A 57,671-nucleotide genomic window follows, 5' to 3' on the forward strand; every position below is an offset into this window, starting at 1 on the left:
ATCGCTCAAGTATTTCATTACTAATATTGGCCGTAAACATATGAAAACACCTCGTCCTCTACTGGTCTTTTAATTTCCAGTATTGACAGGTCTTTTAATTGTTAACGGCGAGGAAGCTAGTATCTCTTATTAATAAAATTACCTATAGAACCGTAGATTTAAATGAATTAATATTTAATTTTAGTGGTGTTAGGATAGGATGCTTTTTATACAGAATATTTGGTATGATCTTTGTAAGAACAATTGATTAATATAACAGAAACAAAACAGGTGTTGTTGATTTTGTATATCAAATCTCAAACAAGTCTTAAAGTAAGTCTTATTAGTGTTCAGCAAATGTATTTTAAGTGCCGTCAGGACGAAGTTTCCTGGCGGTTTTTTTATTTGCAGACCTATCAGACTTTTCTTTCATTCACATTAAACCTGTAAAAAATGTTAATATAGCTAACATATATATACTTTAATATAGTAAGAAACTAAATAAAATAAGTAGATATAAGCAGTAAAAGTTTGATGAATGCGCTTTATTAGCCGTTTTTGTGTTTGTTAAGTTATCTAACATAAAATAGACTGTTGAAATAGAAAGAGAGAAATTTATAACATTGGAGGATAAATAACATGACGCAAATGGTAAGAAGTGAGTTGGCAAAAAAGGTTCTTATTCCTCTATTAGTCCTATCGCTGCTAGCAGCAATGGTTGGGGTGCTGACAAGAACGGACTTTGTTCGAGCTGAGGAAGCGCCGCAGCTTCCGAAATTTGATATTCCGGTTCTTTCATCCGAGCATAAGGCATCGAGCCTTCCTAATGTTATCGTTGTTGCAACTGGGGGTACGCTTGCTGGCAAAGCGAGAAATGATGATCCTACAAACTTTCAAAACTATGCGGCTGGCACTTATTTAATGGCAGATTTAGTAGCTCAGCTTCCTAAAAAAGATAAAATAGCCGATGTCTCCACCTTCCAATTTGGAAATAAGGGGTCAGGCGGCTACAGCATTAAAGAGCTTTACGATCTCTCGCTAGCTGTTGATGCTGCGCTTGAGATCTATGACAGTGCTGTCGTAACGACAGGTACCGATACGATGGAGGAAATTGCTTACTTCCTTGATCTGACGGTCCGCAGTGAGAAGCCGGTCGTCGTAACGGGCGCTATGAGACCTTGGGATGTAATCGGAACGGACGGTCCTGCCAATCTTTATCAAGCGATTAAAGTGGCTGGCAGCGGCAAAACAAAATGGTTTGGCACCGTTGTTATGCTGAACGATGTCATTTTTGCGGCACGTGAGGTTACAAAAACGAACGCACACCGCAACGACACATTTGATGCTCCAATGTTTGGCGCGCTTGGATATGTAGATGATCCTGCCGTTCGTATTTACCGGGCACCTGCGCGAGCGAGCAAAGCAGGCATGAAGAGCTGGGCATCGCCATTTGATCTTAAAACGATCTCCAAGGACAGCCTTCCAATCGTAGACATTATTTATGGCTACCAAGAGGCTGGCGGCGGAAGCATTCGCGGATTGGTGGAGGATGGCGCTAAAGGAATCGTAACGGCAGGGACAGGTGCAGGCGGTATTTCGTCTAAGCAAAGCGCGGCTCGGACGGCAGCCATTAAGGATAAAGGCGTAGTCTTCGTATCGACGACAAGAACGGGCTCAGGCTCTATTTATGACAGCGGCAGCGGCAATGTTATTGGCGGCGACAATCTGAATGCAGCCCATGCTCGCATGATGCTATTGCTTTCGCTCGCTTTTACAAATGATATTGGTACGATTAGAAGCTGGTTCACGACCTTCGGTACACAAGATGTTGAGATTTCGGTTGATGAGAACACCGTGCTGAAAACTTCTGTCGAGGAGCCGCTAGTTAATCCTGTCGTGACCGAGCCGGTTGTAACGGAGCCTGCTGCAACCCAGGCCCCCTCTCCTGAAGCTGAGCTTCCGACTGCTGCAGTAGAACCAACCATTGCACCGACAGTGCCTGCAGCAACAGCAACGCCTGAACCAGCAGCGGTCACGCAATAATTTAGGGGAGGAGTACGATTATGACCATAAGAAGCAATCCGAATACAGCGAAGAAAATATTTGTTCCTCTCCTCATAGCGGCGCTTCTCAGCATGATCCTGACCGGCTATGCCAGCTCGGTTCGTGCCGAGACGGCAGCACCGCAGCTGCCGACCTTTAACATTCCGGCTTTGTCTGAGGCGCATAAGGCGTCACCGCTGCCCAATGTCATCGTAGTGGCGACAGGCGGAACGCTTGCAGGCAAAGCAAGAGATAACGATCCAACCAACTTTCAGAATTACGCAGCAGGCACGTACCTAATGTCAGATCTAGTCGCGCAGCTGCCGGGAAAAGCTAAAATTGCGGACGTTTCGACGTTTCAATTCGGCAACAAAGGCTCAGGCGGCTACTCCATGAAGGAACTCTATGATCTCTCTCTTGCGGTAGATGCGGCGCTTGAAATTTATGATAGTGCTGTCGTGACGACAGGAACAGATACGATGGAGGAAATTGCTTATTTTCTTGATCTGACGGTTCAAAGCGAGAAGCCGGTAGTCGTTACCGGGGCGATGAGACCTTGGGATGTTATCGGTACCGATGGCCCGGCCAACCTTTATCAAGCGATTAAAGCAGCGGGCAGCGGCAAGACAAAATGGTACGGTACGGTCGTCATGCTAAATGATGTCATTCATGCGGCACGCGAGGTGACGAAATCCAATTCGCACCGGATGGATACGTTTGAAACGCCGATGTTTGGTGCGCTGGGCTTTGTCGATGATCCGGCTGTACGCATTTATCGTCTTAACGCAAGGGCGCTAAAGGCCGGTCAAGCCGACTGGGCAACGCCATTTAACTTGAAGCTTATCTCGAAGGATAATCTTCCGATCGTTGAGATCGCCTACAGCTATCAGGAAGCTGGCGGCGGAGCAATCCGTGCATTAGTAGAGGACGGCGCTAAGGGTATTGTTACGGCTGGTACGGGAGCGGCGGGCATTTCGTCGAAAATGAGCGCAGCGCGTACCGCGGCTATTCGCGATCACGGCGTCACATTTGTCTCGACAACTAGAACCGGCACGGGGACGATTACGGGCAGCGGCAACGGCATTATTGCTGGTGACAATTTGAATCCGCAGCATGCCCGTATTATGCTTATGCTGTCACTTGCTTTCTCCAGTGATTTCAATACGGTGAAAGGCTGGTTTGAGACGGCAGGCACGCAGGATATTACGGTAGATGTGCCAGAGACGACTCCTCCTCCCGTTGACGAGAACGGCGAATCGGGTGGATCAGGCGGCTCTGGCGGTCATGTGCCGAGCAAAGGCGAGGTAACGATTGGTGCCGGAAGCGCAGGCACGCTAGGTTTGGATGACAGCGTAACGGTATCCGTTCCGGCAGGAGCAACGAAGGAGCAAATGCTGCTTTCGATTGAAAAGCTGACAGGTACGGGCGGTATCGTTGAATCTACGAGCCAGCTGGCATCGCCGATTTTTGAAATACTCAAAAACATATCAGCTAACTTCTTAGTTCCGGTCACGCTAACCTTCAAATTTGATGCGACGCTTATCAAGGAGGGCAAGACGGCTTCTGTATTCTATTACGATGAAACGAAGAAGCAATGGATTGAGATGGGCGGATCTATAAGCGGTAACCTCATTACTGTAAAATCCGATCACTTCACCAAGTTTGCCGTATTCGCCGTAGATAAGAAGGATGAACCGGTGTCCTTTACGGACATTTCCGGACACTGGGCCGAGGCAGCCATTAAAGAGGCGGTTGCATCCGGCATTGTGAAGGGTTATGCCGATGGCACGTTCAAACCGGGCAACACGGTAACGCGTGCAGAATTCTCTGTCATGCTGATGGGTGCATTGAAAGCGGAGGGTGAGGGTGCTGCGCTTGCCTTTACCGACAATGACAAAATCGCTGCGTGGGCAAAGAATGCTGTTGCTCAAGCGGTGAAAGCAAAAGTCATTAGCGGCTATCCAGACGGTACGTTCCGTCCAAGCGCTAATATCCTCCGAATGGAAATGGTTTCGATGATCGCAAGCGGTGCCGGCTTGACGCTGGATCCTAATGCCTCAACGAGCTTTGCCGATAATGAGGATATTCCGGCATGGGCGAAGGGCGCTGTCAAAGTAGTCAGCGACAAAGGCATTATTCAAGGCCGGACGGGCAACATCTTCGCGCCAAAAGCTACCGCTACTAGAGCGGATGCGATCACCATCATAATGAACATGCTTAAAGCGAGTAAATAATAGAACGATAGGCGGTTCCGAGGGTCTTATTAGACCACTTGGAGCCGCCTTTTTCTATTTTATCAGCTAGATTCCGGATTGGAGCAATAGCCGCGCCGTCTCAGTTGGATGTGAAATCGGGAAGTGATGTCCATAAGGAAGAAGCGCTGTAGGGATGGCAGCATAGGTTGTGGGAATGGAGTAAACACGTTCCTTTGTGCCCCAAAGCATACTTATTTGGCTGCTGTTCCAGTGCTCAGGCTGCAAACGGAAATGCTCGGCACATGTTAAGGCAGCTTGCGTATCCGCCAAGGTGGCTCTGACACGCGGAGAGCTAAGCTCATTCCGTGCAAAGCGGATATAGCTGTCTGGCATCTCGCTCGAATGGCCGAAGCAGCCGCGCGATAAAAGCTCCTTTCGCAGCCTATCTTCCGTTACATGAGGCAGGAGCAGACGATTTGCTAATCTGCTCTTGTAACGCGCGTTAGCCGGATGGAGTACAGGCTGAAGCAGGCGTACGGCATGAATATGACCTATTGACAAACGCTCCGCTACTTTGGCTGCGAGCAGCGCGCCGTAGGAATGTCCGATCAAGGTGACAGGTTCTTTCTGCGAAGCAATAGCTTCCACGATCGCTTGGACATGCCCTTCTATTACGTTTGCGCCATGATGATAGGGCGATCGTCCGAAGCCGGGCAGGTCGGCAATCCAAACGGGACGGCCATGCAGCTCGGAGGCTAGCGGCAGCAAGCAATCTGCGCCGCTAAAGGTGCCCGGCAGCATAAGAATAGGATGACCGCTGCCTGCTTTCTCTAGCGTTGCTAGTGAGCCGCGCCTGCTGCGCTCAAAGCCCGGATGAATCGATTGTCCGTGCGATAGGCGATAGTCTAGATCAGCTATGACATGCGGCAAAGTCGATTGGTTCACGGATGCGTGAAGAGCATGCTTTTGCTGAATATGCCTAGTGGATTGGAGTGGGAATGCCTTACTCACGATAAAGCTGAGCGACTGCTCGGGAATACCAAGCTTGCTGCCGAGGCGGGTGCCTAGCACTTTTCCTAGTAACGATAGCGAAATCGAGCCAATCGGCGCTGGAACGCGCAGCTCCTTATTAATCATCCGTATGAGCTGAGTCATATTTGGGCTTGCCGTTTGCGCATCAAGCAGGTAGTAGGTATCGCTTGCGGGATGCTGCTCGTTAACGAGCGCAGCGATGAATGCAGCGGTATGGTCGACGTGGACAAGCGGAAGCCAGTGCTTAGGTCCGCCGGGCGCTATGCCCATCAGCTTCCGTCTGGCTGAGCCGATGAGAATGCCAAGCCCGCCGGTTTGTTCGGTATTTCCTGTAACGGAATCGCCGATGATGACGCTCGGGTGAACGACGGACAGCGAATAGCCGCTTTGCCTAGCATGCTGCCGGATATAGAAATCGGCGGTAATTTTCATGCGCTCGTAAGGGGATTCATGCTCCAGCTGCTTCATAACGGCAGCTTGCTCGCTTACATTTTGATCCGTTACCGGGCTCTTGAAGCCAACGATATGAATGAAATGGCGGAGCTGTCCGTTTCTGTGCAAATGGTCCGCTAGGAGGGTTAGATGCTCGGCTGCATCTAGGAATACTCGCTTCGCTTCCTGTTCGCTCAGCAAAATATCCATAGGCCCGCCGGCATGAATAATAACGTCTGCGGTAAGCAGAAGCTCGCGGTCGCTTGGAGTGAGACCGAGTGCTGGCTGTGTCAAATCCCCGACAATCGCGGATAGGGAAGGGGAAATCTCCTCTCCGGCTTGCCCAAACAGCGCATTGAACCGAGCGGCTGAACGGACCAGCGCGGTAATACGGTGGCCTTCGGCTGTAAGCCGCCTCACCAATTGCGAACCGATAAATCCGGTCCCTCCAGTTATAAAGATATGTGCCATATAAACATCCTCCTTTTTATTTTCACACTAGTACTAATCGGTACTAATATACTCAAAAAAATTACTTTAGCATGGAAGCTAAAGCATGAAGCGAGTGCTGCAATAGAGTTGGATTCTGGTTCGTATGCTGTAAGAACAGCCCGCCCTCAATAGTTGATAGAATTAAGGCAGCCGTCTGCTGCGGCTCCAGCCTGCTGTTTATTTCTTTGCTAGCAATGCCTTGGACGATAAGCCTCTCCAAGACGAGCAGCTGCCTTCCAAAAAATTGGCTGATTTGCTCGCGAATCGCAGTGGCTTCCTTCGGTGTCTGTGTATACAGCGTCAGGAAGGGGCAGCCTCCGAGACAGTCGACGTCTTGCTCGATAAGCACATTCATCAGTCTCGTGAGCCGATCCATGACAGGCAGCTCCGTCTGGTCAGCAATGCGAGTAATAAGCTGCTCATACTGGCCGGTCATTCTCTCGATAATGGCAGACAGCAGCTCCTCCTTGCTTTTGAAATAATAATAAATGTTGGTTTTAGATACTTTGCTTTCGGCAACAATATCATCCATGCTGGTAACGAGGTAGCCTTTGCTCAAAAATAGGCTCGCAGCGGTTTGAAGGGCAATCTCGCGATTGGAAATTTTTGTTTTTGGCGTCATAATTAGTACTATACAGTACTAATAATAAGGATGTCAATGGGCGATAAAATAACAAATAAAAGGGTGCGATATTAATAGATGTGATTTCATAAATTGTTCTCAATAGTTGCCATACCCAAAAAATCGCCCCTCGACCATTGCTGGTTGAGGGGCGATTTTGCCTTGATGCTAGTACATGCCTTGAGCTTCTTCCCACCAGCCAATGGAGATGACGGCGGGGGCGGGGTGATTCATAGAACTGGTCAGCGTGAAGAGAATCGCTTGGCCGGGACCGATGATCCAGTGGCCTGCTTTCTCGCTCGAGACGCTGGAGTAAGCCGGAATGACGCGCGTGGATACTGGAATTGCAGCGAGAGCGGTCGTGTCTAGGCTGCTGCCGAACTGGACTTGTCCGCGCGGCGCAGGCTTCGGATTGAGCGTCAAATTTGCAGTGGATACCTCATGCGACTGCTTGCCGTGCGTTGGCAGGCTGGAGCAGAAGCAAATTTGCGAGACGAGCTTATCGTCAGACAAATTGCTCAGCACATAAATATCCAGATAAAGATTAACGCCCGAATGGGGAGGGTTGATGAGCGCCCCCCAAGTTCGGTTCGAATCGGTTGGATTCAGTTGATCGGTCTCGCCCAAAAAATATTTCCCTTGCAGCGACTTATTAAGCGGATTCGTTAAATTGACCACACTGACTGGCCCATTGCCATACATCGCTTCACCATCCTTCGCAACATGCTTATACTCAACCATATGATTGGGATCGTGTAACATGCCTGCGAATCGAAGGGCTTCACTTATTTCGTTTTCACTGGTTCCTCAAACGTCATGCCGAGCGTGTCCACCGTTACTTTTTTCATCGAAATCGGAGTTACCGGTCTATCGTTCGCACCGACGGTCTGGTTCACGATTTCATCTACGGCTTCCATGCCTTCCGTTACTTTGCCGAAGGATGCGTAAAGATTGTCAAGCGAAGGCGCATCGGCCACCATGATGAAAAATTGCGAGCCGCCCGTATCCGGGTCGTTCGTGCGCGCCATCGAGAGTACGCCGCGCGTATGCATCAGCTTGTTCTCGAAGCCGTTGTCAGTGAACTCGCCAGGGATGCTGTAGTCAGGTCCGCCCATTCCCGTGCCATCAGGATCGCCGCCTTGAATCATAAAGCCTGGGATAACGCGGTGGAAAATAACGCCGTCATAAAAACCTTTATTAATAAGAGATACAAAGTTGTTTACTGTATTTGGAGCAACCTCTGGATAAAGCTCAAGCTTAATGATTTTGTCATTGCTTAGTTGAATGGTTACAACAGGATGCTTGTCCGGGCCAAGCAGCGCTGGGCCATCCTCTGCAGGAGCTTCGGTTGGGGGAGTTGTTGTGCTTGCATTGCCGCCGGAGCCGGTATTTTTGTCTCCGTCCGCCGCGCGGTTTGCTCCGCATCCGGAAGCTGCAACGAGCAGAATGAGCATAAGGAGCAGCGTGGTCCCAAGTCGTTTGTTCTTATAAAGCATTTCAATATCCTCCTTAGGTTGTGTGAATACAAAAAAATTCCGCAGACTCTTCTGCCTATTTTTCCGCATTCTCATACATGATTCAATCTGTATAATAACATATTGGTTGATTTAAATGCGAGGGAGTCGTCTATTGCGGGCAATGCAGCAGCCGAAATATTTACGGGGTTTACCGTTAGCTGCCTTAACTATCAGCCTAACAAAATAACTAAATGTCACATACGGGTATGAAAATTGCTCCGTAATATTGATTATTAGAGGGTTAAGACATGTCTCTATCTTATGTATCCAACTATATTATTTAATTTCTCAATATCCTTTGGTTGTATTTTCAATGTCGTTTGTGGCACCCCTGTACCTCCATAAACATAATCAAATCGATATAATTCTCTATCTATGAATGTTGAGATCCCCGGGTTTATTAACGATACACTTCCGACCGTACTTCCAGTCACTTGTTCTACCTCTTTGGGTTTCGCTAATTTGATCTCTTGAACTTGAAAAATCTCCTTCAAAGCAACAGGATCGATTCGTCCGTAATCACCAGAGATGACCAAAGCATAGTAGCCTTTATCTGTTTTCAATATTAGTGTTGGGGCAGTTTGACCAATATCAATACCAAAATAATTAGCACCTTCCTGTGCGGTGTTAATTGGTTTACTATGTTCGATGACTTCGTAATCAACATGCTGATTCTTTAGTAGTAATATTAATTTATCCATATTTGGTTCCGTCTCCTCTATTTAGAGATTTTCGCTGATCCACGTACAAATTCGTCAGAAACAATTTTTCACCTTTTTTTGTCATTTAAATAATCCAGCTAAACTGCCAATAGATTGAATTGGAGGGTTATTTGGCAAGCTTTTTTCTCTCAAAAAGAAAGACATCGAGGCTTAGGGATATACGGCAATCTCGCGAATATATATGAAACTATGAGCTCGATACTGCTTTATTTTGGACGAGCGGGCATCCAATATATTTTTGCAGGAAGGGTCTGAGCAATGGGAAGGCTATTCGCGGTCATCGGTTTTCTAATTATTGATTCATACTTTCATCTAATCCCGAAATTATTTTCGCTAGATACCATCACTTGGCTAGCGTATGCTTGCATACTCTTCATCCTTGTTCATCATGTAGCCAAGCTGACGGGATTAAGCGGAATGAGTGATTTAGGCGTAAAAGCTCATTATGGCTGGAAAAGAAACCTGCGGATCGGTTTTTTTATTGGCTTTGGCATTTGGGCAGTCATGTACTTGCTCTTGTGGGGCTATGGGGATTTTCAGGTCGTGGGCGTAAAGAAAGCACCGGAAGCTATTCTTTTATTCATCGAAATCCTTGGCGTTATGCTTCTTAGCTCGCTTATGAATAATCTTATTGTGAACGGCTATGTATTTGCTCATCTTAAAGGTAAAATACGGAATGCTAGTTTATTGCTCGTATCTGCAATTATTTTTGCGCTGGATGATGTGTGGTTAGTAGGCTTCAGTCCTTCAAATGCTCTATTCTCGTTAGTGCTTGGCCTATCTCTTGGTTATGTGCTTCTAAAAACGGGTTCGATTTGGATGAGTACAGGCATACATATGGGCCTCAGCGTAGTGTACAGCTTCGTTTACGGGGTTCCGGGGAGTGAAGCTGACAAGGGCTTGCTGATTACGACTGCTGGAGAGAACGCTTCGTTTGTGTTTGCGCATGCCCATACTTTTGCGGCTGGCGCAATGCTGCTAATTATTTTGATTATATATCCTTGGTTGAAGTTGAATTCGGCCCAAACATACATGTACTAAATACAGCAAAGGATTGTCAGCAGATGAGAGATTTGACCTCTAAATATGCGGGCGGCGATGAAATTATAAAAGAAATGTACCAGCTGACGGATCAGCGAAAGCGACGATTAGGCTTGCGGTATGACCTGACGATTCCCTTCGCGAAGGTGATCGCTTTAAATCCAAGCATCGAGTTGCCCATAAAACGGTATGAGATCGGGAAGGTGTTCCGGGACGGCCCCGTTAAGCGCGGGAGGCTGAGGGAGTTTTTGCAATGCGATGTGGATGTTGTGGGGGTTAAAGGTCCAGAGGCTGAGGTGGAGCTGATGCAGATGGCCATCGACGTGTTCCGATTGCTTGCGATCAAGGTTCAGCTGAAGTGGAATAATAGACGGTTTCTTGGCGAAGTTATGGCTGCAATCGGCGTACCCGGTAGCGAATCGCTGTCGGTCATGCTGACACTCGATAAGCTCGCAAAGGTGGGTGAAGCCGGCGTGAAACTGGAGCTTTCCGAGAAAGGGCTCGCTAACGAGGTAACGGACGCCGTCATTGAGCTGATCGCCCTGCAAAACCCTTCGCTCGAGGAACTCATGGACAGATACGGCCTGCGTGGCAGCGCGGGGGCGCTGGAGGTGCTCGCGGTAACCGATATTTTGGGCAAGCTTGGCCTTGCGCAAGACTGCGTATTCGATCCATTTCTCTCGCGAGGGTTATCATTCTACACGGGAACGGTCTACGAAATATTTGAAACGTCAAATGGCTTCGCTTCGAGCTTGGGCGGTGGCGGCCGGTATGACGCTATTATCGGACAGCTTGTTGGAAGGGAGGATGCCGAATATAGCGCGGTTGGACTATCGTTTGGCATGGAGTCGTTTATGGCGCTGCTCGAAAATCGTATAGCGGAGACACCTTCCGCTTCCGTAGTGCTCATACCCGTAGGCGTGACAGCTGCGGAGATGCTGCAAGCGGCAGCCGAGCTGCGTGCCAGCGGTATTCGAGTGAAGCTGGATACGAGCGGTCGCAAGCTGAAAAACATCCTCGCCTCAGTAGCAGGGAGCGGGATTCGATACTAGGTGAAACGGAATGGAAGGCGGGCTTGGTGCGCCTCAAGGATATGGATGAGCGGACCGAGCGGGAAGTAACTCTGGATGAAGCGATATATGTCTTAGAGAATAGAATTTGTTGGCTGTAAGAACAAATGCGTGCTTATAGCAGCTTTTGGACGTTTCTGATACGCCTAACCGAAGCTTTAAGCACATATGTGTGCTTACAGCACGCCAAAACACAAGATTTGTTAGCTGTAAAAACAAATGCGTTCTTATAGCAGCTTTTTGACGTTTGAGATACGCCTAACCGAGGCTGTAAGCGCATATGTGTGCTTACGGCCCGCCAAAACACATGATTTGTAAGCTGTAAGAACAAATGTGTTCTTATAGCAGCTTTTTGGACGTTTGAGATACGCAGATTCGGGGCAATAAGCGCATATATGTGCTTACAGCACATCAGAACACATGATTTGTTGGTTGTAAGAACAAATGCGTGCTTATAGCAGCTTTTGGACGTTTCTGATACGCCGATACGAAGCTGTAAGCACATATGTGTGCTTAAGGCGCGCGAAACATAAGATATGTTTGCTGTAAGAACAAATGCGTGCTTATAGCAGCTTTTTGGACGTTTGAGATACGCCGATTCGAAGCTGTAAGCACATATGTGTGCTTAAGGCGCGCCGAAACATAAGATATGTTAGCTGTAAGAACAAATGCGTGCTTATAGTAGCTTTTGGACGTTTCTGATACGCAGATTCGAGGCTATAAGCGCATATATGTGCTTACAGCTCACCTACAAAAAACCGCCTCCAACCCCACTAGCATAGTGGAATTGGAGGCGGTTTTGCACTATACGGGACTAGCCCACATGATCTAACTCTCATGAGATAGCCTCGTCAGCAAGTTAAAGTGAGCTGCTCATATTTAGCATCAGGCTCCCGAAATAGGAACGGAAACATTTGTAAAACTAACCGTATCCGCCTTCCATACTTTATCGACATATACGAGATTAATTTGTCTTGTAACAGAATGGATTTCGTAAGCATCATGCCCAATTTCTAATGATTGCGAAAGTCTTGCTGTTGTCTGACTTGTATAATTAACGGACGTTCGAGGAGCATCAAATTGATAGTCATTTCCGAGCCCTTTATTTTGAATAATCGCATTGATGAGACGATCCGTAAAATAAGGCTTGTAATGAGTCCGAATTTGCTTGATGGCAGATACATTTGTTGCTTCATTTAATTTATCGGATAACTGTTTCAAACGGGCAGCCGTCGCTTTTTGAGAGGAAGAAGGCTCTGTTCGTTCGATATTTACGACAATTTGTTTCCCATTCAACGAAATCGTTGCTTGTTGACCGTAGGGGTTCCAGTCTACATCTGCTCCGAGTGCTTGGCTGACAAACCGCAGGGGAACAAAAGTAGTGTTTTGGATTAGCTCGGCCGGGACGTCCAGCTCAATTTGAGACTGATTCACAAGCACTTTTTTGGAGTTAACGGTAAGCAGTAATTCGGTGTCGTCTTTCTTGATTTTGATGGTTTTGCTCTTCTGGTTCCATTCCACAGCAGCGTCCAAATGTTGAGATACGTCGCGTAAAGGTATAAGAACCCGACTGTTTTTCAGTTGGCCGTTGTTAATCTCTACAGGCCGACTATCTGCATGGCTGGGAGCTGAAAGAGCAGGCACAGCTATTAAGGCAGATGCCAATAATGTCAAAGTAAATTTTTTAAGCATGATAACCTCCTATAAACAAAAAAGATAAATCAATCTCTTCTATTAAAGGATAGACGTATTTGTTATATAAAAGTTACAGTTAGTTAAAGTTACCACATCTCTAAATGGGGCTTAACTTCCACCTGTTGAGCGTTCTTCTATGAGAGGCTTCTCGTATCTTTAGGCGTGCGTAGCCACTCTAAGCAGCTTCTGGATATGCTTCTCGATTTGCTCAGGCGTATCCTTCGACCCGAAGCGCTTCAATACTTTTCCGTTCTGATCGACTAGAAATTTCGTGAAGTTCCACTTGATCGATTTGGAGCCAAGGAAGCCCCGAGCTTCGTTGGTGAGGTGTTGGAAAAGCGGGTGAGCGGTGCTGCCGTTCACATCGATTTTCGCGTACAGCGGAAAGGACACGCCGAAGTTGATTTCGCAAGCTTCAGCTACTTGGCTGTCATCGCTTAGCTCTTGATTAGCGAACTGGGAGGAAGGAAAACCTAGAACGGCGAAGCCTTGCTTGCTATACGTATCATGAAGCTTTTGAAGACCTTTGAACTGTGTTGCGAAGCCGCACTTGGTCGCTGTATTCACGATTAGCATTACTTTCCCTTTGTAGGGAGCAAGAGTCTGTGGTTCGCCTTTGATCGTATTCACTTCAATATTGTATATGGACATAGGGGATAACCTCCAATAACCGATTTGTATTTTACATAATTTAATTGTAAGCAATTTATATACGGCTGTCAATTTAATTTAAAAGATGTCAAAACAAAAAGAAGCTGCCCTTAATGGTTACAGGGCAACCTCAAGTTTTTAATATACCACGTTTGTGGCTCCAGCCAGACGAAGCAGAGATTCGGCCTCTGCCTCGGAATCCGTTTCGAGAATGAACAAGTAACGTCCGAGTTCAACCGCATCACCGCATTCCTTAGCATGCTTCTCAGGAATTCCGATATCCTGCAGCACATCATTTGTACCGGGGCGATCATCAAGATCGTTAATGACTGGAACAAAGCCGGCAGGACTGCCGCTGCTTGCTCCAACCGATCCGGCTGTGTAGCCGCCAGCAGCGAGCGGAATCGCTCCAAGCGGGGGTACAACCCTATCTGCAAGCGGCTCCCTTGCCTCAAGAATTTCATAGACTTCTTCAACAGGGACATCTGATTGAGCAGCCAGTATCGGAGCAGACTCCTTATTTTTTACGACAATTCGCAGGTTGTAATCATTCGTCTGAGCCGTTTGAAACATTTTGATCGCTTCCAAAATGCCTTTTTCTTTTTTGAAAATGCCGATGGTCACCGTCATGGTGAGTCCTCCTCTCGCATTTTAGCTAATATGAGGTTACAACTACTTATACCCTTCCCTCACAGCTTTGAAACGAGATTCAGCGGCAGACGAACCGTGACACTTCACTAATTTCATTGATTTCATCCGCTGTTAGCTTGAAGCGCATCGCCTTCACGTTCTGCTCGGCGTGATGGATTTTCGATGCGCCTGGAATAGCGAATACCGTCTCGCCGTGAGCATGGATCAGCCAATTGAGCGCTACTTGCGTTGCGGTAGCTTCGTAACGGCCAGCCATTTGCTCCAATGAGTCAATGAGCGGCTTCGCACGGCTTAGCCCTTCCTTGCGGAATGCAGGGCTCCATCTGCGAGGACCGCTTATCGATTTGACCAGCTCGGGATCATGATGAAACTTTCCGCTTAATATGCCTTGCTCAAGTGGAGAGTAGGCGATGATAGCAGTGCCCAGCTCCCTCGCTGTTTCCAGAATGCCATTCTGCTCGATTCGGCGGTCCAGCAGGCTGTACTTCACTTGGTTGGATGCAAGCTGCAGGCCGTGCTCCCGCAGGACACGGTCAGCCTCGCGCATTTGCTTGGCGGAGAAATTGCTTACGCCTACATGCTGAATTTTCCCCGCCGCCGCCAGCTTCGCCATCTCCTTCATCTCGCTGCTTACCGAAGAGAGGGAGAAGGGCTGATGCACCTGATACAAGTTGATTGTTCGGCCTTCCAGCTGTTTTATTCGCTCATCAATGGTGCTTCCTATACTGCTCGCAGTGCGCATCAACGGCCACCATTTGGTCGCGATAAATACAGGGTTTGAAGCAGGAATCGTTTCCCTCAAAGCGCGAGCAAGCAGCTGCTCAGATTGACCGTTGCCGTAAATCTCGGCTGTGTCGAACCAGTTCATGCCGCCCTCGCAGCTGGTTTTGACGATATCATTAATCATGGCACCCTGCAGAACAGGCCAAAATTTTCCGATGAGGCCTTTGCCGTTGCTGAACTGCCAGCAGCCAAGGCCAAGTGGAGATAATTGCAGGTTCGTAGGGCCAAAAGGCCGGAGCACGGATTTCATCATTGCGTATTGCCTCCTAAACAAGTAATGGAGTTGCAGCACATTTGATCTTACTCTTTGGCTCCGCTTTGCTGCATTCTGTGTAGGAATTGGTGCATAAGCTCCAGCATCGCGGCTCCTTCTTCCGGCGTTCCATCGAGCTTGCAGGCGAGCTGATAAGGGAAGTCGAGCGCTTGCTCTTTCAAAGCTCTTCCTTGCTCGGTGAGCTCAACCAATACGCTGCGTTCATCGTTGCGATCACGCGTCCGGGTAATATGTCCGGCTGCCTCCAGCTTCTTGAGGAGTGGGGTCAAGGTGCCTGAATCAAGATAGAGCTTGTTGCCAAGCGCAGTTACGGTCACGTGATCCTGCTCCCATAGAGCCAGCATCGTAACATATTGCGTATAAGTCAGGTCTATTTTTTCCAGCATCGGCCGATATAGCTTCGTTATTTCTCTGGAACAAGCATAAAAGGCGAAGCAGATTTGATTGTCGAGCTTTAACATTTCGTTGGAATCCATGTTGTTTTCCTCCATAGGAAGGCGAATTTTTAAAAACTTCGCTTCATTTCGTAAAATTAAATTGTGATAAATATAATATAGAGGAAATGGCAATAGACTGTCAATGACAGCCGCGGATCGAGTATGATTGAAGTGAGTCGTTTAAGTATGCTATAGTTACAGCGTTTATTTGATGAAGGAGTGAGAATAATGTCCTATACCGCTAATGAGGTTGCAGAATGGATGCTAAACGAGTTGAAGGAGAAAGGAATTTTGCATCAAGGTGCTGCCGTTGAGCATATTAAGAGCCATTTTGGCGAATCTTTTATATATGTGAATGAGCATGGCAATCAATCGATTGATAAAGAAGTGAAGAAGGTATTCCGCAAGCTGCACAAAGGAAAAGCGGCTTGGGAAAGAGACGGCTTCTTCTGGGGCTGGAGTTAAATTTGCTTCGCGGCATAAGAAAAGGCGTTATCGCATAAGCTTGGCTTTGAAGCCAGCTCATACGATTAACGCCTCATATTCTCGTTTGAATATCGTTGATTATTGCATGCAGCCGATGATTAGACCAGCGATTACATATGAGATCAAGTGATAGCCTATTGTAATGAAATAAAGGCCAAGCTTGTGTCCCTCGAATAAGTAGTTCATGCCGATTTTGAGCGAAATGCTAATTCCTATAAGCAGTCCTACGACTAATCCGCTCCAAATCGTTGTTTCATCCGCAAGTGTGAGCAGCAGCGCCAGTACAAATGAGCCGCCAAGCGCGGTCAAGGCTGTCAGCACATAGGTTAGTGCTCCGCCTCCCGACATTTCACTTTTTGTTAAACCGCGATGCTTCATCCATGCATTGCCGAGCAAAATCGGGGAATACCATAAAAATCCAAGCACCATTGTCGCGATCGTTGCAAGCAATACAGCTACATAATTGACATCAGCTAGATGCACCATCCGCTATTTCCTCCTTTATTTAGTAAATCACATTTATTTTAGCAGAAAAAGAAGTCGGCTCGGTAGTGGAATACCCAAATTTCATAAGAACTTGACAAAGGTAACTGTAATCATTAAACTTACAGTATGGAAGTCATAAATAAGGCGGCGCTTGGACTAGGAAGTTTCAGAGTATCGTCTACTTTTTTACAGTAAATGTACTAAAAAAAGTTACAGTTAAGCAGGCGTTCTTACTATTAGGGATAGGTGGTGCTTAAAGATGAAATTCAGCATAAGCGACTGGGTACAAGGCAGAACGAAGGATGGCGAGCTTATTCACGGATTTGTCGAAACAGTCGATATTTTGCAAGGATTTGTAACCGTGAATGTTGTGAAATCAGATAACGAGGAAGTCATAGGGAAAATCGTTGCCGTTCGGTCAGCCTGGCTCAAAAACGTATCCGACATTGCATCGGATGATGCCCAGATTTTTCACAACGCAATCGACTTGGCATTAGATACATGGGATGAGGCTTGGTTTATGGAGCTTACGAATTCCCGGAAGGCTAGCGATGATGCGTCCAAATCCGGAGACCGCTCAAAAGTATATTCATTCCCTGCCAATCGACTGGGGCAATCCGCATAAAGCGAGCGGGCTTGCTGCTTAATCATAGCAGTACCTAGAAGGATGATGCCATGCAGGCAGGCTGCTGGCGTCATCCTTTTTTTAATTGTGCGGGATGGGACATAGGTACAAGTGAAAGCGCAGCGAGATTATGATGGAGAAGCTGCTTCTGCAGGGTAGCGCGTTATTTGAGCTGTATGCCGATCCCAAGAGCTCGCGCGCGCCCTGCAAAATAATTCGCAACCGCCATATCGAACACCGCCATACCCATCGGGCAAAATAATACAGGCTCCGAAGCGGCGAACTTCGCAAGCGCTCCGCGGCATACGACATCGGTTAACGAGCTAGTCTGTGCTTTGGTTAAGCCCCGTTCGAGATGAAGCAGCTCGATGTCGGTATTCTCGCGGCATACCTCCTCCCAATCGTCGACAATTATCGCGGTAATACCGCGTATGGCTGACGATTTATAATCGCGCAAGGACACATCAAGCAGTAAGCTGCCTGCTGCCGGAGGGATATCGATATACCGCTCTTTGCTCACCGTGCACGTAATAATGAGGTCGCACTCGCTATATAATTGCTGCCAGCTGCCCGCTTGCCGAGTGCGGCTCCGCAGAGCGCTGTCAACACCGGCCAGATCAGGGCTATCCAGCTCGCAGCCCCGTATATCGTATACTTGGACTTCTTCTAATCGCTCCCCGAAAAGCGCACCGCACATGTCGTAATGAAGCCGGCCTACGGGTCCGAAGCCGATAATCCCAAGCTTAAATCGTCGCTCTGCGCCTTGCGCTTTAAGATAATGACGGATCAGCAAGCCGCTGACCGCTGCCGTTCGAGCGGCGCTTGGCAGAGGTGTGCCAAGCATAGCGTACGGAATGCCCGTACCGGCGTCATTTAGCAGCGTAACGCTGTGCGCGCGAGGCAAGCCGGCATCGATATTGCCGGGAAAACTGGCAATCCATTTGATGCCGGCCGCCTGAACAGAACCGCCGATGTAAGCAGGCATGGCGATGATTCGATTGGCTGGATTGCGGTAACGCAAATAAGGCTTTATGGGCTGCGCATAGTCGCCGGAATCGATAATTCGCACCGCAGTCTCTATGCTGTCAACAAGCTCTCCCCAGTGCAAGCCGATGGTGCGAATATGCTGATCGCCGAGATATAACACGGGCATTATCCTTTCGGTTATCGAATGTTATGCTTAGTTGTCTGATTTAAAACGAATCTCTCCGAATTGCTGCTCCACCCATTCATCGCTAAATACGGTATCCATATAACGCTCCCCGCGATCATGCAAAATAACGACGCATACCGAGTCATTCGGCAGCTCATTCTCGATTGATTTCAAAGCGTGAATAACCGCGCCAGAAGAGGGTCCAGCCAAAATCGATTCCTTCGCTGCGAGCAGCCTGCATCCGGCAACCATATCCAGGTCGGCTACCTTTATCGCCTTATCCATAAACCTCGTATGGCCAAAAGGAGGGATAATGCCAGTTCCAAGGCCGGGAAAACGTCTGGTGCCGTTCGCTCCGCCAAAAATAACGCTGCCTTCCGCATCGACCGCGACGATCTTAGTCGGAAGCTCATGATCGCGGGCATAATTAGCGCAGCCGAGCATCGTGCCGCATGTGCTGACACCGCCAACTATATAGTCGACGTGGCCCAGCTCCTCGATGACTTCGCGCATCGTTCCCTCGTAATGGGACATATGGTTGTTCTTATTTGCGTATTGATTCGGCCAGAAGCTATTCGGCGTGCGCGATACAAGCTGCTGCACTCTGTGAAGCCTTGCAGGCAGAAATTGACCGGTTTCGGGATCCTCCTTGTCAACCATCTCAATATCGGCACCATAAGCACGCATAATCCGGATGTTCTGCTGTGTCGTCTTTGGATCGATGACGCTGATGAACCGCATGCCTAAATAGGAGCAGATGGCTGCAAGACTAATCGCCATATTGCCTGAGCTGGATTCAATAATGACGGAGCCTGGTCCGATAATGCCCTCATCCCATGCCTCATTGATGATGCGAGCGGCGGATCGATCCTTGGCGCTGCCTCCCGGGTTAAGCAATTCAAGCTTGGCATATACTTGAATGCCGCGATCATTCGCAAACAGCTTCGACAGCTGAATAAGCGGCGTATTCCCGATGATTGACAACAGATTTTTCCCCATTGGCTAAGCACCCCTCAAAAATACAATTTTTTTGATTTCACCGCCCCGCGCTCAAGCTGCTCCGTTTCCGCAGCGCGTGTCACTGTAATGCCGTCCAGCATGCGATTTTGAATCATTAGTCCGATCTCGCCAATTTTGTGCTCGATGGCATGCTGAATATGAACAAGCATGTCGTCTTTCAACAATTTACTTTGAATATGAATAGACAGCTTGTTATGACGAAGCCTTACGCGAAGCGCAGCATCGCTCACAAATTGGTGAACAACGCTTTCAATGTCGTATAAGCTGATTTTTTCCCCATGCTTCAGATCCGTGCCGATTCGTTTTGAAATACAGCTGAAGCATTGCCTCTCCCGCCCGTCAATGATAAGGGTCTGGAAATCGCGAACGACATCATAGGTGACGTATCGAATGGCCGGGAATAAGGTGCGCACGTAAGAGGTCAGCACAAGAACGGCCTCGTTTTGCTGCAAAGACTCGAATTGGTCGTCGATTTGCTCGGCGGGCAAGGCTTCGGCATAAATGCCGTCCTCGATGACATATAAGCCGTGCAAGTGAGAGTACGAGGCAATCGCGCCAATCTCAATCGAGCCATACGTATCGAGAATATGGCGAGGCTCGATTCCGAACCGGGCTGCCATATTGGACTGCCAGTGGAGAGGTGCAATTTCGCCGACAAGTATTATTTTTTTGATGCCATAATGCCGCGGATCGACTGAGTTGGAGGCAATCGCGTCCAAAATCGACGGCATCGTATAAAGAAGATCTGGGCGAGTGGATTCCAGCCTTGCGATATGCTCTTCGATGGGCAGCGCAAAGGATAAGGAATCCGCCTGCAAGCCAAGTCGCGCAAAGATCGTCATGGCCGTATTGGCTGCATGCCCGGTACCCATGTCAGCTAATGCTTTGCGGATCGCCATTGGATGGTGCTCATGTAGGTCGGCAGCTGCTAGCCAGTCCCTAAAGCAAGCTGTTTTCGCTTCGATGTAGCGCTCATCGTCCTCCTGTGAATAATAAATCGCCTTGCGAACACCCGACGAGGTGCCGGAGGTACGGTAAACGGACAAATCGGCTTCGCTTCTAGCCTCTTGGGTGAAATAATGCTTTTCCAAAATGTCAGATGTGATAAGCGGCAGTTCGGTTAACCCGCATGCTTGTGGATCTATTCCGTGCTCATGAAGGAGAGACTTGTACCAAGGGTGCAGCTGGCTTATACGTTCGATTTGCTGCTGAATCGGGGTTAATAGCGACATTCGGTTTGAGCCTCCTGCAACTTGGATGAATGCGTTAATTAAGCATATGTCGCTAGCGTTTACAGGTTCGACTTATGCCGTCAGCGGCCTACATCCATTTTGCGAAAGGTTCGTATGCTATAAGGGGGTGAAGAAAGAACGGAGGGATAGGATGAAAAGTAAGCAAAAAAAGTCGCGGTCAGCTAATGCGTTCAGCAGACACATAGCGGATAAGTGGGCGAAGACAGAAGTATTGAAAAGTGATGCTGAGATAAGAAAACATTTGCCTATGACACAAATTTTGACGGAGAGCCGTTTGCGTGGAATGCTTGAGCAGTATGGAATGGTTTATGTGAAACCGGCAAAGGGATCTCAGGGACGCGGCGTGATGAAGGTGGAATTAAAGGAGGTTAAGCGGGCGGGCAGGTTCGTACAGAGCTATGCGTATCAGCTTGGCTTGAAGAAGCGAACCTTCACCACTCCTAAAGCGTTGTACCTTTCTATTTTGAAGGACGCGAAGGGGAAGGTCTATTTGATTCAGAAGGGTATCCACCTGCTTAGGCATAAAGGATGCCCTTTTGACCTTCGGCTCGTAGTTCAGCGGACGCCTCGCGGCAGCTGGGATGCGACTGCAACGGTGGGCAGGGTAGCCCATCCGCGCAAGATCGTGACGAACGGCAGTGCAGGGGGAACAATCTACCCAACGGCACATTTGCTGAGAAGCTACACGAGTTCGGCTAAGCTAACAAGCATGCTGAAGCAGATGGATCAGCTCGGCGTCCGCACGGCGACGCGGCTTCATCGCGCCTATCCCGGCATTGTCGAGATTGGTCTCGATCTTGCCCTCGACACGCAGTTGAAGCCATGGATCCTTGAGGTAAACACCTCGCCTGATCCTTGTCCGTTCGCGCTGCTTAAGGATCAATCGATGCTCCGCAGAATCGTGCGCTACGGCAAAGCAAACGGAAGAACCTACAGGCTTCGCTGCAGAAAAGCGAAGCGCGGGTTGTAAAGAGAGCTTCGCCGCCGCCGCATAGGGCATGTAAGGATGGAATCGGCGTGTGGGGAAGCTCGAAAAGCGGCTTTAAGCGCACATATGCGCTTAAAGCTGAAAAGTAACCCAAGTTAGTGGTCTATAAGCACGCATATGTGCTTATAGAGAGAATTCGGCGTGTGGGGAAGCTCGAAAAGCAGCTTTAAGCGCACATATGCGCTTAAAGCTGAAAAGTAACCCAAGTTAGTGGTCAATAAGCACGTATGCGTGCTTATTGAGAGAATTCGGCGTGTGGGGAAGCTCGAAAAAGGGCTATAAGAGCACATATGCGCTTAAAGCTGAAAAGTAACCCAAGTTAGTCGTCTATAAGCACGCATGCGTGCTTATTGAGAGAATTCGGCGTGTGAGCAAGCTCGAAAAGCAGCCTTAAGCGCACATTTGCGCTTACAGCCGAACAGTAACCCAAGTTAGTGGTTTGTAAGCACGCATATGTGCTTATAGAGAGAATTCGGCGTGTGGGGAAGCTCGAAAAGCGGCTTTAAGCGCACATATGCGCTTACAGCCGAAAAGTAACCCAAGTTAGTGGTCTATAAGCACGCATATGTGCTTATTGCGAGAATTCATCGTGAGAGCAAGCGCGCACATGTTGCCGGAGCAAGCGCTGCTGCGCCACTAAAGTCTAATCGGCAAGAAACAGCGATTCCATGGAAAATGCGGTGCGGAAGCGAAGGCTCTCGACGGGATCGCGAAGATCGCGGCCGGTGAGCCTTTCGCATTTTTCAAGGCGATAGGTGACGGTGTTGCGGTGGATGAACAGCTGCTTGGCAGTCTCCGCAAGCTGGCAATGCGTCTCGTAGAAGGTGCTGAGCGTCTTGAGCAAATCGCTTCGCTCCTTCCCTTCAATGCTGAGCATATCCTTGAACGTTTCCTCGTAATACTCCCGCAGCTCCTCCTTTGGGATCATCCGAAGCAAATTGTTGAAGTTTTTGGCGCGGTAGGGCCGAACGAACTGCTTCTTGTGCGCATCATAGCCGGTTTGCAGCGCTTCGACCGCTTCCTTGTAGGACAAGGGTACATCGGGAAGCTGCGAAACCGGATTGCCGATGCCGATCGAGATGGGGATGCCGTGCGTATCTCCTAGGCTGTTTACTATCTCCTTCAACTGCTCAAGAAACTTGCTTCCCTTGCCCTCTTTCACATCCTGGCTTGCATGCATAGCGATGAGGAAGCAGAAATATTCGTTCTTGGTAAATAGGACAAAGCGAAGATCCAGCTTCGAAAACTCGCCCTTCAGCAGGTTGTAATGGCGGTCGCGCTCGGAAATGAAGCGGCCGTCCGACTCAAGCGCGCTGGAGGGGCGAAGCAAGTCGAAGGACGTATCCCGCTTGGCGACAACGCTGATATAGACAGGATGGTTGAGCAGCTCGTAGTTTTTGCAGCGGTGCACAAGCTCCTGCTCGGAAGTGATCAATCCGTCGACGAAGTCGGAGAAAAACTCGTTTTTGTACCGCCGCGACCGCTCCTTGACGGCCTGCTTCTTCATAAGCTCCAGTCCGATAACGTTGGCAGCTTGCTCCATCGCATGCCTCGTGAGGTTGCTGAACTGCTTGCTAATATCACTTGTTAATGCAATTAAACAGCCTTCCAACTGAAAAGTGACGATCGGATGAAGCACGGCCGACGAATATTGTGTGCCTGCGAACGATTGCAGAGGAAGCGGGATCGTAATGGAGCCTTGCAGCGGGGACGATGTTAGCTCTCCTTGGAGCACGTTCATCAGTTCAGCATATAGAACCTCTGTCATGGAGCTGGAGCGCAAGAGCGGCCCGGAATGCTGGTTCATGAGCATGACTGGCGAATCGATGAGAATCGCGAGCGCTTCGATGACATCCTCTGTGCTTTTGCCCTGCATGATCATTTGAGAAAACTGCTTATGTGTCGTTAGGGCATAGTTCAGCTCATCGGTGCGCTTCTCCAAAATATGACTGAGCGAGTAGTTGGCAATATCCCCTAGCGATTGCTCCAGAGAAAGCTCGATAATCGGAAATTGCAGCTTCTCAGCGCGCTCGATGACATCCCTTGGCACCTCCTGCAGAAAACGTTTTGTCTTAATCGCAAGACCAGCACAGCCGACCTTCGCCATATTGGTTACGAGTGACAGCAGCTCTTCGGGGTTATCTTTCATCGCGTAGCCGGTCGTCAAGAGCAGCTCCTGCGGATTTAAATAATGAATAATATCAGGTGCGTCCATAATATTCACTGATTGGACGCTATTTGTCATGCCGTCATGTCCGGCAACCACTTTTGCATTCGCGTAAATAGGGAGAGAAATGAGCTCTTTGAGCAGCATGACAGCACCACCAATGGTTTAATGTTATATTTTATGACATCAATATATCATTTAAGCAGCTTAGTGTAAATGTATGTTTGTCGAGGTTATTCAATGAATTCCGGCTATTTTTAGCTAATGTGCACAATGACAAGGAAACGAATTCGGATTATGATGTAGCTACACATCACCGACCAATGTAAGAAAAACTAACATATAAATGGATTAGGGTCGGCGAGTACCTGAGCAGTTGGATCAAAAATTCCGCAAATGGGCTGAGATTAGGCTCAATCTGCACGAAATAAGCAGCAAATCGGGCCGCTGACCTCATAGTCCGCGGTCTGATTTGTTTACAAAGCTGTATCCACTCGAAAATTTCATTAATGATGTTTACCTATTTGGCTATTTCGCCTCATAAAATGCAATCAGAGTGTTTAAGTGAAGCGAGAGCGAGATGTGCAGATTTAAACGATGTGCCGAGAAAGGCGGGAGTTAGATGGTTGGAAGAGATAAGCTGGATGTCATCATAAAAAATGGGACCGTCGTGTTGAAAAATGAAGTTCGCGTGCTGGATATTGGCATTAAAGCGGGGAAGATCGTTCAGCTTGGCGAGCGGCTGGATGGCGAGCAGGCGGGTGAGCTGGTGGATGCAGCTGGACTGACGGTCATGACCGGCATGATTGATGTTCACGTTCATTTGAACGAGCCGGGCCTTGGCGACTGGGAGGGCTTCGAGACGGGCTCCGCAGCACTTGCAGCTGGCGGCTGCACGACCTATGTCGATATGCCGCTGAACGGGATTCCGCCTACCGTTACCGTCAGCGCCATGCAGCAGAAGCTTGCCGCGGCGAAGGACCGATCCTATGTGGATTATGCCCTATGGGGCGGGTTGGTGCCAGGCAAGCTGCATGAGCTGATCCCGCTGCACGAGGCGGGCGTCGTGGGCTTTAAGGCGTTTATGTCATCGCCGGGCGATCCGAGCGAGGATGCATTCCGCGAGGCAGACGACTACACGCTGCTCGAAGGAATGAAAATCATCGCGAGCATGAACAAGGTGCTTGCGCTTCACGCCGAGAGCGAGCCGATTGTCGCAAAGCTTGGCAAAGCTATGCGGGAGGAAGGGCGGCTGTCGCCGGCTGATTATGTCGCTTCGCGGCCCATCATTGCCGAGCTGGAGGCGATTAACAGGGCGCTCTTTTATGCAGAGCAGACGGGCTGCGCGCTTCATTTTGTCCATATTAGCAGCGAGGCCGGCGTTCAATTGATCAAGCAGGCGCGTGAGAGCGGGATGAATGTAACGGTGGAAACCTGCCCGCACTATTTGACTTTAACGGCAGCCGATCTGTTCATATTTGGCGCAGTTGCCAAGTGCTCCCCGCCGCTGCGCGACACCGCGGAGCAAGAGAAGCTTTGGAGCTTATTGGCAAAGGGCCATATCGATATGATCTCGTCGGATCATTCGCCTTGTCCAGCTTCAATGAAGGAAGCGGACAACTTCTTCGAGGCATGGGGCGGTATTGCCGGCGCGCAAAGCTCGATGGAGCTTATGGTCGGGGAAGGCCATGTCAAGCGCGGTTTGCCGCTCACACATATCAGCGAGCTGCTTGCAGGCGGGCCGGCACGGCGATTTGGCCTGCAGGCTGCTAAAGGCGAAATACGAATTGGCGCTGACGCCGACCTTGTGCTGATTGATCTAAACAAAACGTACAGGCTGGAAGAGCGGCAATTGTATCAAAAGCATAAGCACAGCCCTTATATCGGCAGACAGCTTCATTGCAAAATAAAAGCTACCTATTTGCGCGGCAAATTGGTATATGAGGAAGCTGCGGGGCTCAGCGAGAGCAAGCATGGCCAATGGGTGAAATAGATTTGGCTATCGAGACAGGAGGAGCGGCTATGGAACAAAATGTACGTATCTCTCCGCAGGAGAAGGATCGGCTTTTATCCCATTTTGAGACGCAGATTATGCAGGTGTTGAATTGGCTGGCCGCATTCAGCCCTGATGAAGAAGGCGGCATTACGCGGCTGCTTTATACCGATGGCTGGCTAGAGGCGCAGCAGGCGCTGGCACAGAAAATGGCAGGCTGCGGTTTGAAGACGGAATTTGATCATGTCGGCAACTTATTTGGAAAATTACTGGGCGAGGATTTGGCTGCGCCTTCTATTATAACGGGTTCCCATATCGATACGGTCGTTCAAGGCGGTATGTATGATGGAGCCTATGGCATTGCGGCAGGCCTGCTGGCGCTTGAATATTTGCAGCAGCAGTTCGGCAAGCCGAAGCGTACGCTTGAAATCGTGTCTCTCTGCGAGGAGGAGGGCAGCCGGTTTCCGATAGCTTTTTGGGGCTCGGGCAGCATTGTCGGGAAGCGGAGCTTTGAGCAAATCGTGCATTTGCAGGATTCCGATGAGGTGTTCTTTACAGATGCGATGCAGCGCTGCGGCTTTGGAGAGGGAACGGGCAGGGATAGCCGCCGCAGCGACATTGGCGCCTTTATTGAAGTCCATATCGAGCAAGGTGCGGTACTGGAGAAGGAGGGCATTGCAATCGGGGTAGTCGAGACGATTGCGGGCCAGCGCAGAATGAAATTCGAGGTCATCGGCGAAGCGAATCATGCAGGAACGACGCCGATGCATATGCGAAGGGATGCGCTTGAGGGCGTGAGCATGATGATTCAGGCGCTTCGCCAGGAGGCGGTTCGAATTGGCGAGCCGCTTGTAGCGACCGTCGGCAGGCTTTCGGTACAGCCGAATATGCCAAATGTCGTGCCGGGCAAGGTCATCTTTACGGTAGATGCGCGCCATGCCGATGGGCAGCTGCTTGATTGCTTTTGCCGATGGGTTATGGAGGAATTCAGCTCCATAGCAGGCGAGCGTCAGCTAGCTGTCCATGGGACGGAATGGTTCCGAGAAGAGCCTGTGCCTATGCATAGCAAGCTCAAAGCGTACATGGACGATGTATGCAGCAAAATGTCGATTTCCTCGAAGCGGATGGTTAGCGGCGCGGGGCATGATGCCCAAATGTTCGAGCATATTTGTCCGACCGCCATGCTGTTCGTTCCGAGCAGGCGCGGCATTTCGCATTCGCCCGAGGAGTATACGGAGCCGAGCGAGCTCGCGGTTGGCGTACTCGTATTAACGGAGCTGCTTTACCGATTAGGCTATGAGGGGGAAGAGCTATGAAAGCTTATAAGGATCTATCGCCGTCGCCTCGTACGATTATGACGCCCGGTCCGGTCGAGGTCGATCCACGGGTGCTGCGAGCGATGTCTTTTCCCATATTGGGACAATTTGATCCCGAGTTTACGACGCTCATGAATGAGACAATGGGGATGCTGCGGCAGCTGTTCAAGACGGATAACGAGTGGGCGTTTCCCGTTGACGGGACGTCAAGATCCGGCATAGAAGCGGTGCTTGTCGGATTAATTGAGCCGGGAGATAAGGTGCTTGTGCCTATCTATGGGCGTTTCGGCCATTTGCTGACAGAGATTGCAAGGCGCTGCGGCGCAGAAGTCGTGACGCTCGAGAAGGAATGGGGCTATACGTTCGAAACGGAGGAGATCGCCCGCGCTATTCGTGAGCATCAGCCTAAGTTGGTGGCTCTTGTCCATGGCGAGACTTCAACGGGCCGGATGCAATCGCTCGAAGGAATCGGACAGGTGTGCAGGGAAGTGGATGCGTTATTTGTCGTGGATGCCGTTGCGACGATTGGCGGTATCGAGGTGGCGACGGATCGTTTGCTTATTGATGCGGTTATAGCCGGCACGCAGAAATGCTTGTCGGTGCCAGCCGGAATGGCGCCAATCACCTACAATAAACGGGCGGAAGCGAAGCTGCAAAGCCGCAAGAGAATCGAAAGGGGATTGCTTCTCGCCGATGGCGAGGATGATCCGCTGCTGCGCCCGATTCAGAGCAACTATTTGGATTTGAGCCAGCTTCAGGACTATTGGAGCCCGGCGCGGCTCAACCATCATACGGAAGCGACCTCGATGCTCTATGCGCTGCGCGAGGGTCTGCGCCTAGTGCTGGAGGAAGGGCTGGAAACGCGCTTTGCCCGGCACCGCGAACATGAAGGTGCGCTGATTGCCGGCTTGGAGGCGATGGGACTGCGGCTCTACGGGGACCCGTCCTGCAAAATGACCGTCGTCACCTGCATCGAAATACCCGCTGGGGTAGATGGAGAATCCGTCAGAACGATGCTTCTTGACTATTTTGGCATCGAGATCGCCAGCTCCTTCGGTCCGCTGAAGGGTAAAATATGGCGCATCGGCACGATGGGCTACAGCTGCAGCAAACGAAATGTGCTTCTTACGCTTGGCGCGCTCGAAGCGGTGCTGCTGCGCCATGGCCACCAGCTAGAAGCGGGCCGGTCGCTGCAGGCGGCGATGGATGCTTACGCGATGCAGCATAGCAACATGTAAGAGTCTATCTTTGATAGCTATTATTGAAGAGCCTATCTGCGAAAGCTATTCCCCACTTCCTAATGGAAGCGGGGAGCAATGCTTTCGTAGATAGGTTTTTTTATGCTGCAACATGGCAAAGGTTTACGGAACATATCAAGTTTTGTTTCATAAATGTAAATGATTGCAAAAAATCGATAAAGGAGGGAAAATAGTAGAGGAAATGATTACGGATAACCTTCATTGACAATACAAGAACAGTAACTTAAGATTTACCTATCCGATAGGTAGTAAGGTGAGGAGCGAGAAGCAGGCTATGGGGAAAATTCAAAAAATACTTGTACATGAATTGGTATCACAGGAAATTCAAAATTATATTCAAGAGAAAGATCTTCAAGAGGGGGACAAGCTGCCGTCCGTTGAGGAAATGACACAAATGTTCGGCGTTGGCCGTTCCTCGCTGCGAGAAGCATTGCGATATTTGGAAGCCATCGATATCGTTCGCGTGGAGAATGGCAAAGGCATTTTTGTCAGCGATGTCCACACCTTTAGATTTTCAGGGAAAGTTAAAATTGAGCTGGAACGCAATTACTTGCTGAATACGCTCGACATTCGCAGGGCGCTCGAAGGCAAGGCAGTGGAGCTGGCGTCGAGGAACATTACGGCTGCCCAAATAAAGGAATTGGAACAATGCCTTGAGCAATATCAGGCTTTGAAAGATAGTAATAGGGATACGTCTCAAATCGATCTTGCTTTCCATCGCTATGTGATCAGAGCTGCGCACAATCCCATCCTTGAAACCGTGATGGATTCGTTCTCCGGTCTATATGAGAAGTTCTTCAATGTACCATTAGGCGAAAAACGGCTTTTCGACGAGACTTATCCTTTCCATCGCACGATGTTCGACGCGATTGCCTTGCATGATACGGAAAAAGCTTTAGTGGAGTTTAATAAAATGATGGATTGCATTGAAGATAAAATTAAAAAATTTTAGCGGAATAGCGCTTTATTTTGTATTGACAAGGTAAAGCGCTTTCAATATAATCTACCTATCAGACAGGAAGACTGTATGATACATGTGATTTAAAGGGGGATTTAAATCAATGAAAACGCGTAAAAAAGGACTGGCTTCGCTGTTGATTTCCATTTTAACGATCAGTATGTTAGCTGGATGCGGCAGCAAGAACGAAGAAGGCGGAAGCAAGAACGAAGGAAGCGGCAACGGTGAGAAGAAAGTTACGCTTCGTATGATTGAAAGCTTAACAAGCCCTAAGAGAACAGAACTAATCCAGGCGATGGTCACGAAATTCGAAGAGGCCAATCCCAACATTAAAGTGGAATTTATCTCGCCTCCATTCGATCAGGCGGACAACAAAATTAGAACGATGCTTGCATCGAACGAACAGATTGACGTTCTGGAAGCACGGGATTTAAACGTAGCCGAGTACGTGAATAACGGTTATCTCGAGCCGCTTAATGCTTATGCCGACAAGTGGAGTGATTACGGTACGCTAAGCGCCGTATCCAAGTCGGTCGGGTCGGTAGGCGATAAATTGTATTTCGTTCCTAACGGCCTTTACCAAAGACAAATGTTCTATCGTTCGGACTGGCTGAAAGAAGCGGGCCTAAATCCTCCGACAACATGGGATGAGTTGTATGAGGTTTCGAAGAAATTAACGGATCCTGCCAAAAATCGCTTCGGCTTCTCGTTCCGCGGCGGTGCGGGTTCCACAGGAACTACGGATGCAATGGTTCTCGCTTTCAATGGGGATAAGGTAAATCTGGAGGATTCCATGTTTACGACAGACGGAGCGTCGGTCTATTCCACGCCTGAAGCGAAAGCAGCTTTGGAGCTATATCTGAAGCTCTACAAAGAGGGTTCTCCTCCTGACTCCATCAACTGGGGCTTCCAGGAGCAAGTGCAAGCTTTCACATCAGGCGTAACGGGTATTCTGCTGCAGGATCCGGACGTTATTCAATCCTTGCAGGAGAAGATGACGGAAGGAACTTGGGCAACAGCACCGCTTGTAACCGGTCCGACTGGAAAAGCGTTGTTCGCCGCAGGCGGAGCAGGCTGGGCAATTGGAGCCAAATCCGAGTATAAGGAAGAGGCTTGGAAGCTGATTGAATTCCTCTCGAACCCTGAAGCGAACACATCGTTCTCCAAGGACTACGGATTAATTCCGATTCATGCAAGCGCTACAGAAGACGAGTTTTTCAAAACCGGTCCGTACAAAACACTAATTGACATGACCAACAAACCAGATACATTCGTGAACTTCAAGCCGGCATTCCAATATCCAGGCAACGCGCAATGGGGTCAAGTCGCAATGGAGTCTGGACAATCGCTTCTGCTCGGCAAAGCCAATGTCGATGAAACGCTTAAGAAGTGGGACCAATACTGGGCAGATGAGAAATCAAAATTAAACAAATAGCGGTTTGAAGTCATGATGGGTGGCACAATTGTTGCCGCCCATCATCCTTTATCAACCAAAGGCGGTGCGGAAATGAAAAAACAAAGAGCTTTTATTCTATCTGGGTTGATTCCCGCTTTGCTGCTCGTGCTGGCGTTCACCTACTATCCCTTCCTTAAAGGGATCGTTATGGCATTTCAGGAATATAAGCTGTTCGATTTGCGAAATGTCCATTTCATTGGGCTAGACAACTTTAAAGCAGCCTTTAGCGACCCTAAGTTTTTGTTAGCGCTCGGGAATAGCGGATATTGGGTGTTCTTCTCCCTGATTTTTCAGTTTCTGTTCGGGATGATACTTGCGCTGATGCTGAGAAACCTTTCAGGGGACGCGGGATTTATCAAGGCTTCGTGTTCTATTCCTGGGCGTTGTCCGGCTTCTTGATCGGGATGATATGGAAGTGGATGTTCAATTCCCAGATCGGAGTCATTAACGACATCCTGCTTCAATTAGGCATAATCGATCAGAGAATCGGGTTTTTGTCGGATCCGAAATGGGCAATGATATCCGTGATTATCGCGAACGTCTGGTACGGTATAGCGTTCTTCGCCATCATGCTTTTGGCTGCCCTCCAATCCGTGCCTAACGAGCTCTATGAAGCGGCGGTTATGGATGGAGCGAGCAGTTTCCGCAAGCTGTGGAACGTCACGCTGCCTTACATTATGCCGACGATCATCGCGACTACGCTGCTAAGGGCGATTTGGATTTTCAACGATCCGACGATTATATACGGATTGACGAACGGGGGACCTGCAGGCAGCACGCATATTCTCTCTTCCCTGATGCTGGATAAAATCATTTATGCTGGAGATTATGGAGCCGCTTCTGCTATTGGCATCATTATGATCGTTATTCTGCTGCTCTACACGATCTTTTTCCTATCAGTCACCAAGGCGGAGAAAGCGGGGGATTTCTGATGAAGCAGCGACTATTGGGACTGTCCAAAATCATTTATTTGGCCATCTATTTGATGATTATGGTTTTTCCGTTGTATTGGATTATCATTACATCGCTTAAGCCGCAAAAGGATATTTTTTCGTTTCCGCTGAAATATTGGCCTGAACGCTTTACGCTGGACAATTACATCCATATTTTCAAAATATCCAAGTTCCATATTTACATCGGAAACAGCTTGCTGGTGGCCATTACTTCGGCTGTGATCGTGCTCGTTATCGCGATCTTAAGCGCATATGTGCTTGCCCGCTTTAAGTTTCGGGGACATAGGCAAGTTATGCTCGCTTTCTTCGCTACGCAAATGCTGCCCGGATTTGTAGCGCTTGCTCCGCTTTATTTGATGATGAGCAACATGGGCTTGATCAATAACCGGATTTCACTCGTACTTATGTATACCGTTGGACTTATCCCGTTCTCGACCATCATGCTGCGCGGTTTCTTCGAGCGGATACCGTCAAGCCTAGAAGAAGCGGCGATGATCGATGGATGCTCGAGATGGTCTGCACTAGTGAGAATCATCATTCCGGTCATGCTGCCGGGGATCGCTTCGACATTTATTTTCGCCTTCGTTCAAAACTGGAATGAGCTGTTTCTGGCGGTCATGTTCATCGACAACGATGCGCTCAAGACGCTGCCGGTAGCGATGAACTCATTCATACTGAAATTTGACGTGGATTGGGGCGCAATGTCGGCTGGAGCCGTATTATCGATCATTCCGACCATTTTATTATTTGCTTTCGCCCAAAGATTCATTGTAGAAGGTTTGACGCAAGGAGCGGAAAAAGGATGAGTAATCTAGAGAAGCAGTTCACTAAGGTAGCTTACGATCCGCTTGATGACAGACATCATGGTGCTATTCATGTACCGATCTATCAGAACAGTCTGTTTGCCTTTACGAGCTATGATCAATTCGATGAAGCGATGAAAGCACAGCTAGACCATCATATTTACTCACGCGGAAACAACCCAACTGTTCAAAATTTGGAGATGAAGCTGGCGGATTTGGAAGAAGTCGAGTCCGCCAAATGCTTTGCTTCGGGAATGGCTGCCATTTCCTCAGCTATTATGTCCGTCGTCTCCCAAGGCGACCATATCGTCTGCGTCAATCAGGCTTACGGCCCGACACGGGAATTTCTCGGCTCGTATTTAACCCGGTTTGGCGTGGAAACTTCGTTTATCGACGGCAGCTCAATGGAACAATGGCGCAATGCCGTGCGCCCCAATACGAAGCTGTTGTATTTGGAAAGTCCGACAACGATGTACTTTGAACTGCAGGATCTAAAGCAAGTCGCGGAGCTGGCTCGAACCATAGGAGCCATAACAATCATCGACAATACATGGGCGACACCTTGCTTTCAAAACCCGACAACGCTGGGGATTGATCTGGTGATGCATTCCATAACCAAATATATCGGCGGGCACAGCGATTGTATCGGCGGTGTCGTGCTGGGCTCAAAGGAGCTTGTGGGCCGGATTGGGAACAATGAATATATGCTGCTTGGCGGCATTATGACTCCGCAAACGGCGGCGCTCGTATCCAAAGGTCTTCGGACGCTTCCACTGCGCATGCAAAGGCATGAACAGAGCGGGCTATCTGTGGCGCAGCAGCTTGTTAAACAAAGCTTTGTCGCTCGCGTCAACCATCCGGGTTTGCCCTCCCATCCACAGTATGAGCTTGGACGGCGCCAGATGTCAGGTTACGGCAGCTTGTTTTCCTTCTTATCGAACGAGTCTCCTGAACGAATGAAGGAATGGGCAAGCCGTTTGAAGTATTTCAAAATCGGCGTCAGCTGGGGCGGATTCGAAAGTTTGGTAACGGTCAGCAGCGCTGTAAAAGATGGAAAAACAGGTGACGATCCTGCCGCTGTCGTCAGGCTGTATGTCGGCATGGAAAATCCGGATGAGCTTGTTAAAGATATCGAACAGGCTTGGGAGCAGGTAAGTCATGTAAGCAACATCATTAAGTAATTGTGGAGCAGGTATACGAAGCAGCGGCTTTTCCTCGGTAGTCTACCTTGGATAAGCCGCTCTTTTTATTATCCGACGCAAAAAAGCAGATCAGCTCTAATGAGCCGATCTGCCAGGTCATGCCGCTTTCAAGGCTAATTGTTGATATAACGCTCGAAAATAGCGCCAAAATCTTTAATGCGATACTGCTTATGTGTGTTAACAAGCCAGTTGAAGGCGGATTTGTTCAATCCGTCGAACTGTTCGACGACATTGAAGTCTCCTTTGTGGAATTGCTGCAGCGTAGTGGATGCGAGATCCAGGCTGCGTCTTGCGTATTCAAGCGAGATCTCATTCTCGCGAGTAATTTCGGAAATTTTGATCAGCGCTTTATAGAGGTCCTTCAGTTCCTCAATGTGCTTCTTGTTGACGTCGATAGAGAATGGAACGGAGCCAATCGTGAACTTGATCTCGACGTCGAGATCGACGGTGCCTGCCGTTTCAAGCGCAACCTGCGAGATTTGGTTGGCGCTGTAGGAATAACGCTTTAGCGTGCGCTTCTTGCTTAGTGCGCTTGTACCATCCAGATGAATGAGTGCAAGATTCGTAAAGCAGTATTCGTCGGTTTTGGATTTAATGAGAAAATAAATTTTCTCGTTATCCTCATGCATGACATAATCGTCAGAATCCGCTTTGCTGAAATCTGCCGGCTTAATAATTGCGCCAATGTCGCTTAGTCCAAGCGCGTCCGCAGCTAGTTTACCAAACATCGTACCATTCCCTTCATAATCGCTTTGACTTATTACTTACTCATTATATAATAGATTTCGGCATTTATAACCCATTCCTTGTAGATTTTTTCCTAACAGATGGATAAAATGAAAAAAATTTAACACACTGAGGACATGACATGCGTGGTCACGATGGAAGTCGATAAGTGGTGAAGAACGGAGTGTTTTACATTTGAGCAAGAAACAGAAAGACACGAATACGCTGCATAGAGGACTGAAGGCCCGGCATATGACGATGATATCGCTCGGAGGGTCCATCGGTACGGGGCTGTTCCTCGCAAGCGGCGGCGCTATACATTCCGCAGGCCCTGGAGGCGCGGTGCTAGCCTATGCGCTGATTGGCATTATGGTTTATTTTCTAATGACAAGCCTAGGTGAGATGGCTACCCACATGCCGGTATCGGGGACATTCAGCACCTATGCAACAAGATTTGTTGATCCTTCGCTAGGCTTTGCCCTAGGCTGGAACTATTGGTACAACTGGGCGATTACGATCGCAGCGGAGCTGTCGGCAGCAACGCTGATTATGAAATTTTGGTTTCCGGACAGCCCATCGATTCTGTGGAGCGCTGTGTTTCTGCTGCTGATGCTTGGTCTCAATTTCTTGTCCGTCAAGAGCTACGGAGAGTCGGAGTATTGGTTCGCGATGATCAAAATTGTTACGGTAATCGTGTTCATTGCGATTGGTCTCATGATGGTGGTAGGCATTTGGACAGAGCCTGCCGTTGGCTTTAGCAATTTGACGGAAAATCCCTTTCCAGCAGGCTTCCTGGCTACGCTAGGCGTGTTCATGGCGGCGGGCTTCTCGTTTCAAGGGACGGAGCTCATTGGTGTAACGGCAGGGGAGAGCGAGAATCCGCGCGAAAATATTCCGCGCGCGATCCGCTCGATTTTTTGGCGCATTCTCTTGTTCTACATTCTCGCGATTCTGCTGATCGGTTTACTTATCCCTTATTCAAACGAGCAGCTCGCGAGCGGCGATATTTCGACGAGTCCGTTTACGATTATTTTCGAGAAAGCAGGGCTTGCGGTTGCGGCTTCCATTATGAATGCGGTCATCTTGACCTCGGTATTGTCAGCTGGCAATTCCGGGATGTATGCTTCCACGCGCATGCTTTGGGTGCTCGCGAAGGAGGGCAAGGCGCCTCGCTTCCTAGCTCGCCTTAATGCACGCGGCGTTCCGGTTGTATCGCTGCTCGCGACGGGGGCGCTCGGCATGCTCGCCTTTCTTGCGTCGTTCTTTGGCGATGGGGTTGTTTATATATGGCTGCTCAATGCGTCAGGCATGTCGGGGTTTATTGTATGGCTTGGCATTGCAATTAGCCATTATCGCTTCCGCAAAGCGTATGTAGCACAGGGAAGAGATTTGAAGGATCTCGCCTACCGTGCGAAATGGTTTCCCTTCGGCCCGATCCTGGCGATGCTGCTTTGCATAGTCGTTATTGGCGGACAGTTTATCGGCGCGCTCAAGGACGGGGAAATCGATTGGGCATATATGATTGCTTCCTACGTCGGTATTCCGCTGTTCCTCGCCATCTTTCTTGGCCACAAGTGGAAGCATCGCACGCGCATGCTGACGCTTGCGGAATGCAAGCTTGATCCGGAGGAATAAGCGATAGAAATATCAAAAGAAGGTCTCTTCAGGCTGCTGCCGAAGAAGACCTTCTTATTTTTTATCTGGCGCCTATTTGGCTGTCTACTCAAAATGCATGGAACGGGATAACGAATTCCGGCATGCCCTCCGCATAAGAGGTGTACTCATACTGACCAAATGCGATGACGACTCCGTCATGCTTAAGGTAGAAGGGGCGATCCGGCTTGATTCCATTAAATGGACTGATAAGAAGAAGCTTTCTAGCCTTAATTTGCTGGCGAATGGAGGCATTGATAACGGTGTCGTAATTCACATTATTGCTCGTTACATCCTCAAGCTTCAGCTCATTGCCTGACAAGAGATCGAAGGTATACGAAGTGCGCTCGGTTATGCCATGCGCACCGCCGAGATAAGAATAATAGTCGACATAAAGGCTTAATGTATTTTGTTCGTTATACGTTATCGTATACGTGCCGGTAAACGATAAGGCCGGATGATTCGTCTTAACTCCTTTGTTGTCCAATGCGGCTTTGAAAATAGCATCTTCACCGGAAGCGGCGTAGGCTTCGGCTTCTTTTTTCAGAAAGTTATTTATTTTTCTCTGGGAGGCTTTGTTCGGAGAGCCAATGATTGCTGGATAATGAACGAGCAGCGATTGGTTCTTCGTTATGCTGCTGATCGTTTCCGTACCAATGGACAGCTCGTTTTCCTCGATCGTTTCGATGCCGACCGCACGTGTCTTGCTGTCATAGGAAATGCCGTAGCCCATTCGCTCCAATAGGAAGCGAAGCGGCAGATAGGTCGAGCCGTTATGTATAATCGCAGGGTTGCCGTAAATAGGCTGGTCGTTCAGCTTGTAGCTTCCGTCAACGGGAGAGGCGGTAAACGTTCTGCCGCGTCCTTCGATGACGGCGGATCTTGTTGCTGCGTCCCAGCTTGTTGCAAGTCCGAGCTTATTATTAAGCGCACGGAGGCTGATATACGTATCTCCTTCTACATTTGCAGTAGCAACAGAAGTGGGGATGCCGTCGATGACGAAGGGTTGGGAGACGATTTTTAGCTGCTGGGAGGCTGCCGCCGCCGTTGATTCTCCTCCGGGAAGCCATCCTGCGACGGGAGCAGAGGCGAATAGCAGGGCGGTGGCGATAATGGCTGCTGCTTTGCGGGTTATGCGTGATTGTTCAGTGCCGGTTTGTTTCATACGTCTCATAATCAGAAGCCTCCTCAGTGGTGTTGAAGATTAGTCGTGAATATAATACCTGATGTTGCATGCAAAAAGAAGCTGTTTCTGGTTTTTTAAAAGCCAGACAGCTTCTTTTAACAAAAGGCTTATTTATTTTTTTGCAGCGATTGAGAAAATGACCGTCTTCGCTGCTGTGTCCACTTGAATATTAACGTTGTCGGTGCCGATCAGCTTCTGCTGGGAGGCTGCTTTGGCGCCGGACTCAACGCGTTTGCTAATATCGTTGAACAGTTCCTTGAACGTGGAGGCGTTATAGCCGAACAGCTGGTTGGCGAATTGCTCGACTACCTCTTTGTTGCGGGCCAGCGTGCCCTCGCGAAGCCTCATCGTAATGCCATAGGTGTTGTATTGCGGATCAAGCCATATTGCCGCTTCCTCATTCAAGGCTGCCGAGCCTGAAGGACGGTTCATTACACTGTCTTTCTCGGATTGATCCTTAAATAGACGAAGCGTCGTTTCATACAAATCATGATTCGAGCCCCGCAATTGGCCGGCCAGAATTAGCTCCTCATAAGCATCCCACATCCGTTTGTCAGGGAAAATAATCATTTTTTTGCCGCCGCCAGAGGTGGGAACGACACGCTCCAGCTTTTCGGGAGAGACAGCCACGGCAAGCCGCTTCGCTTTGTCGGTGAGCCGGTTCAGAATAACGAGCGACTCTGCGCGAGTGACGGTATCGCCAACGCCGAAGAAGCCGTTCGGGTAGCCTTGCATGATGCCTTTCACCAGCGTCTCGGCAATGAACTTTTGCTCGCGCTCGGTGGCGCCCATGAGATCGCCGTATGACTGTGCCATTTTCTGACCGAACAGGCCATCCTCTAGAAATTCTGTTTCTTGCAGCGTGTAATAGATAACCTCTGCCACGTTCTCGCGAGTCATGTCTGCTTGGAAATCGTTGTATCTGCTCTTGTTCAGAAAATGAAGATCACTGGCCACATCAATGAACAGCTTGGCCCAATAACCGACCGGGCTTGGCTTGAAGTCGAAATATCGGTAATCCTGCTTCAAAATAGCCTGGTTTTCTTTGCTAAGCGATTGGAGAAACGGAATATTCCAGCTTCGCGAACCGTTTTGATGCAGGTCGGTGTACGAAAGAACGAGCATTTTGATAAATTGATCAACCTTCACGGGGTCTTGTGGTCGGAAGGTCCCGTCTGGATATCCGTCTAAAATCCCTTGTTTTACCATATTATTAATCGTTTTCTCCGCCCAATGGCCTTTAATATCTTTGAAAACAGGCGTCGAGGACGCTGCTGTTGCTTGATCAATTGCGATCGGGCTTGAAAAGGCTGCCCAAAAAATGGTGACTGCGACTGTGATTAAAGCGAAACGCTTCATAAAAAATCCCCCTAATTTATAAAAAACGATATATTCCGACATTATCTAGATAACCATATTAATACGTTATTGAGAATGGGCTGAATGTCACCCTTGTGTCGAAATATGTAGTTCTAAATGCCATGAGACTTTAAGCGTAGCGCGGATTTTTAAAGGGCTGCGGTGTCTTAATGGGGAAATAAATAAATGGAATAATGGCAGCATAAAGAACAATAACGAACAACAAGCAGCATAAATCACATGAAAATACTGGATTGAAAAAGTAGCTTATGGATAAAAAAAGAAATACTCATTCGCTTTTGACAATTTTGAAATACCAACTTTTCCAGTTTATTTAGTGATAAAAATCCAGTTGGTATTTGTACAATAACAAAAAAAACTCCCAGCCTTGCGCATAGAAGCGAAAGGTTGAGAGTTATTAGTAGAACCTCTTACTATTACTGTGTAATGCTTAGTCAAGCACAGCCGTAATATGAGCCTTCGTGATGGACCAGTGGGAAGTTGTCCATACTTTTTCTTTTTTCTCGATAAAAATAATTTGCGGCGACTCGTGCTTCACGGACGTGTCTTCAGCAATTTGGTTGGACACCGGACGAGACTCGATAACCTTCACAAGCACGTATTCCACGTCTTCTCTTGGCTTGCCGTCAAGATATTGATTGAACTCTTGGTAAGCGTTCGCGCTGACCGGGCAAGTTGTGCTGTGCTTGAAGACAACGAGCGGACGAGCAGCGGAAGCCTCATAAACGTTATTCCATTCTTCAATAGATGTAATTTCTTTGTATGACATAAGGGATACACTCCTTTTATTAGGTTTGGATAGGCTTGGATGACCGTTTACCTATTATACCGTTATCTTAAGGATAATGTCATCTTGTCTAGATGAAACAGCAATTCAGCTATTGCAATATGAAGATCGCCGTGCTAGAATACTTTTAGAAAAGTGACCGGAATGGTTTTTTGGTCAATTATTCAGGGGGTGACAAAATGGCAGTTGACCGACGGCAGCAAATCATCGATGCGGCGGCAAAGTCTTTTGCATTATTCGGATATAAGGCCACGACAATGGATCAGGTTGCAAAGATTGCTAACGTAGGCAAGGGTACTATTTACACATTTTTTACGAATAAGGAAGAGTTGTTTCAGGAAATTATGAATCGCTTGATTAAAGACATGAAGCATGTTGCTGAGCAGGTTTTAGATCCGAATCGTAAATTCTTCGACAACTTGAATGCTGTGCTGGAACGAATGTTTGATTTCCGCGAGGAGCATGAACTGGCGATGAAGCTGGCGCATGAAGTGAGAGAGATTGGTACGCCAATGGCGCAAGAAGGTATTGAACAACTGGAGCGGGCGGTCGTGGTCTATATTCAGCAAGAGGTGCAACGGGCGATTGAAAAGGGCGAATTAAAACGTTGTGAGCCGCAAATGACGGCATTTATTATGCTGAAGCTGTATATGGCGCTCACCGTGGATTGGAAGAAGAGATACGAGCCCCTGGATAAGGGTGGAGTTGCAGAGCAGATGAGCTTTTATTTGCAGGGAGGATTGTCTCCAGAATAAAGGCGCTTTTTTTGTAAAAGAGTGACCAAATGAGAATAACAGTCAATTAGTTTATAGGAGGATGAATGGTTTGAAGTTAAAAGGATTACAACAATTTGGCAAGGAATTAGCAGCAATCGGACGTAATAAGAAGGTGCTTATAGCGGTCATTGCGGTACTGGCCATTCCAGTATTATATACGGCAATGTTTCTTATGGCATTTTGGGATCCCTATGCAAAGCTGGCTGATTTGCCGGTTGCAATTGTAAATGAAGATAAAGGTACAGAGTTTAATGGCAAGCAGATGCATATTGGACAGGATTTCGAGGAACAATTGAAGAAAAATCCAAAGTTTAATTGGGTTTTTGTAAGCAAGGAGGAAGCGAACGAGGGTCTTCAGGATAACAGCTATTACATGGCAATTGAAATTCCTGCTGATTTTTCGGAGAAGACGACTTCCCTTACTTCAGACGCGCCGTCTCCGGCGCAGCTCATGTATCTGCCGAATGAAGGTTATAACTTCCTAGCTTCACAAATCGGGAATACGGCGATTGACCAGTTGAAAGTATTGCTGAACAAAGAGGTAACTTCGGCTTATACGCGTACGGTGTTCGAGCAAATGGAACAATTGGCTGATGGAATTGGTCAAGCGAGCGATGGAGCGGGAGAAATCGCTGACGGCACGACGAAAGCAAAGGATGGCGCATTGCTAATTGAGCAAAACCTCACCAAGCTTGTCAGCGGCTCGTTGTCGCTGCAGGAAGGGGTCGCCAAACTTGATGCAGGCGGACAAAAGCTTGCTTCAGGGAGTGGTGAGCTAAACACTGGGGCTGCTAATCTTGCCAACGGGCTAGGTCAGCTTGGCGCAGCGCAGCAGCAGCTTGGAGACGCAGGTGCATCGCTTGGTGAAGGCGCGAAGGGTGTTGGAGATGGTGCAGTGAAGCTGAGCGCAGGCTTGTCGCAGCTGTCGGGAGCAAGTGATCAGCTGGCGTCAAGCGCTTTAAATGCACAGCAAGCTGCAGTACAGCTTGCAGGTGGACTTGATGCAGCCTCGACTGGAACAGCAGATCTAGAGGCTGGAGCAGCTAAGCTGTCGAAGGGGCTTGAGCAGCTTGCTCAGTCGAATTCGAGTCTGGCGCAAGATGCGAGTTTCAGTGCGCTGCTTGCTGCAAGCAAAGAGCTGGAGGCAGGTTTAACGAGGTCAACTGCTTCTCAGCAACAATTAAATGGCGGAATAAGCAAGTTGAACGATGGTCTAGTAAAGCTTTCTGAAGGGCTAAATACGTTCGATGCGAAGCTTCAGGGTGCTGCGGAAGCAGGTAATCAACTTGGAGCGGGCGGCGAGAAGCTGGTTGCAGGCGCAAGCAAGTTTACGAGCGGTATGGTGCAATTCGGCGCGAAGTTTAGCGAAGCGAGTGCTGGCGGTTCGAAGCTGGCTGCAGGCGCGAAGCAGCTCGACAGCGGTGTATCTGAGCTGACAGCAGGCCTGGATAAATTGTCGACGAGCATCAATCCTTTCGTAGATGGTTCGACGCAGCTTAAGGATGGCGCGCAGCAGGTATCTTCCGGCTTGCTGAAGCTGGATGAAGGCACTCATGAGCTGTCTGGCAAGCTAAGTGATGCTTCCGACAAGACGGCTGGCCTGGAACTTAGCGACGACATGGTAAATATGTTCGCAGATCCGATTAAGCTTGATGTTGAAAAAGTAAACGAAGTACCGAACTATGGAACGGGCTTCGCGCCTTACTTCCTGTCACTCGGCCTATTTGTAGGTGCACTTCTTATTACGATTGTATATCCGGTGCGTGTGCCGGCGATTCGTCCGGCTAATGCTTGGAGCTGGTTTGCGAGCAAGGCGTTAACGCTCGTTCTAATTGGTGCGATACAAGCTCTCATAGCAGATGCGGCTCTCTTCTTCCTTCTTCACCTTGAAGTACAGAGCGTACCGCTATTCATCATGTTCTCGATATTGACCAGTATTACATTCATGATGCTAGTTCAATTTTTCGTAGCAACGCTGGGTGATCCGGGACGCTTCGTCGCAATCGTTATATTGATATTCCAATTGACGAGCTCGGCAGGAACATTCCCGCTTGAACTCATTCCAAACTGGCTGCAGAAGGTAACGCCTTGGCTGCCTATGACATACACAGTGGCAGGCTTTAAGGATGTTGTATCCACCGGTAATTTTGACTCGATGTGGAATTATGCAGCTTTGCTGGCGGGCTATACGATTCTTTTTGCAGGATTGACGCTTACCGTCTTTATCGTAACCCACCGGAAAGAGAAAGATACTGAAGGAGAAGTAACGCCTGTTATGTCATAATAGCAAATAATCTTGAATGAACCGGCCTTAATGGCCGGTTTTTTGTTTTAAGGACCGAAATAGATGAGAAGCCGACTTCGGATGCTATAATATCTGTTATTCAACTGAATTCGCTAGAAAACGTTATCATTCACGTTTTTCTCTTTTACTATTGCTGATTTTCAGGGATGCTGTATAATCTCTATTGTTTCTTCTAAATTATGCAAAGTGGAATGGGGAATGCCAGATGATAGATCAAACAATCATTCGCTTTGAGCATGTCACAAAGCAATATGACCATAATGATGCCGCTGTTCTTCGGGACGTCAGCTTTACGATAGATCGAGGCAAATTTTACACGCTGCTGGGCCCGTCCGGCTGCGGCAAAACGACGATTCTCAGACTGATCGCGGGCTTTACCGAGCCTTCTGAGGGGAAGATTTATTTTAACGGGAAGGTCATTAATCGCGTGCCGGCGAACGAGCGTCAGGTGAACACCGTATTCCAGGATTACGCGCTGTTCCCCCATCTTAACGTGTTCGAAAATGTCGCCTTCGGCCTGCGCATCAAAAAGCTCAAGAACGCCGATGTAACCGCCAAAGTGAAGGAAGCGCTGCGCTTCGTCAACTTGAACGGCTACGAATCGCGGGAAATTACCGAGATGTCCGGCGGCCAGCGGCAGCGCGTTGCGATCGCCCGCGCGATCGTGAATGAGCCGGAAATTATTTTGCTGGACGAGCCGCTCTCCGCGCTGGATCTGAAGCTTCGTACAGAAATGCAGTACGAGCTGCGCGAGCTGCAGCGCCGCCTTGGCATTACGTTTATATTCGTTACGCATGACCAAGAGGAAGCGCTGGCCATGTCCGACGAGATATTTGTTATTAATGAAGGAAAGATTCAGCAGAGCGGAACGCCTACGGACATTTACGATGAGCCGATCAACCGTTTTGTCGCTGATTTTATCGGAGAGTCCAACATTGTGCCGGGCAGGATGGCACGCGATTTCGAGGTGGAGTTCGCAGGCCGCTCGTTCGAATGCGTCGACCAAGGGCTGACGCCAAACGAGGCAGTCGATATCGTAATTAGGCCGGAGGACTTGGAGATTACTTCCTCGGATAATGGCAAGCTCCAGGTGCGCGTAGATTCACAGCTGTTCCGCGGCGTTCATTACGAGATATGCTGCTACGATGAGTCGGGCAATGAATGGCTTGTCCATTCCACGCGCAATGCGACGGTCGGGGAGCAAATCGGACTGACGTTCGATTCAGAAGCGATTCACGTCATGCGGCTTGGCGAGACAGAAGAAGAATTCGATAAGCGTCTTGAAGCATACAGCGAGGCCGGCGATGTCAAATAAGTCGCGCAGCTTTTATCTCATCCCTTATATGGCTTGGATCGTGCTGTTCGTCGTTGCGCCGATCGTCTTAGTTGCGTATTACTCGCTCTTCGATGTGGAGGGCAACTTCACGCTGGGCAATTACGCAAAGTTTTTTACGCCGGTTTATTTGCGCATGACGCTTAGCTCGTTCTGGTATGCGTTTCTCATTACAGCCATCTCCTTGCTTACGGCCTATCCAACGGCATATTTGCTAACAAGAACGAAGCATAAACAGCTTTGGCTGCTGCTCATCATATTGCCAAGCTGGATTAATCTGCTGCTGAAGGCTTACGCGTTCATCGGCTTGTTCGGTACATACGGCTTCGTCAATTCGGCGCTTGAAGCGATCGGCATCGGAAATAAGCAAATATTGTTCACCGACTTCAGCTTTATATTCGTATCGGTCTATATCTTTATCCCGTTCATGATTTTGCCGATTTTTAATGCGCTGGAGGAAATGAATCCATCGCTCGTCTACGCGGCGCGTGATCTTGGCGCATCGGCTTGGACGACTTTCCGCCGCGTTATTTTTCCGCTGACGATCAGCGGCGTGAAATCCGGGTGCATGGCCGTATTCATCCCAGCGCTGTCGCTGTTTATGATTACGCGGCTCATCGCCGGCAACCGCGTCATTACGCTCGGAACGGCAATCGAGCAGCATTTTCTCGTGACGCAGGACTGGGGGATGGGCGCGACCATTGCGGTATTCTTGATTTTGGCAATGGCTGCGATGATGCTTATAACCGGCAATCGAAAGCGAGGTGCAGCCGATGCGCGGAAAAAATAAATGGTCCAACCTGTATCTCCTATTCATATTCGTAGTCCTTTATGCACCGATTTTCTATTTAATGTTCTATTCGTTCAATAGCGGCGGTTCGATGCGCAATTTCGAGAGCTTCACGCTCGATTATTACAAAGAAGTGTTCGCTGACACACGCTTGCTCATCATTGTGCTGAATACATTCGTCATTGCGCTGCTGTCTGCGGCGATCTCGACGATTTTGGGCGTAGTTGGCGCAATCGCCATCCATCACATACGGAGCAACAGGCCTAAGCAAACGCTGCTGACGCTCAATAACGTACTGATAGTCAGTCCGGATGTCATTATCGGAGCTTCGTTCTTAATCCTGTTTACTATTATCGGCATTAAGCTTGGCTTCGTGTCCGTGCTGCTGTCGCATATCGCGTTCAGCGTGCCGATCGTCGTCATTATGGTGCTGCCGAAGCTGCAGGAGATGAGCTCGACGCTTGTTGACGCCGCTTGTGATCTTGGGGCAAACTCATGGCAGGTGCTGACGCGGGTGATGCTGCCGTTCATTAAGCCAGGCATATTCGCCGGATTCTTTATGGCGTTAACCTATTCGCTTGATGATTTCGCAGTCACGTTCTTCGTAACGGGCAATGGCTTCTCGACGCTTTCGGTCGAGATCTATTCGCGGGCGCGCCAAGGCGTATCGCTATCGATCAACGCGTTATCGACGCTTATTTTCCTATTTACGATTGTACTGGTCGTCGGCTACTACTTTATTAATCAACGGAACATGAAGCCGTCTATGAAGGAGGGCCGCTAATGAAACAGCTTGTGCGCATGTTCGCTGTCGTGTTTGTTGTTTCCTTTGGGCTTATCTACTTGACTGCCTATCTGAATTCAAGCGAGGGCTACAGCGGCGACAATACATTGACGATTTATAACTGGGGAGATTATGTAGATCCCGAGCTGCTTGAACGCTTTGAGGAGGAGACTGGCATTAAGGTCATCTACCAAACGTTTGATTCGAATGAAGCGATGATGACCAAAATCGAGCAAGGCGGCACCACGTTCGACGTGAGCGTTCCTTCCGAGTATGCGATTAGCAAAATGAAAGAGGAAGGCCTTCTGCTCGAGCTCGACCATTCGAAGCTTCCGAACCTGAAATATATCGATCCGCGATTCATGCATCTGTCGTTTGATCCAGACAATGCGTATTCGATCCCTTATTTCTGGGGAACGGTCGGCATTATTTACAATCCTGAGCTTGTGGGCGATCTCGACTTCTCCAGCTGGGATGATCTGTGGGACAAGAGCCTCCGCAATCAAATCCTGCTGTTGGACGGCGCGCGCGAGGTTATGGGCATGGGGCTGAACAGCCTGCATTATTCGCTCAATGATACCGATGAAGCGCATTTGCAGGAGGCGAAGGCGAAGCTGCTGAAGATGACGCCAAACGTGAAGGCGATTGTAGGCGACGAGATCAAGATGCTGCTGGCAAGCGAAGAGGCGGCTGTCGGCCTCGTCTGGTCCGGAGATGCTTCGGAAATTATGGACGAGAACGATAAGCTCGATTATGTCGTGCCGGAGGAAGGCTCGAACCTGTGGTTCGATAATATGGTCATTCCAAAGACAGCCCGGAATATCGAGGGCGCGCATCAATTTATTAACTTTATGCTCGACCCCGAGGTTGCGGCGCAAAATGCGGAGTATGTCGGCTACTCGACGCCAAACCAAGCAGCGCTGGCGCTGCTGCCGGAGGATATAGCAGGCGATGACCGTTTTTATCCGAATGAGGAGCTGACCGGCAGGCTTGAGGTGTACGACAATCTCGGCAAAAAAATGCTGGCCCATTACAACGAGCTGTTCCTCGAGTTTAAAATGCATAAGAAATAAGCTAAATCTCTTAAATATTTTAACCTGTGCGCATGCTATGATAAATGAGGATTTTCTAGCTTGTAACATTTGCGAATAGATGGGGCGAACAGAATGAATAACAAATGGATGAATTACGGCGGTCTTGTGCTCATTGCAGTTGTATGGGGAGCGAACTTCGGCATCTCGCGTCTGGCGATGGAATCGTTTAACCCGATTGTATTTGCTTTTTTGAGATTTGGATTGGCACTTCCATTCTTCTTCCTTATCCTGAAGCTGACCGAGGGAAGCGTGGGCATTCCTTGGCGCATCGTGCCGAAGCTGGCGCTCATTGGACTGGTTGGCATTACACTGCTTGAAATCTTGGTCATGTACTCGATCAAATATACGACTTTGGCGAATGCGTCGCTCCTCAACGTAGCGCCGTGGCCGATCTTCGCTGCTTTGTTCGCACCGCTCTTCGTGAAGGAATCGATTACGCTTCGGCTTATCGTCGGCGGCGCAATCTCGATTGTCGGCGTAAGCTTAGTTATACTGGGCGGAGAAGAGGGCTTCAGTCTTTCTTCTGAAAATATGCTCGGCAACGCGATGGCGTTTGGCGTGAGCATCATTGGACCGTTATTTAATCTCAGCTCGATGTCGCTGATGAAGCAATACTCGGCTCTTCGGGTGAGCACTTGGACCATCGCGTTTGGATCATTGTTCATGCTGCCGTTAACCTTTGGTTCATGGGGACAGACGGACTGGTCCGCTCTAAACGCTGGCCATTATTTATCCGTTGGCTACAATGTGCTTATTTGCACAGTACTGGCTTTTGTTCTGTGGAACGCTTGCATGTTTAAGGTAGGAGCGACTCGCTCGAACTTCTTCCGTTATGCGGTTCCCGCAGCGGCAGTCCTTGCCGGCTACTTTATGTTCGATGAGAAGATTGCATTCATTCAAATGTGCGGTGCCGGCTGCATGGCCGCTGGCTTGATCTGGATCAGCATAGAGCGCAAGCGGAAGGTAGAACCGATCATTCCTGCTGCGAAAACAGGCGGACAGATGCTTTAATGGGAACGTCGATTCAAGCGGCGCAAGCTGCTGGCAATCGTAAGATGTGAGCTTTCATACATAAGGAGTTGTTCTGGGGCCAGTGTGCTCTAGGACAGCTCCTTTTTTTAGGTTGAGAAGGGGAATGGTGAATGCTGGCGGTCATTGCCTCAGAAACATGACATTCATCAGTGAATGAAGATAGCTGAGGGGCGCTAAAGGTAACATATGACGCTGGGAAATGATGATCCGTTTAGAAAAATAGGAATAATTATACAGCTTATGTCAGGTGTTATTGTTACTATCATCTAATGAAACCTAACATGACAATGGATTTATTGAAAGAATATTTGCACTATTTAACGAAAAATTCCTTTTAAAATAGAATTGAAAAAGGTAAAATCAAAAAAGCGGCTTTTAAATGGAATGGGAGTCGAACTTTAACGAAGAAGGACTGAGCCTAAAATGACAGTGAGTATAGTTGAAGAAACGTTAAATCCGTACCAAATCGCACAGCAGCAAATTGATGCGGCAGCAGCGCATCTGAATCTGCCTGAGCATGTCACGCAAATCTTAAAGCGCCCGAAGCGCGTGCTGTCGGTTAGTTTCTCCGTTCGTATGGATGATGGCTCGATCCGCGTGTTCGAAGGTTATCGTGCCCAGCATAATGATGCGATTGGACCAACTAAGGGCGGCATTCGCTTTCACCCTGATGTGACGCTTGACGAGGTTAAAGCGCTGTCCATGTGGATGAGCTTTAAGTGCGGCGTTGTTGGACTGCCATATGGCGGCGGCAAGGGCGGCGTTATTTGCGATCCGCGTCTGCTTAGCAAGGGCGAACTTGAGCGCGTGAGCCGTGCATTCATGGAATCTATCGTGGACTTCGTAGGTCCGGATAAAGATATTCCTGCACCAGATGTATATACAACGCCGCAAGTTATGGGCTGGATGATGGATACGTACAGCAGACTGAAGGGCGCCAACTCGCCAGGCGTGATTACAGGTAAACCGCTAATTTTGGGCGGCTCGAAGGGTCGTAATGAAGCGACAGCGCAAGGCTGCGTTTATACGATTTTGGCAGCGCTCCAAGATAAAGGTATTCCTGTGCAAAATGCGACTGCCGCCATTCAAGGCTATGGCAACGCAGGCCGTATTGCAGCGCGTTTGCTTAGCGAAGCAGGCTGTAAAATTGTTGCTGTCAGCGATTCCAAAGGCGGCGTTTATGATCCAAATGGATTGGATATCGAGAGAATTTCCATCCTAAAGGATACGTCTTCCATCCGTGAATACGGCGATTCCTGCTCCATCTCCAATGAAGCCCTTCTTGAGCTCGATGTCGACATATTGGTACCTGCTGCACTAGAGAACGTCATTACGGCTGCGAATGCGGATCGTATCAAAGCGAAAATCGTTGCAGAAGCTGCTAACGGCCCAACGACACCGGAGGCGGACCGCGTGCTTGCCAGCCATGGCATTACGGTCATTCCGGATGTGCTTGCAAATGCCGGCGGTGTGACGGTTTCGTACTTTGAGTGGGTGCAGAACTTGATGAACTACTACTGGAGCGAAGCGGAAGTGCTTGAGAAGCTGGAGACGAACATGATTCTATCTTACGTAGCTGTTCGCGACCTTGCTAAGGAGCATAATACCGATCTTCGTACGGCTGCTTATATGATTTCGATTAAACGGATCGCGGCGGCAATGGAAGCAAGAGGCTGGATCTAAGCACGATATAAAATAAGAAGAGGTGACAGCACATGACAGAACAGATTCGCATCGGTATCGTAGGCTATGGCAATTTGGGACGCGGCGTAGAGCTCGCGATCAGACAAAATCCGGATATGAAACTGGACGCGGTATTTACGCGGAGAGACCCGGCATCCATTCCATCTGCTGCAAAAGCATATGCGATCGAAGATGCTGAGCGCTTCGTTGATGATATAGACGTAATGATTCTATGCGGCGGTTCGGCGACGGATCTGCCGGAGCAGGGTCCTGCTTTTGCACGCTTGTTCCATACGGTAGACAGCTTTGACACGCATGCGCGCATACCGGAATATTTCGAACAAGTAGATGGGGCAGCGAAGGTGAGCAATAAAGTAAGCGTCATTTCAACGGGCTGGGATCCAGGCCTGTTCTCGCTTAACCGCTTGCTTGCGGAATCGATTTTGCCTGAAGGCAAGGAGTATACGTTCTGGGGCAAGGGTGTAAGCCAAGGCCACTCCGACGCGATCCGCCGGGTGAAGGGCGTTAAGCAAGGCGTGCAATACACAATCCCGAGCGACGAAGCGGTAGATCGTGTGCGCAGCGGAGAAAATCCAGAGCTTGCTACGCGCGATAAGCATATCCGTGATTGCTATATCGTAGCTGAGGAAGGCGCTGATCAGGAGGCGATTGCGGAAGAAATCCGCACGATGCCAAATTACTTTTCCGATTACAATACGACGGTTCATTTCATTGACGAAGCAACGATGAAGGCTGAGCATTCCTCGATGCCGCATGGCGGGATGGTGCTTCGCAGCGGCAAGACAGGCGAGAGCAGCACGCAGATCATTGAATTTGGATTGAAGCTTGACAGCAATCCAGAGTTTACGGCGAGCGTTCTAGTTGCCTATGCTAGAGCGGCGTATAAGCTTGCCCGCGAGGGACAGGCCGGAGCGAAGACTGTTTTCGACATACCGTTCGCCTACCTTTCGCCAAAATCTGCTGCTGAGCTGCGCAAAGAGCTGCTATAATCTGAAATTTTTCTGAACAAATGATCGTTTTTACAGCATTTGACTATCGTTTTTGGCAAATCTAGGATATAATAACCAAAGTGTGAAAAAAGAACTGTCGAAATGTATGGTGAAGTGCTGAAAGTTCTATCTTCCTGTGATAGAATAAGATCATACCTGCCTATCAGGAGCTCTTGATCAAAATCTACTAGGAAGTGAGATCAGCATGATAGACATCCATACCCACATATTACCCGGATTGGATGATGGTGCAGCGAGTTTTGATGATACTTTGAATATGGCCCGGGCAGCCGTTTCAGAGGGAATTACAACAATCATTGCAACACCGCACCACGCCAATGGGACCTATACCAATACAGCAGACATCGTAGCAGAGCACACTTCCTCCATTAACGAACAGTTATTGGCAGCAGGTGTGCCTGTTACTATTAGGACCGGTCAAGAAATTCGAGTCCATGATGATCTGCTAGATGCTTGGAATAGGAATGAGCTGCTCTCTTTAGCTGGCTCCAGCTTTGTATTAATAGAAATGCCTTCCTCCCGTATACCGAAGAGTATGATTGAGGTCGTTCACGAGCTTAATATGTTAAACCTCAAGCCTATTATCGCCCATCCTGAAAGAAACGCAGAGGTTGTGAAGCATCCTGAACGATTAGCCGAGCTGATAGAAGCGGGAGCATTCGCACAGGTTACAACCCATTCCTTGCTAGGGGGGTTCGGTAAGCGTATTGAACAATCCGCATGGTCGCTGCTAAAAACTGGACATATCCATATTGTTTCATCCGATGCTCATCATGTTGAGCGGCGCGGTTTTCGACTGCGCGAAGCCTATGATGCTATTGAGAGGCGGATGGGAGAACAATGGGTGAGCTACTTGCAGATGAATGCCCAATCCGTAATTGCGGACGAGCCATTCCATTCTCAACCGGCTGCAGCAACTACCAAGGACGGAGTCGTCCGTCGTTTCATTTCCTATTTTTACAAAAGATAGACAGCTCTAGCGTTAATGACAGTTGAAGCAATTACATACTGAACGTAATCAAATTGGTTTTATTAGACATTCATCTATCAGATGAATGCAACTATTCTACATACAGGAGTGAGTATAGAGTGACATTAAGAAAAAAACTAGCAATATCTACAATTGCAGCGAGCGTAGCCCTCACGGCTTTCGCTGGAATTCCGCTTAGCAGCAAAGGTTTGGCAGAGAAGCTTGGAGTAAGCGGTGTTGCTTATGCGGCGTCCTTGGCTGATTCTCCGCTGATTACTGAGATTAAGAAGCTTCGTGACGCACTAGTTGCGACAAATGGCGATGACGAAGTTAAAACGCTTCAAGCTAAGCTTGACAGTTTGACCTCTAGTCAAAAGGCCAATATCGTACAACCAATCGTTGACAAGTTCAACCCATCTAACGATGAAAAAGCCCAATTGGAGAATCTTTTCATTGATGCAGTGAAATTGTCTTATTCACCTTCGGTAGATGGTCTTGAAGACCTGCGTACAAATTATGGAACAGTGCTTCAAAAGTTTGCTACTGAAGCAGGTGTGAATGATCTGACGGTTGAAGAAATCGCTACATATTTCTTAGATATTCAGGAAGAGCTCGTTAAGCAGGTCAATGGTAAAAAATTGGTGGATCTGCTCGCTCTTATGACCGATAAGGACGGCTTAAAGCAATTGATGAAAGACGTCATTACCGAATTGTCGAAGACAGAATATGATGTTCAGAAAGTGTTCGTTCATTACAAGGTGAATACAGTTGACGTGCTTGAAGTATTGACGCGTTCAAGAGAAGAAGTTAAAGACGATAAAGTGTTTAATGCAGCTGCTGTTGCTTTATTCACTGCGTATGAATCTCTTCTGACCAAACCAAATCCAACGCCTGGTGGCGTTCCTGGCGGTTCAGGCCCTGAAGTGACAACGGTTAAACTTCCAGAAACGACTGACAAATTGCTGAATGATTTGAAAGCAGCGCTTGGTAAAGCGACTGAAGCTGAGAAAACGGCTCTAATTACTAAATTCGTTACAGATGCGCAAGCAGAGGTTGCGAAGCTGGCAACCGTTAATGCATCTGCGAATGTAAAAACTGTAAATGGACAAGCTGTTCTTCAATTGGATGAAAACAGCGTATTATCTACGATTTCTGGTATTAATGCGATTGCAGCGAAAGTTAAAGAGCTGGCGCCGACTTCTACGTTTGCTAAGACTGTTGTGAAAATTGATCTTGGTACTTTAGCGCAGAAGGACGTTGTAATTAACCTTTCTGATGCAGTTGTAAAAGCTGCTGCTGCTGGAAGTGTGTCAGGTGTAGCATTCACAGTCGGCAAATTCGAAGTGACGGTTCCAGTTGGCGGTTCATTCTCGTCTGCTATCGGTCTTGCGATCAAGAAGACTGATGCGACTCCTGCGGTTGTAGGCACTTTGAAATCGGTGTCGGAAGTTTATGATTTCAAACTGACAGTTGGCGGCGTTGCGAAAACAACATTTGATCAACCGATCGTTATCAGCATCCCTCTAGGCGATACGACAGGTCTTGATAAAGAGCTTCTGTCTGTAGCGAAAATCGTCGATGGCAAGCTTGTATATCACGGCGGACGCGTTAAGGGCAATTCCATTGTTGAGTCACGTGATTCATTCTCATCTTATGTAGTCGTAGAAAACAAAGTTTCGTTCAGCGATATTGCTTCTGTTGACAAATGGGCTGGACGTGAAATTCAAGTAGTAGCTGCCAAGGGTGCTATTGAAGGCAAATCTGCAGGTGTATTTGCACCTAAGGATAAAGTAACACGCGCTGAGTTTGCGAAAATGCTTATCCGTGCACTTGATTTGGAGAATGGTTCCGCGACTGAAAGCTTTGATGATGTGAAAGCTGGCGAATGGCATGCGCCTTACGTAGCTGCAGCCGTACAACTAAAGATCATCAACGGACGTTCAGCTTCAAAGTTTGATCCTAACGCAACGATTACTCGTGCTGAGATGGCAACAATGATTGCTCGCGCATTGAAAGTATCGCAAGGTGCAACTGATGTGACTGATCTTAACGCAGCTTTGAAAGACTTTGCGGATGCAGGTAAAATCAGCGCTACATTGAAAGATGGCGTTGCATTTGCAGCCACACACAAAATCGTAATCGGAGACGCTGGCAAATTCTTGCCTAACAATAACGCGACTCGCGCAGAAGCAGCAGTCACTATTTATAGAGCGCTAAAGTTTGAAAACTAGTCATTAGTATAGGTAAAATCTTCCTCTCATGTAGATGGGAGGAAGATTTTTTTCCGAAAACCATAGAATATTGTAAGATTATAGATTATTACGTAATAGGGTATAGTTCATAAGGAATATATTGTCATTCTAAATGACTATATCATATGGAGGAATATGGAGTGTCTAACGAACTAGATTTACGACAATACATGGCGATAATAAAGAAGAGATTAGTTCTTATTATATTGTTTGTCTTTGTTTGTACAGCGGCAGCTGCCGTTGTCAGTCTTTTTTTTAAAGACCCAGTTTATGAGGCTTCTACAAAAATAATCGTGAACCAAACTACAACACAATTAGCAACCGGGCAGCTTGATATCAATCAAATAAATTCAAATATTAAGATGATCGATACGTACAAAGAAATCATTAAGACACCTGCGATATTGGATAAAGTAGCACAGCAATATCCTCAGCTTGGCTTAACGGCAACTGAGCTTTCGCAAAAGATTCAGGTCAGCTCCGTTAACAATACCCAAGTTATGACGTTGGTCGTGCAGGATGTTGACTATAAGCAAGCAGCTCAAGTCGTAAATGCTGTATCTAATGTGTTCCGGGAAGAGATCCAGCATATCTTTAAGGTCGAGAATGTATCGATTTTGAATGAAGCGGTAGTAAGTGCAAATCCAAGTCCAGTAGCGCCTAATGTTCCGCTAAATATCGCAATTGCTTTTGTTGTGTCTTTGATGATTGCAGTTGGGATTACATTCTTGCTTGAATATATGGATGACACCATTAAGACCGAAGCAGATGTGCTGCAATATTTGGGCCAGCCTACGCTTGCGATGATCTCAAGAATGAATACGGAGGAAACTAATTCAAGCCAAACCAGCAAAACCAAACAACCCTACAAGGCAGGTGAATTAGAGCGTGTCTCGATTGAAAAATAAGCGTCAGATTATTACGCTAACGAATCCTCGATCCCCTATTTCGGAATCCTATCGCGCGTTGCGGACAAACATTGAGTTTTCTTCCATAGATGAGAAGCTTCAAGTGTTAATGGTTTCATCAGCGGGCCCTGGCGAAGGAAAGTCGACCACCATTACGAATCTGGCAGTGACTTTCGCACAATCGGAGAAGAGGGTTATTCTAATCGACGCCGATCTTCGCAAGCCAACCGCCCATCATACGTTTTCTTTATCTAATCGCTTGGGGCTATCCACCGTTATTTCACAGCAATGCTCTTTAGAGGAAGTCATACAAGTATCGGAAGTCCCTAATCTTGATGTCATTACATCGGGAGCTATTCCACCGAACCCGGCTGAGATGATGAACTCTAAACGGATGACCGCTATAATTGAGCAGCTAAGAATAATGTATGACATCATCTTAATCGATACGCCGCCTTTGCTTGCAGTAACCGATGCTCAGATTGTATCTACGAAGAGTGATGGTGTCATTTTGGTCGTTGACCAAGGCAAGGTGAAGCGAGAAATTGCAAGCAAGGCATTAAAGAACCTAGAAGGCGTGAATGCAAGGATTATAGGTGTCGTGCTCAATAATGTGAAGCGCAAAGCGAATGAAGAATCTTATTACTATTATTATGGTGTACAAGATAAATAAGAGAATTGTTCGTAGATGGTTATTGCTATGGAGGGATGAGCTAGGTGAGTAATAAGAACAGAATGCTAATCATACTAGTTGTTGATATTTGTGTTATATGGATAGCGATTGGGATATCCTATCTCTTTCGCTTTAATGGAAGCATCCCTCCCATCTACGAAACACAAATGCTCGAGTTTGCATTTCTAACAACCATTATATGCAGCAGCAGCCTAGCGTATTTCCGCATGTACAGAAGAATGTGGCAATATGCAAGTATTGGGGAAATTATTGAGCTTGCCAGAGCAATTTTAATCGGCCTTATTTTATCATACGGAGCAACCTACGTACTAAATGGAGAACGTGTTCCTTTATCTATTGCTTCAAGAACGCTTGAGCTAATGCTGTTGTTTATGGGAGGATCGCGCTTCCTGTGGCGCTTAATACGAGTAAATAGAACAAAAAAGACCGCTTTAACGAACAACGTGATTATCGTAGGCGCTGGGGATTGCGGAGCGCTTATTGCAAAGGAGTTTATGACGAGCAATAGCTTTTTGGGAAATCAAATTATAGGTTTTATAGATGACGATCCTCATAAACGCAATATGCAAGTCGTAGGTTTGCCAGTGCTTGGAGCTCGCTTGAACATTGAAGAGCTTGTAGCTAAGCATAAAATTCATGACATCATTATCGCATTGCCTTCCGCTAAGCGGGTTCAAATAACAGAGATAATAAATATTTGCAAGCTGACCGGAGCAAAAGTCAAAATTATTCCTTCTATTAATGATTTTATTAGAGGCCGGCTCGCTGTAAAATCGCTGCGTAATGTTGAAGTGGAGGATTTGCTTGGAAGAGAACCTGTTGTAACGGATTTAGAGGGTATAGCTAATTACGTATCGGATAAAGTCGTTCTTGTGACAGGTGCTGGCGGATCAATTGGTTCAGAGCTTTGCAGACAAATTTCAGCTTTCAAGCCTTCAAGTCTGCTGCTGCTTGGACATGGTGAGAACAGCATTTATACGATTGAGATGGAGCTCAGAACAAAGTTTCCGAATGTTCATTTGGAAACGGTTATTGCAGATATTCAAGACCGCGGTCGTATGGATGATGTATTCCGCAAGTTTAAACCGCAGGTTGTGTTCCATGCAGCCGCCCATAAGCATGTGCCACTCATGGAGCGAAATCCATCAGAGGCAGTAAAAAACAATGTGTTTGGGACAAGAAATGTAGCGGATTGTGCAGACAAATATAAAACGGAGCGATTCGTAATGATTTCCTCTGACAAGGCCGTTAATCCTTCCAGCATTATGGGAGCGACCAAGAGAATTGCAGAGATGTACATACAGAGTATTAACTCAATAAGTGAAACACAGTTTGTAGCGGTACGATTCGGGAATGTGCTAGGAAGTCGCGGCAGTGTAATACCTAGATTTAAAGAGCAAATTGCTGCAGGCGGTCCTGTTACCGTAACCCATCCCGATATGGTGAGATATTTCATGACCATACCTGAAGCCGTGCAGTTAGTTATTCAAGCGGGTTCATTCGCGAAAGGCGGCGAAATCTTCGTCCTGGATATGGGCAAGCCGGTCCGTATTCTGGATCTAGCGCAGGATCTCATCCGATTGTCAGGCTATGAGCCTAATGTGGATATTGAAATCAACTTTAGCGGTATGCGAGAAGGCGAGAAGCTATTCGAGGAGCTGTTAACCGATGAAGAAGCAGTATCTTCGACACAACATGAGCGAATTTACATTGCAAAGCCAACACAGATTAATAGAGTTGAGCTTGAGCTTCAGTTCAAACGAATTGAAAAAGTTATTGGGGAAAATCAACATTCGATAAAAGACGTTATAGAGCATCTTGTTCCTTTTTATTCACATGTATCCTAACAGACAGTCTATGAGAGCGGAGGAGATTACATATGCGTAAGAAAAAATGGAAGAAGATATTAATTTGGGTAGCATCGATTATTGTCATACTAGGAGTGGGAGGCTTATTTGCAGCTAATTATGCTGTGGATAAGCTTATTTCTACATTAGCTGCAGATCTTGAGAATAATTTGTTAAATGATGTGACAGCAACAATGAATAATAATATAAATAATACGAATGCAGACAAGCAAACTGTTTCAGAAACTGCTGTTGATATGAATGTATCCATAAATGATGCGTCAAAAGTTGTTGATGACATTGATCAGGGCTATGCAAGGAATGAAGATAAGATTATCGCGACTAAAAAAAATGAAAAAATGACAGAAATATATACTCCTGAAATTTCAATTGATAAGGCTAGAGATCTTCAAGATAAGATAACAGTTGCTGAGAAAACGCAGATAACATCAGTACTTCTTAAAGAGCTTAAAATGTCGGATATTAAAGAACTACAAGACATTTTAAGTGGAGGGATGACTGTGGAAGAAAAGAAAGCAGCCCGTAGTATTATACTTAAAAGATTAACAGCTGAGCAGTATGATGAGTTAATTAGGGTTGCAGAGAAATATGGTATGAGTCAGGGCAATACCCATGATGAGGTCTTAAAAGAAGAATTGAATGAGTAGCAATAATCTAGATAAAGT

At 48.0% G+C, this 57,671-nt stretch carries 51 protein-coding genes; 32 read left to right on the forward strand and 19 right to left on the reverse strand.

Annotated features, from left to right (window positions below; genetic code table 11):
• Positions 1 to 618: 618 nt before the first annotated feature.
• On the forward strand, positions 619 to 2,022 hold the full coding sequence (locus AC1TPC_RS19060; RefSeq protein WP_482068380.1) for an asparaginase: 1,404 nt from the start codon (positions 619 to 621) through the stop codon (positions 2,020 to 2,022).
• 20 nt (positions 2,023 to 2,042) lie between these two features.
• Entirely contained in the window at positions 2,043 to 4,256 is a 2,214-nt protein-coding gene (locus AC1TPC_RS19065) for an asparaginase domain-containing protein (protein ID WP_482068381.1), read from the forward strand.
• A 66-nt stretch (positions 4,257 to 4,322) separates the two neighbouring features.
• Here AC1TPC_RS19065 and AC1TPC_RS19070 read toward each other — a convergent pair whose 3' ends face one another.
• The 5 genes from AC1TPC_RS19070 to AC1TPC_RS19090 all read right to left on the reverse strand — a co-directional run bounded on the left by AC1TPC_RS19070 (position 4,323) and on the right by AC1TPC_RS19090 (position 9,013).
• Positions 4,323 to 6,152, reverse strand: a complete 1,830-nt coding sequence (locus tag AC1TPC_RS19070) for an alpha/beta fold hydrolase (protein ID WP_482068382.1) — start codon at positions 6,150 to 6,152, stop codon at positions 4,323 to 4,325.
• 61 nt (positions 6,153 to 6,213) lie between these two features.
• Entirely contained in the window at positions 6,214 to 6,795 is a 582-nt protein-coding gene (locus AC1TPC_RS19075) for a TetR/AcrR family transcriptional regulator (protein ID WP_482068383.1), read from the reverse strand.
• Between the two features lie 168 nt (positions 6,796 to 6,963).
• Positions 6,964 to 7,536, reverse strand: a complete 573-nt coding sequence (locus AC1TPC_RS19080) for a DUF6143 family protein (protein WP_482068384.1) — start codon at positions 7,534 to 7,536, stop codon at positions 6,964 to 6,966.
• A 44-nt stretch (positions 7,537 to 7,580) separates the two neighbouring features.
• The gene (locus tag AC1TPC_RS19085) at positions 7,581 to 8,291 is read right to left on the reverse strand and encodes a peptidylprolyl isomerase (protein ID WP_482068385.1); all 711 of its coding nucleotides are present in this window, start codon (positions 8,289 to 8,291) and stop codon (positions 7,581 to 7,583) included.
• A 275-nt stretch (positions 8,292 to 8,566) separates the two neighbouring features.
• Complete coding sequence (locus AC1TPC_RS19090) at positions 8,567 to 9,013, reverse strand: aminoacyl-tRNA deacylase (protein WP_482068386.1); 447 nt, start codon at positions 9,011 to 9,013, stop codon at positions 8,567 to 8,569.
• 279 nt (positions 9,014 to 9,292) lie between these two features.
• Between AC1TPC_RS19090 and AC1TPC_RS19095 the strand changes: the two genes are divergently transcribed.
• Complete coding sequence (locus AC1TPC_RS19095) at positions 9,293 to 10,075, forward strand: CPBP family intramembrane glutamic endopeptidase (protein ID WP_482068387.1); 783 nt, start codon at positions 9,293 to 9,295, stop codon at positions 10,073 to 10,075.
• Positions 10,076 to 10,098: 23 nt separating this feature from the next.
• Entirely contained in the window at positions 10,099 to 11,127 is a 1,029-nt protein-coding gene (locus AC1TPC_RS19100; RefSeq protein WP_482068388.1) for an ATP phosphoribosyltransferase regulatory subunit, read from the forward strand.
• Positions 11,128 to 12,030: 903 nt separating this feature from the next.
• Here AC1TPC_RS19100 and AC1TPC_RS19105 read toward each other — a convergent pair.
• From AC1TPC_RS19105 to AC1TPC_RS19125, 5 genes are all read right to left on the reverse strand, one after another.
• The gene (locus AC1TPC_RS19105) at positions 12,031 to 12,837 is read right to left on the reverse strand and encodes a copper amine oxidase N-terminal domain-containing protein (protein WP_482068389.1); all 807 of its coding nucleotides are present in this window, start codon (positions 12,835 to 12,837) and stop codon (positions 12,031 to 12,033) included.
• A gap of 159 nt (positions 12,838 to 12,996) precedes the next feature.
• Positions 12,997 to 13,491 carry a glutathione peroxidase gene (locus AC1TPC_RS19110; RefSeq protein ID WP_482068390.1) on the reverse strand — a complete coding sequence of 165 codons (495 nt, stop codon included), beginning with the start codon at positions 13,489 to 13,491 and terminating at the stop codon, positions 12,997 to 12,999.
• A 138-nt stretch (positions 13,492 to 13,629) separates the two neighbouring features.
• Positions 13,630 to 14,121 (reverse strand): hypothetical protein, encoded by a 492-nt coding sequence (locus AC1TPC_RS19115; protein ID WP_482068391.1) that lies wholly within the window; start codon positions 14,119 to 14,121, stop codon positions 13,630 to 13,632.
• A gap of 79 nt (positions 14,122 to 14,200) precedes the next feature.
• Positions 14,201 to 15,175, reverse strand: a complete 975-nt coding sequence (locus AC1TPC_RS19120) for an aldo/keto reductase (RefSeq protein WP_482068473.1) — start codon at positions 15,173 to 15,175, stop codon at positions 14,201 to 14,203.
• A gap of 50 nt (positions 15,176 to 15,225) precedes the next feature.
• On the reverse strand, positions 15,226 to 15,675 hold the full coding sequence (locus AC1TPC_RS19125; protein WP_482068392.1) for a MarR family winged helix-turn-helix transcriptional regulator: 450 nt from the start codon (positions 15,673 to 15,675) through the stop codon (positions 15,226 to 15,228).
• Between the two features lie 189 nt (positions 15,676 to 15,864).
• Between AC1TPC_RS19125 and AC1TPC_RS19130 the strand changes: the two genes are divergently transcribed.
• Positions 15,865 to 16,101: a DUF6953 family protein gene (locus tag AC1TPC_RS19130; protein ID WP_482068393.1), complete on the forward strand. Its 237-nt coding sequence runs from the start codon at positions 15,865 to 15,867 to the stop codon at positions 16,099 to 16,101.
• A gap of 99 nt (positions 16,102 to 16,200) precedes the next feature.
• Here AC1TPC_RS19130 and AC1TPC_RS19135 read toward each other — a convergent pair whose 3' ends face one another.
• A complete protein-coding gene (locus AC1TPC_RS19135) occupies positions 16,201 to 16,608 on the reverse strand; it encodes a DUF1761 domain-containing protein (RefSeq protein ID WP_482068394.1) in 408 nt (135 codons plus the stop codon).
• Between the two features lie 259 nt (positions 16,609 to 16,867).
• Between AC1TPC_RS19135 and AC1TPC_RS19140 the strand changes: the two genes are divergently transcribed.
• Positions 16,868 to 17,233 (forward strand): hypothetical protein, encoded by a 366-nt coding sequence (locus tag AC1TPC_RS19140; protein WP_482068395.1) that lies wholly within the window; start codon positions 16,868 to 16,870, stop codon positions 17,231 to 17,233.
• A 163-nt stretch (positions 17,234 to 17,396) separates the two neighbouring features.
• Here AC1TPC_RS19140 and AC1TPC_RS19145 read toward each other — a convergent pair whose 3' ends face one another.
• From AC1TPC_RS19145 to AC1TPC_RS19155, 3 genes are read right to left on the reverse strand one after another with little or no spacing between them, the layout of a single operon-like run.
• Entirely contained in the window at positions 17,397 to 18,380 is a 984-nt protein-coding gene (locus tag AC1TPC_RS19145; RefSeq protein WP_482068396.1) for a 2,3-diaminopropionate biosynthesis protein SbnB, read from the reverse strand.
• 33 nt (positions 18,381 to 18,413) lie between these two features.
• The gene (gene sbnA / locus AC1TPC_RS19150; RefSeq protein WP_482068397.1) at positions 18,414 to 19,385 is read right to left on the reverse strand and encodes a 2,3-diaminopropionate biosynthesis protein SbnA; all 972 of its coding nucleotides are present in this window, start codon (positions 19,383 to 19,385) and stop codon (positions 18,414 to 18,416) included.
• 14 nt (positions 19,386 to 19,399) lie between these two features.
• Positions 19,400 to 20,638 (reverse strand): phenylacetate--CoA ligase family protein, encoded by a 1,239-nt coding sequence (locus AC1TPC_RS19155; RefSeq protein ID WP_482068398.1) that lies wholly within the window; start codon positions 20,636 to 20,638, stop codon positions 19,400 to 19,402.
• A 151-nt stretch (positions 20,639 to 20,789) separates the two neighbouring features.
• Here AC1TPC_RS19155 and AC1TPC_RS19160 point away from each other — a divergent pair, with 151 nt between their 5' ends.
• On the forward strand, positions 20,790 to 21,629 hold the full coding sequence (locus AC1TPC_RS19160; RefSeq protein WP_482068399.1) for a YheC/YheD family protein: 840 nt from the start codon (positions 20,790 to 20,792) through the stop codon (positions 21,627 to 21,629).
• Between the two features lie 661 nt (positions 21,630 to 22,290).
• Here the strand turns inward: AC1TPC_RS19160 and AC1TPC_RS19165 are convergent.
• Entirely contained in the window at positions 22,291 to 23,961 is a 1,671-nt protein-coding gene (locus AC1TPC_RS19165; protein ID WP_482068400.1) for a PucR family transcriptional regulator, read from the reverse strand.
• A 475-nt stretch (positions 23,962 to 24,436) separates the two neighbouring features.
• On the opposite strand from AC1TPC_RS19165, the gene AC1TPC_RS19170 reads away from it, so the two are divergent.
• The 9 genes from AC1TPC_RS19170 (at position 24,437) to AC1TPC_RS19210 (ending at position 33,733) form a co-directional block, all read left to right on the forward strand.
• Entirely contained in the window at positions 24,437 to 25,807 is a 1,371-nt protein-coding gene (locus AC1TPC_RS19170; RefSeq protein ID WP_482068401.1) for an allantoinase, read from the forward strand.
• A gap of 29 nt (positions 25,808 to 25,836) precedes the next feature.
• Positions 25,837 to 27,123, forward strand: a complete 1,287-nt coding sequence (allC, locus tag AC1TPC_RS19175; protein ID WP_482068402.1) for an allantoate deiminase — start codon at positions 25,837 to 25,839, stop codon at positions 27,121 to 27,123.
• A complete protein-coding gene (locus AC1TPC_RS19180; RefSeq protein ID WP_482068403.1) occupies positions 27,120 to 28,361 on the forward strand; it encodes a pyridoxal-phosphate-dependent aminotransferase family protein in 1,242 nt (413 codons plus the stop codon). The genes allC and AC1TPC_RS19180 overlap by 4 nt, the downstream gene beginning before the upstream one ends.
• Positions 28,362 to 28,656: 295 nt before the next feature.
• Positions 28,657 to 29,334 (forward strand): FadR/GntR family transcriptional regulator, encoded by a 678-nt coding sequence (locus AC1TPC_RS19185; protein WP_482068404.1) that lies wholly within the window; start codon positions 28,657 to 28,659, stop codon positions 29,332 to 29,334.
• Between the two features lie 109 nt (positions 29,335 to 29,443).
• Entirely contained in the window at positions 29,444 to 30,775 is a 1,332-nt protein-coding gene (locus AC1TPC_RS19190) for an ABC transporter substrate-binding protein (protein ID WP_482068405.1), read from the forward strand.
• Positions 30,776 to 30,847: 72 nt separating this feature from the next.
• The gene (locus AC1TPC_RS19195; protein WP_482068406.1) at positions 30,848 to 31,195 is read left to right on the forward strand and encodes a carbohydrate ABC transporter permease; all 348 of its coding nucleotides are present in this window, start codon (positions 30,848 to 30,850) and stop codon (positions 31,193 to 31,195) included.
• Positions 31,162 to 31,728, forward strand: coding sequence for a carbohydrate ABC transporter permease (locus tag AC1TPC_RS19200; protein WP_482068407.1), 567 nt, complete (start codon positions 31,162 to 31,164; stop codon positions 31,726 to 31,728). The genes AC1TPC_RS19195 and AC1TPC_RS19200 overlap by 34 nt, the downstream gene beginning before the upstream one ends.
• On the forward strand, positions 31,728 to 32,555 hold the full coding sequence (locus AC1TPC_RS19205; RefSeq protein ID WP_482068408.1) for a carbohydrate ABC transporter permease: 828 nt from the start codon (positions 31,728 to 31,730) through the stop codon (positions 32,553 to 32,555). The genes AC1TPC_RS19200 and AC1TPC_RS19205 overlap by 1 nt, the downstream gene beginning before the upstream one ends.
• Positions 32,552 to 33,733, forward strand: coding sequence for a trans-sulfuration enzyme family protein (locus AC1TPC_RS19210; RefSeq protein WP_482068409.1), 1,182 nt, complete (start codon positions 32,552 to 32,554; stop codon positions 33,731 to 33,733). Before AC1TPC_RS19205 ends, AC1TPC_RS19210 begins: the two co-directional genes overlap by 4 nt.
• 134 nt (positions 33,734 to 33,867) lie before the next feature.
• On the opposite strand, the gene AC1TPC_RS19215 is transcribed toward AC1TPC_RS19210, so the two are convergent.
• Positions 33,868 to 34,482 (reverse strand): PH domain-containing protein, encoded by a 615-nt coding sequence (locus AC1TPC_RS19215; RefSeq protein ID WP_482068410.1) that lies wholly within the window; start codon positions 34,480 to 34,482, stop codon positions 33,868 to 33,870.
• Positions 34,483 to 34,732: 250 nt separating this feature from the next.
• On the opposite strand from AC1TPC_RS19215, the gene AC1TPC_RS19220 reads away from it, so the two are divergent.
• Positions 34,733 to 36,115 carry an amino acid permease gene (locus AC1TPC_RS19220; protein WP_482068474.1) on the forward strand — a complete coding sequence of 461 codons (1,383 nt, stop codon included), beginning with the start codon at positions 34,733 to 34,735 and terminating at the stop codon, positions 36,113 to 36,115.
• An 88-nt stretch (positions 36,116 to 36,203) separates the two neighbouring features.
• Here the strand turns inward: AC1TPC_RS19220 and AC1TPC_RS19225 are convergent, their stop codons facing one another.
• The 3 genes from AC1TPC_RS19225 to ytxJ all read right to left on the reverse strand — a co-directional run bounded on the left by AC1TPC_RS19225 (position 36,204) and on the right by ytxJ (position 39,468).
• A complete protein-coding gene (locus tag AC1TPC_RS19225) occupies positions 36,204 to 37,307 on the reverse strand; it encodes a stalk domain-containing protein (RefSeq protein WP_482068411.1) in 1,104 nt (367 codons plus the stop codon).
• A gap of 123 nt (positions 37,308 to 37,430) precedes the next feature.
• The gene (locus tag AC1TPC_RS19230) at positions 37,431 to 38,678 is read right to left on the reverse strand and encodes an S-layer homology domain-containing protein (RefSeq protein ID WP_482068412.1); all 1,248 of its coding nucleotides are present in this window, start codon (positions 38,676 to 38,678) and stop codon (positions 37,431 to 37,433) included.
• Positions 38,679 to 39,129: 451 nt separating this feature from the next.
• Entirely contained in the window at positions 39,130 to 39,468 is a 339-nt protein-coding gene (gene ytxJ, locus AC1TPC_RS19235; RefSeq protein WP_482068413.1) for a bacillithiol system redox-active protein YtxJ, read from the reverse strand.
• A 197-nt stretch (positions 39,469 to 39,665) separates the two neighbouring features.
• Here ytxJ and AC1TPC_RS19240 point away from each other — a divergent pair, with 197 nt between their 5' ends.
• The 15 genes from AC1TPC_RS19240 (at position 39,666) to AC1TPC_RS19310 (ending at position 57,653) form a co-directional block, all read left to right on the forward strand.
• Positions 39,666 to 40,241, forward strand: a complete 576-nt coding sequence (locus tag AC1TPC_RS19240) for a TetR/AcrR family transcriptional regulator (RefSeq protein WP_482068414.1) — start codon at positions 39,666 to 39,668, stop codon at positions 40,239 to 40,241.
• A 70-nt stretch (positions 40,242 to 40,311) separates the two neighbouring features.
• A complete protein-coding gene (locus AC1TPC_RS19245) occupies positions 40,312 to 42,546 on the forward strand; it encodes a YhgE/Pip family protein (RefSeq protein WP_482068415.1) in 2,235 nt (744 codons plus the stop codon).
• Positions 42,547 to 42,772: 226 nt separating this feature from the next.
• Positions 42,773 to 43,882 (forward strand): ABC transporter ATP-binding protein, encoded by a 1,110-nt coding sequence (locus AC1TPC_RS19250; RefSeq protein ID WP_482068416.1) that lies wholly within the window; start codon positions 42,773 to 42,775, stop codon positions 43,880 to 43,882.
• Complete coding sequence (locus AC1TPC_RS19255; RefSeq protein WP_482068417.1) at positions 43,872 to 44,690, forward strand: ABC transporter permease; 819 nt, start codon at positions 43,872 to 43,874, stop codon at positions 44,688 to 44,690. Before AC1TPC_RS19250 ends, AC1TPC_RS19255 begins: the two co-directional genes overlap by 11 nt.
• A complete protein-coding gene (locus AC1TPC_RS19260) occupies positions 44,674 to 45,474 on the forward strand; it encodes an ABC transporter permease (RefSeq protein ID WP_482068418.1) in 801 nt (266 codons plus the stop codon). The genes AC1TPC_RS19255 and AC1TPC_RS19260 overlap by 17 nt, the downstream gene beginning before the upstream one ends.
• Positions 45,474 to 46,547 (forward strand): ABC transporter substrate-binding protein, encoded by a 1,074-nt coding sequence (locus tag AC1TPC_RS19265; protein WP_482068419.1) that lies wholly within the window; start codon positions 45,474 to 45,476, stop codon positions 46,545 to 46,547. Before AC1TPC_RS19260 ends, AC1TPC_RS19265 begins: the two co-directional genes overlap by 1 nt.
• A 93-nt stretch (positions 46,548 to 46,640) precedes the next feature.
• On the forward strand, positions 46,641 to 47,579 hold the full coding sequence (locus AC1TPC_RS19270) for a DMT family transporter (RefSeq protein WP_482068420.1): 939 nt from the start codon (positions 46,641 to 46,643) through the stop codon (positions 47,577 to 47,579).
• A gap of 444 nt (positions 47,580 to 48,023) precedes the next feature.
• Positions 48,024 to 49,283 carry a Glu/Leu/Phe/Val family dehydrogenase gene (locus tag AC1TPC_RS19275; protein WP_482068421.1) on the forward strand — a complete coding sequence of 420 codons (1,260 nt, stop codon included), beginning with the start codon at positions 48,024 to 48,026 and terminating at the stop codon, positions 49,281 to 49,283.
• 32 nt (positions 49,284 to 49,315) lie between these two features.
• Positions 49,316 to 50,293, forward strand: coding sequence for a diaminopimelate dehydrogenase (locus AC1TPC_RS19280; RefSeq protein WP_482068422.1), 978 nt, complete (start codon positions 49,316 to 49,318; stop codon positions 50,291 to 50,293).
• Between the two features lie 205 nt (positions 50,294 to 50,498).
• On the forward strand, positions 50,499 to 51,284 hold the full coding sequence (locus AC1TPC_RS19285; RefSeq protein WP_482068423.1) for a tyrosine-protein phosphatase: 786 nt from the start codon (positions 50,499 to 50,501) through the stop codon (positions 51,282 to 51,284).
• Positions 51,285 to 51,403: 119 nt separating this feature from the next.
• Positions 51,404 to 53,515 (forward strand): S-layer homology domain-containing protein, encoded by a 2,112-nt coding sequence (locus AC1TPC_RS19290; RefSeq protein WP_482068424.1) that lies wholly within the window; start codon positions 51,404 to 51,406, stop codon positions 53,513 to 53,515.
• Between the two features lie 161 nt (positions 53,516 to 53,676).
• Positions 53,677 to 54,444, forward strand: coding sequence for a YveK family protein (locus tag AC1TPC_RS19295; RefSeq protein WP_482068425.1), 768 nt, complete (start codon positions 53,677 to 53,679; stop codon positions 54,442 to 54,444).
• Complete coding sequence (locus tag AC1TPC_RS19300) at positions 54,425 to 55,117, forward strand: CpsD/CapB family tyrosine-protein kinase (protein ID WP_482068426.1); 693 nt, start codon at positions 54,425 to 54,427, stop codon at positions 55,115 to 55,117. Before AC1TPC_RS19295 ends, AC1TPC_RS19300 begins: the two co-directional genes overlap by 20 nt.
• Before the next feature lie 44 nt (positions 55,118 to 55,161).
• Positions 55,162 to 56,985 carry a polysaccharide biosynthesis protein gene (locus AC1TPC_RS19305; RefSeq protein WP_482068427.1) on the forward strand — a complete coding sequence of 608 codons (1,824 nt, stop codon included), beginning with the start codon at positions 55,162 to 55,164 and terminating at the stop codon, positions 56,983 to 56,985.
• A 32-nt stretch (positions 56,986 to 57,017) separates the two neighbouring features.
• Positions 57,018 to 57,653 (forward strand): hypothetical protein, encoded by a 636-nt coding sequence (locus AC1TPC_RS19310; protein ID WP_482068428.1) that lies wholly within the window; start codon positions 57,018 to 57,020, stop codon positions 57,651 to 57,653.
• Positions 57,654 to 57,671 lie beyond the last annotated feature (18 nt).

The organism is Paenibacillus sp. Y280 (assembly GCF_056786335.1).

Coding starts and splice junctions, on each gene's coding strand:
- AC1TPC_RS19060 (WP_482068380.1), top strand. CDS start 619: ATGACGCAAATGGTAAGAAGTGAGTTGGCAAAAAAGGTTCTTATTCCT.
- AC1TPC_RS19065 (WP_482068381.1), top strand. CDS start 2,043: ATGACCATAAGAAGCAATCCGAATACAGCGAAGAAAATATTTGTTCCT.
- AC1TPC_RS19070 (WP_482068382.1), bottom strand. CDS start 6,152: ATGGCACATATCTTTATAACTGGAGGGACCGGATTTATCGGTTCGCAA.
- AC1TPC_RS19075 (WP_482068383.1), bottom strand. CDS start 6,795: ATGACGCCAAAAACAAAAATTTCCAATCGCGAGATTGCCCTTCAAACC.
- AC1TPC_RS19080 (WP_482068384.1), bottom strand. CDS start 7,536: ATGGTTGAGTATAAGCATGTTGCGAAGGATGGTGAAGCGATGTATGGC.
- AC1TPC_RS19085 (WP_482068385.1), bottom strand. CDS start 8,291: ATGCTTTATAAGAACAAACGACTTGGGACCACGCTGCTCCTTATGCTC.
- AC1TPC_RS19090 (WP_482068386.1), bottom strand. CDS start 9,013: ATGGATAAATTAATATTACTACTAAAGAATCAGCATGTTGATTACGAA.
- AC1TPC_RS19095 (WP_482068387.1), top strand. CDS start 9,293: ATGGGAAGGCTATTCGCGGTCATCGGTTTTCTAATTATTGATTCATAC.
- AC1TPC_RS19100 (WP_482068388.1), top strand. CDS start 10,099: ATGAGAGATTTGACCTCTAAATATGCGGGCGGCGATGAAATTATAAAA.
- AC1TPC_RS19105 (WP_482068389.1), bottom strand. CDS start 12,837: ATGCTTAAAAAATTTACTTTGACATTATTGGCATCTGCCTTAATAGCT.
- AC1TPC_RS19110 (WP_482068390.1), bottom strand. CDS start 13,491: ATGTCCATATACAATATTGAAGTGAATACGATCAAAGGCGAACCACAG.
- AC1TPC_RS19115 (WP_482068391.1), bottom strand. CDS start 14,121: ATGACGGTGACCATCGGCATTTTCAAAAAAGAAAAAGGCATTTTGGAA.
- AC1TPC_RS19120 (WP_482068473.1), bottom strand. CDS start 15,175: ATGAAATCCGTGCTCCGGCCTTTTGGCCCTACGAACCTGCAATTATCT.
- AC1TPC_RS19125 (WP_482068392.1), bottom strand. CDS start 15,675: ATGGATTCCAACGAAATGTTAAAGCTCGACAATCAAATCTGCTTCGCC.
- AC1TPC_RS19130 (WP_482068393.1), top strand. CDS start 15,865: ATGTCCTATACCGCTAATGAGGTTGCAGAATGGATGCTAAACGAGTTG.
- AC1TPC_RS19135 (WP_482068394.1), bottom strand. CDS start 16,608: ATGGTGCATCTAGCTGATGTCAATTATGTAGCTGTATTGCTTGCAACG.
- AC1TPC_RS19140 (WP_482068395.1), top strand. CDS start 16,868: ATGAAATTCAGCATAAGCGACTGGGTACAAGGCAGAACGAAGGATGGC.
- sbnA (WP_482068397.1), bottom strand. CDS start 19,385: ATGGGGAAAAATCTGTTGTCAATCATCGGGAATACGCCGCTTATTCAG.
- AC1TPC_RS19155 (WP_482068398.1), bottom strand. CDS start 20,638: ATGTCGCTATTAACCCCGATTCAGCAGCAAATCGAACGTATAAGCCAG.
- AC1TPC_RS19160 (WP_482068399.1), top strand. CDS start 20,790: ATGAAAAGTAAGCAAAAAAAGTCGCGGTCAGCTAATGCGTTCAGCAGA.
- AC1TPC_RS19165 (WP_482068400.1), bottom strand. CDS start 23,961: ATGCTGCTCAAAGAGCTCATTTCTCTCCCTATTTACGCGAATGCAAAA.
- AC1TPC_RS19170 (WP_482068401.1), top strand. CDS start 24,437: ATGGTTGGAAGAGATAAGCTGGATGTCATCATAAAAAATGGGACCGTC.
- allC (WP_482068402.1), top strand. CDS start 25,837: ATGGAACAAAATGTACGTATCTCTCCGCAGGAGAAGGATCGGCTTTTA.
- AC1TPC_RS19180 (WP_482068403.1), top strand. CDS start 27,120: ATGAAAGCTTATAAGGATCTATCGCCGTCGCCTCGTACGATTATGACG.
- AC1TPC_RS19185 (WP_482068404.1), top strand. CDS start 28,657: ATGGGGAAAATTCAAAAAATACTTGTACATGAATTGGTATCACAGGAA.
- AC1TPC_RS19190 (WP_482068405.1), top strand. CDS start 29,444: ATGAAAACGCGTAAAAAAGGACTGGCTTCGCTGTTGATTTCCATTTTA.
- AC1TPC_RS19195 (WP_482068406.1), top strand. CDS start 30,848: ATGAAAAAACAAAGAGCTTTTATTCTATCTGGGTTGATTCCCGCTTTG.
- AC1TPC_RS19205 (WP_482068408.1), top strand. CDS start 31,728: ATGAAGCAGCGACTATTGGGACTGTCCAAAATCATTTATTTGGCCATC.
- AC1TPC_RS19210 (WP_482068409.1), top strand. CDS start 32,552: ATGAGTAATCTAGAGAAGCAGTTCACTAAGGTAGCTTACGATCCGCTT.
- AC1TPC_RS19215 (WP_482068410.1), bottom strand. CDS start 34,482: ATGTTTGGTAAACTAGCTGCGGACGCGCTTGGACTAAGCGACATTGGC.
- AC1TPC_RS19220 (WP_482068474.1), top strand. CDS start 34,733: ATGACGATGATATCGCTCGGAGGGTCCATCGGTACGGGGCTGTTCCTC.
- AC1TPC_RS19225 (WP_482068411.1), bottom strand. CDS start 37,307: ATGAGACGTATGAAACAAACCGGCACTGAACAATCACGCATAACCCGC.
- AC1TPC_RS19230 (WP_482068412.1), bottom strand. CDS start 38,678: ATGAAGCGTTTCGCTTTAATCACAGTCGCAGTCACCATTTTTTGGGCA.
- ytxJ (WP_482068413.1), bottom strand. CDS start 39,468: ATGTCATACAAAGAAATTACATCTATTGAAGAATGGAATAACGTTTAT.
- AC1TPC_RS19240 (WP_482068414.1), top strand. CDS start 39,666: ATGGCAGTTGACCGACGGCAGCAAATCATCGATGCGGCGGCAAAGTCT.
- AC1TPC_RS19250 (WP_482068416.1), top strand. CDS start 42,773: ATGATAGATCAAACAATCATTCGCTTTGAGCATGTCACAAAGCAATAT.
- AC1TPC_RS19255 (WP_482068417.1), top strand. CDS start 43,872: ATGTCAAATAAGTCGCGCAGCTTTTATCTCATCCCTTATATGGCTTGG.
- AC1TPC_RS19260 (WP_482068418.1), top strand. CDS start 44,674: ATGCGCGGAAAAAATAAATGGTCCAACCTGTATCTCCTATTCATATTC.
- AC1TPC_RS19265 (WP_482068419.1), top strand. CDS start 45,474: ATGAAACAGCTTGTGCGCATGTTCGCTGTCGTGTTTGTTGTTTCCTTT.
- AC1TPC_RS19270 (WP_482068420.1), top strand. CDS start 46,641: ATGAATAACAAATGGATGAATTACGGCGGTCTTGTGCTCATTGCAGTT.
- AC1TPC_RS19275 (WP_482068421.1), top strand. CDS start 48,024: ATGACAGTGAGTATAGTTGAAGAAACGTTAAATCCGTACCAAATCGCA.
- AC1TPC_RS19280 (WP_482068422.1), top strand. CDS start 49,316: ATGACAGAACAGATTCGCATCGGTATCGTAGGCTATGGCAATTTGGGA.
- AC1TPC_RS19285 (WP_482068423.1), top strand. CDS start 50,499: ATGATAGACATCCATACCCACATATTACCCGGATTGGATGATGGTGCA.
- AC1TPC_RS19310 (WP_482068428.1), top strand. CDS start 57,018: ATGCGTAAGAAAAAATGGAAGAAGATATTAATTTGGGTAGCATCGATT.